Origin of the sequence: Pseudomonas sp. GD03862, from assembly GCF_029840855.1 — a bacterium.
GTDB classification, from domain to species: Bacteria; Pseudomonadota; Gammaproteobacteria; order Pseudomonadales; family Pseudomonadaceae; genus Aquipseudomonas; species Aquipseudomonas alloputida.
Window position 1 is genome coordinate 169,126 of sequence record NZ_JAOCDI010000001.1, and the last position, 56,541, is coordinate 225,666.

Consider the following 56,541-nt stretch of genomic DNA (forward strand, 5'->3'; position numbering starts at 1 on the left):
GGCTGCGGTCGGCGTGCTGTGCAGCCTCGGGCTGATGATGGAGGCGGCACTGGGTAGCCTGGTGGTGCTCTGCGCCAACATCCTGTTGCGTGATATCGCCCAGCGTCTGGACCGTCAGGACGTGGTGCCGGCCAGCGAGGTGGAACAGCACTTCGAAGTCCGTATCGTCTGCCGCGGCGAGGACGAGATCCAGGTGCGTAGCCTGATGCTGCACAGCCTGGGCGATCCACAGCTGCGCCTGCAGTCGTTGCAGAGCCAGGACCTGGACAACCCTGCGCGCCTGGAAGTGCGCGCCGAGCTGTTGGGCACCGCGCAGGCGCCGGCGCAACTGGAGCGCCTGGTCAGCAGGGTCAGCCTGGAGAAAGGTGTAAGCTCGGTGCGCTGGCAATTGCAGCCGCAGGTGCTGGCGACGGATTAGAACGACAGGAGTGATTCATGCTTATCCGCCCGACCCTTGAACCAGACATCACGTGGCTGCCGGACGTCGAGCGCTCGGCAGCCCAGGCCTTTGCCAGTTGGCCGGCACTGGCCTGGCTGGCGCAAGGCGAAGTCATGGATTGCGCGGCGCACAGGGCTTTCGTCGAGGCAGGGGGTAGTTGGGTGGCGCAGGACGCGACTGGGCGCATTGTGGGTTTTGCATGCGCCCGGCTGGCGGATCAGGCATTGCACCTTCATGAAATATCGGTGTGCCAGGAGGCCCAAGGGCAAGGTGTCGGGCGCCGGTTGCTGCAGCAAGTGGTCGATGCAGCGCGCTGCGCCGGTGTACGCGAGCTGACGCTGACCACCTTTGTGGATGTGCCTTGGAATGCTCCGTTTTATGCCCGTTTCGGGTTTGAGATGCTTCAGGATAGCCGGCTTTGCGAACGACTCCGTGGCATCCTGGCCAGCGAGCATGCTCACGGTCTTCTCGGGCGTTGTGCAATGCGTCTGAACGTGGGGCTCTAGTTTCATCGCGCCGCATGGTGCCCCCGCGATCTCCAGCCAGGTCAGCAATTCTGCCCTGCCGCCACACTACCGGCCACGCAATACCCATCTCGCCCCTGCTGTTTGGCCTGGTACAACGCCCCATCAGCCGCCGCGACCAGCGCCTCGGCAGTACCCCCCTCCCGCGCCAGGTCGACCACCGCGATCCCGGCACTGAACGACACCCTTCCCAATGGGCTGGCGGCATGTTCCAGCGCCTGACGGCGCAACAGCTGCTGTAACTCCTGCACCAGCAGTTCCGCGCCACGGCCATCGGTATCGGGCAGCAACAGCGTGAATTCCTCCCCACCATAGCGCACCGCCAGATCGGCCGGCCGTTTCAAGGCCTGTTGCAGCACCTCGGCAAAGCGTCGCAGGCACTGGTCGCCAGCCGGGTGACCGTAGTGGTCGTTGTAGGCCTTGAAGTAGTCCAGGTCCAGCATCACCAGTGCCAGGGGATAGCCTTGGCGCCGTGCACGGCGCAGTTCAGGTTCGAACACGCCATCCAGCCGCCGACGGTTACCCAGCCCTGTAAGGCTGTCGGTCAAGGCCAACGCTTTCAGCGTCTGGTGAGCCTGGAGCAGCGCCCGCTCGATCACGATCCGCTCGCGCAGTTGGCGCAGCACCACACCGCCAAACGCTGCCAGCCCCACCAACAACAGCAGCAAGACCGCCACCGACTTGATCGCATCGTACCGCCAGGGCGCGACAATGGATTCACGCGACAGCCCCGCCTCCACGACCAACGGGTAGCTGGACAACGCGCGGTAGCCATACAGCCGAGGGGTACCGTCGACAACCGCTACCGCCTCGGCTACCCCTTCTGTGGCATACGGCAAGTGGTTGCGGAAGATCTCACTGTTGGCAAGACTTCGGCCTATCACCTGTTCCACGAACGGGCGCCGTACCAGGAGGGTGCCGTCGCGCTTGGCCAGCACCAGCGCGCCGCGTTCGTCGATCTTGAAGTCGCCGTAGTAACGCACGAACCACGCCACTTTGATGGTGCCGAGCAATACGCCGGCGAAGCTGCCGTCGGCATGCTCCAGGCGCCTGGAAATAGGAATGATCAGGTCGCCGGTGGAACGGCTGCGCACCACCGAACCGATATGTACACCAGGGTCGGTATGGCTGCGGTGATAGGCGAAGTAGTCCCGGTCGGCGTTATTGGCCTTGGGCGGGATGGCCGCCTGATCCGTGACGATCCAGCTGCCGTCCGGGCCGTAAACGAAAAGCCCGTGCAACTGCGGCATGATGCGTTTTTGCTGGGCCAGCAAGGCATGCAGGCGGGGCCGGTCGATGTGATCGAAACCATCGCCTTCCAGGCGCTCGGCCAAGGCTGCGGTAATGGCGTCGACCTGGCGGATAGCGTCCTCGGCGTGCTGCGCCGTAGCCCGGGCCAGGTTGCTGACCATGTTCTCGGCATTGTTATAGGCAAAGCGGTAGTCGCGCCAGATGCGCCAACCTTCCACCAGTACAAATGCCAGCATCACCACCAGCATGAATGCCAGTACCAGGCGGAACAGCGCCACGGCGCGGCCCTCGCCACTTATGGCGAAAAGCCCATCGTCATCCTGTTTCCTGGCTGCGCACATTGGAATCCCTGGCCCTACGGCGTTCGCCGTCTTCACTATAGTTCAGCGTCGCACGGTCGGAACCGGCGGCAAAAAAGATTAAACCTTTGCCCCGCCTTCACCCTCAACCGTACGCGACATTGAGGTCGCGCCACGGTTTAAAGGAGTGAAGCATGAATAGTCTCTTCATCAGACGCGTTGGTTTTTCCATGGTGTTGGGCCTGGCATCGGTGCACGCAATGGCCGCGACTTCCGATGATTTCGTCGATGCAGCCACCGAGGCCGGCATTGCCGAAGTGGTGACCGGCAAGCTGGCTCAGGAGAAAAGCCAGAACGCCGAGATCAAGTCATTCGCCCAGCAAATGGTCACCGACCACACCCAGGCCAACCAGAAACTCGGCGACATTGCCCGCAAACTGGACATTTCGGTTCCGGATGAGGCCGCGATGACCGACAAGATCAAGAAAGTGATCCTGGAGTGGCGCGATGAGTCCTTCGACAAGTCGTACCTCAACAACCAGGTCGACGCTCACGAAAAAGCGGTGGAGCTGTTCAAGAAAGAGGCCGCATCGTCCGACAAGGCCGAGCTGAAGGCCTTTGCCAGCGAAACGCTGCCCAAACTCGAACAGCACCTGGAACAGGCCAAAGCCCTTCAGTCCAAGCACGGCAAGTGAGGCCGCACATGAGTAACGATGCATTGAAGACCGAAGTACTTACCCGCCTGCTGCATGCCCACCCCGAAGGCCTAGGCAAGGAAGTGCTGGACAACTACCGCGGTGAAAAGGCGGTGGCCGGCATGCTCAAGACGTTGCAGGAAGCCGGTTTGATTCACGACGGTAGCGTGGCGGTAAGCAGTGATCACCAGATCAGCGTGCACTACCCGATCAAGCTGTCGGCGGCGGGCGTAGAGGCCGCCAGGCGCGCTGAAGGCTGACAGTCGTCTGTGGTGACCGTCGCCGGCATGCTGGTTCCCAAGGGATCGCACATGGCTTGCCGGCGACGAGACCAGTAATCAAGGCCGTGGTTTACTCCTTTTTCTCAATGTCTCTAGGCGGCTTGGCCGGCCCCTGCGGGTCGACTTGAGGGTCTTCGGCATCCGGGGAGTCGGGGTCGAAACCAAGGTCTGCCTTTTTATCGGCCTGCTCGGCCGAGTGAGGCCCCTCTTTGTGTGGCGGTTGAGATCCAGGCATGGCGTTGTCTCCGGTGAGTGTCTAAGGAAGAAACCACCCGCCAGGAAAAGTTTGATTAATCTGCAACCGAGGCCAATTGCGCCCGACACTGCGCCAGCGCCTCATCACGCGCCTTCAACTGCTCCTCAAGCCACTGCAACTGCCGCGCCTGCTCGGCGCACACGTCGCGCCTGGCTTCAAGGCTCTGGGCTTGCACATCCAGCTGCCGACGCATCTCTTCGCTGGCGCCTTGTGCCTGGGCCAGGATGGTGCGCAGGCCCTGGATCTGCGCATCGCGTTGTTCCAGCAACTCATCCTGCGCCCGGCATTCGCTGGCCGCCTGACGATGCTCTCCCAGCAGGCGCTCATTGTCACGGTGCAAACGGGTAAGTTCGTCCTGCTTGACGATCATGCCCTGCTGCAACTGACGTAATTCCACCTGCATCTGCTGCAACTGCGCTTCGTGGCGGCGCTGTTCCTGCTCGCGCTGTTCACGGCTGGCATTGCGGTAGTGCTCCAAGGCGTCGCGGGCATGGCGGTGCTTGTCCTCCAGCGACTTGACCTGCTCGTCCTTGTCAGCCAGGCGCACCTGCAACTCACCCAGCGACTGGTTGAGGCTGGCACTGCGCAGCTGTTCGGCCTGCAACGTGCTTTGCGTGGACAGCAGTTTTTCGGTTTCCGCGGCCAATGCCGCTGCATCGATCTTGTGTTGCTGATGCGCTGCGGCCAGTGCCTTCCGGGCAATTTCCAGCTGCGCCTCAAGCTGCTCGCGCTGTTGAGTGAACGTGCTCTCGGCCTGCTCGATCTTCAGGTCGGCCTCGTCCTGCAGCTGCGTTGCCAGTTGCCCGACCAGGCGGCTCAGCACATCGCTCAGCGCCACCCCGCCTTCGGACGCCACCGGCTGCTGGCCGTTCAGTTCCTTCAGGTAGCGGTGAATCGTGGTTTTGGAGCCGGTGTTGCCCAACTCGATACGTATGGCATCGATGCTGGGGTTCTCACCCCGGGCGATCAGTGCCTGACGCGCCTGCTGCACTACCACCTTATTGATACCGCCACGGGCCATGCTTGCTCCTACGATTTTGTACTGTGTTATGTAACATGTAATTACGTACCAATTATGGCGATAGCAAACCCCTCCTGCAAACATTTCCTCAGATGAAATAATCACGGCTTATCGCATGTGATGCACAAAACGGGCTTGTTTTCGATTCGATCACTTGGCTTTTATCATGCCCACCTCAAGGTGCCCGGGTAGGCTCCCGAACAGAGTGATATCCAATAAAGGAAAAACACCATGAATCGCCCCGCTCCATCGAGGGTTCGCCTGTATGACGAAGACGATCTGGACTGTGTGCTGCGCTCGATGGCCCGCCAGGCCATGGCCTGCTTGCCTACGTCTGAAGTCGCGCTGGTAGGCATTCAGCGGCGTGGTGAGCCGCTGGCGCAGCGCCTGCAACTGCACCTGCAAGCACTGAACGGTGCTGCGCCATTGCCGCTCTACCCGATCAAGGTCAAGCGCTATGCAGACGACCTGAGCCTCTTGCATGCGCATACTCAACTCACCGAAAACCCGGAACTCGCCAAGCTCGACCTTGCCGGAACCACCTTGCTGGTGGTCGATGACGTGCTCTACGAAGGGCACTCTCTGCTACGCACCTGCGCCTACCTCGCCGAACTGGGTGCGCGCCACCTCATCAGCGCGGTGCTCGTCGACCGCCACGTCTGCCGCCAACCGGTGCATGCCGATATCGTCGGCATTCATCTGCAGGTCGCGGCGCAGGATATCGTCGAATGCCATGTGCCCCCCTACGAGGGGCAATTCTGCGTGGAGGTGGTGCGCCACGGCCGAACAGGCGATACCGCCTGATTCAACGGCCAGGTGCGGGGCCTTCTCGTCAGGATTGAAAATCAAGGCCTCCAGGCGCTACCTTGCACCGGGTGGTGCTGAGCCACTGATTACACGTCGCCAGCCGTTCGTCGTTCTTGCGGTCGTCGCCAGCCGCACAGCCCTACACCACCAGAATATTGCAAGGCACCTGGTACAACACATGCTCGGTGGTACTGCCGAACAGACGGTCCAACCCCCGTGCAATTGGTCGCCCCATGACCAGTACGTCCACCGGCTGTGATTCGACGTATTCGCTGAGCACCGGGACCGGGCGGCCGAGCACGAAGTGGCAGCGTTCCGGTGGTGCGCCGAAGCGTTCGGCCAGTTTCCTGAAATCATCTTCCAGCGCTTGGCGCATGGGCTCGGCAATGTCACCGATGGCCCAGGCGGCATAGCCCATGTCGCCCATGTAGGCCATCGACAGATCGCAGGCGTGCAGCAGGTCCAGTTGCGCCCCTGTCTGCAAGGCCAAGGCACTGGCCTGCTGGACGATGCTGTCATTTCGGGCTTGCCCCTCTTCCGAGGTGTCGGCCACGTCCACCGCCGCCACGACCTGGCGCGGCAACGTCGGCCGGTTGGCCCCGAGCAGGTAGACCGGGACCGGGCAGTGGCGCAACAGTTGCCAGTCAAGCGGGGTGAAGAAGGCGCGCTTGAGCGCGGGCTCATGCTCGACCTGCTTGAGCAGCAGGTCCGGTTGCATCTCCATGACGTGCTCCAGGATGTCATCCTGCAGGTCATTGCTCCACGCCACCTCGGTCGTCACCTGCACGCCGGAGGCACGCAGCGCGTTCGCCTGGGTTTCCAGCTGTTGCTGCTGAGCGCGCCGGTAAGCCTCCCGCTCCGTTTGGTGCTTACCGGACTCCAGTAGCCAGAGTTTGTCCAGTGCTTCGAGCAAGGCGACGATGTGCAGGCTGGCCGATGCGGATCGGGCCAGTGCAACGGCCTGCTCCAGGGCGACCGCCTGGTGCAGCATCGGGCGCATGATCAGCAACAGGCGTTGATAGTGGCTCATGATTGCCTCCAACGGTGGGCCGGCCTGATCACTCAGGTCGCTCGGGTTGCATCGAGAGGGGGCTTTCGTCGGGCAGTGATTGACTGCTGCTGCCAGCATCCAGTTCATGCCGCCCTTGGCGCTTGGTTTTTATCAAGCGTGCGAACGCCTGCAGCGTGGCTCAATGTCTGGCCTGTTGGCGCAGTTGCCGCACCTCGTCCTGAGCCTGGGTTGCCCGCCTTAGGGCCTCGTTGGCGGTCTGCTCGACCAGATCGATGCGGTAACACACTTGATCGGCGCGCAACCTTGCGGTGGCGGCGTTGTTCTCCGCCGACTCCAGGCGCGCATCGTATTCCTCGGCGCGCCACGCCGTGCAGCCTGACGCGGTAACCAGCAACAGGCTTGCCCACCCGCAAAGCACATAACGTCGCATGTCCGTACCCTCTTGCATGCCAGGACACGCTGAGTATCGCTGGCGGCGTGCGCTGCAGCCTGACATTTGTCAACCGCGAGCGGCCTTTTCACCGGGTTTGACCTTTATCAATTGGGGATGCTGTTGCGACTGTTGCAGCGCCAAGAGGTCAACGACATTCACCACCCTCACACGCACGTCTGGAGCCTGCATTGCCAATCAGGTATCGGGCGCTGGGGCTGGGCCTGCCATGATGACGAGATGCCCGAGGTGGTGCTTGCCTGTGCGAGCGATGTGCCGACGAATATTGGCGCGCCGCATATTGAGGATGACATCGAACAGGTCCTCGTTCTGGTTCGCGGTGATCAGAGGCCGGGGCAGTACATCGACCGCCTGCAGGTCCTCCTGATCCGGTGGGTTGCGCGCAATGATCCGCAACGCCAGGTCGCGATCGGTGATCAGGCCGATGGGCCGACAACGCTCGCCGTCGACATGTTCGGCCAGCACAAGATCGCCGACATGGTACTGATTCATCATGCGCGCCGCGGCATAGATGGAGATACCGGGTGGTGCGGTGACCACGTCCCGGTTGCAGTATTTGCCAATGGACATCATGTTCTACCTCCACGGGCGGAGCCTCCTTGCTCCTCGATGCAGTGAGGGTGGGTGATCATTTACCGCTCTTGATCGGAATCACCTTTTCCGGATGGATGGCTTCGGCACGCTTGGGCAGGTGCACCAGCAGCACGCCCTTGTCGAACTGGGCGTCGATTTTCTCGGCGTCGACCCCACGGGGCAGCTGGAAAACCCGTTCGAAGCTGCCGTAATGGCGCTCGGACAGGTGATATTCCTTGCGTTTTTCGTCCACTTCCTCCTTTTTCTCGCCCCGGATCAACAGGTTGCCATTGACGAGCTTGATCTCGATATCCTTGGCATCCACGCCAGGCAACTCGGCGCTGATGCGGTATTCCTCGGCCAGCTCGCTGATGTCCATGGCCGGCATGCCGTGGGTGAACAGGTCACGCCGCCAGAACGGTTCGACATCGAACGGTGTGTGGCTGAACGGCATGCGCATCGGCCGCCGTCCAAAATCCTCGAACAGGCTGTCGATCTGACGGCGCAATTGCTGGAAGGGCCGCCACAGCTCTGAAGGTTCTACGCTGGGCGGCGAACCTTCGGTTGGCTGGCTGGCGACGGGGGTAACAGGCACTTTCTTGGCAACGTCTGACATGGAGTCCTCCGCGAATGAGTGAATGAGTATTGCCTCCCAGGGAGACGCCTCGATCATGCGCCGTGGGGCAGCACCCCATTTGATCTTTATCAACAAGGTGAAGTCCCTGCCGCCCGCTGGTTTGATCCTGGTCAAAGTGCCGGATTGGCGACGGTCTAGGCTGATTACAGCAAGTCATCATTACCGTGCGAGGCAGTCATGGACCGGGAGGGTGCCAGCGTCCGCTTGCTCCAGACATTGCCCGGCCTGGGCATCCAGCAATTCGTGCGCCTGGCCCTTTGCAGCCAGCCATGCAGCGAGGCAATGGCTGGCCAGTACTGCGTGCTCAGCGGTCGAACCGAGTGCTGGCCATGCAGTTACGTGACCCTGCCTGGCGTGGCCGGGCAATTTATCGTCAGCACCCAGAGTGCGCAGCCCTTGGGACGGGCGGGGGAACTGTTCGACTATTCCGGGCCGCTTGGCAGCGCTTGGCCGTTGCCCCTGCAAAGTACAAGGTTGCTGGCCATCAGTCGCGCCGATGGCCTGCTGCCCTTGCTGGGTGCGCTGGATGAGATTCGCTGCTGGCTGCCTGGGGTAGAATTGCAGCTGTCACATGACGGCATTGCGGCCGAACTGCTGCCTGACGATTGTCGAACCTGGCTGTCGGCACTGTCGCCAATGCCGCGTGACTACAGCAGTGGTTGGTGGCAAACCAGGCACTTGCTGACAACTTTCCGCCCGGACACGGTGTACTGTTGCGCGCCGCCACAGGTGGCGCGCCAAGTGGCACGGTTGTGCTGGCAAACTGGCGTAGCCGCGCAGCGTATCTGGATACGCACAGATCATGTGTCACGCCCGATCTGGGTGGGGCACTCCGCCGGAAGCTGGCCTGTGCAACGCTATGACCGGGTGCTTGCCGCGCTCAAGTGGGCTCCTCCAGGCGGATCAGGTTGACCAGGCCTTGCATGTCGATGAGCCTGACCTCACGCCCGGCGCACAGCACGAGACCTGCATGGACGAAGCGGCTGAACAGTCGGCTGACCGTTTCCAGCGTAAGGTCCAGGTAGTTGGCGATATCACCACGGGACATGGGCAGGTTGAACACATCCGCCCGCAAGCCTCGCGCCTGGTAACGCGCGGACATGCCCAGCAGGAAGATCGCCAACCGCTGTTCGGCACGCCCATGGCAGCAGCGCAGGTGCTCGTCCTTGCCCTGGATCCCCAGGCTGAGCATGTGCAGCAACTGATAGCGCAGCCCCGAAATCTGGCCGGACAGGTCCACCAGCTGGTCCAGCCTGATGGCGCAGACCAGCGAGACTTCCAGGGCAACGGCAAAGCTTCGGTAATGACTGGCACCAATAGCGTCCAGCCCGAGCATTTCCCCCGGCAGGAGAAAGCCGGTCACCCGCTCGGTGCCCTCGGCATCGAGCAGAAAATTCTTGATCGCCCCGGGGCGCAAGGCATACACGTGCTCCATGGGTTCATTGGCCTTGAACAGGTACTCACCCCGCTTCAACGGCCGGTTACGGCGGACAATTCGCTCCAGCTTGGCCACTTCGTCGGCACTGAGGCTGGCTGCCAGGCAAAGCCGGCTCAACGAGCACGCAAGGCACTTGACCTGGAGCTTTGCTCCCATTTCCGCAGGGCCTGACATGCCGATGCCTCTGCTTTTTTGCAGGCGGGTATCTATTGAAGTTAGCGGCTCCACTAAACGTTAGCGGTCTGTCCGACCAAGGGTCGGACGCTACCCCCGGCAATACCCGCTTTTTACTATCGGTTTGACAGGTCATGTGGGAAGCAATTGACAACTGTCAAGTCAGGGCAAGGCCCGCTGCCGAAACTGAACTTCCTTGTTCATTCGACACAGAGGACATTGCCATGGCGCCCGCCGAGACTTCCCGTGAGCATAAAACGCCTTCGTTCCCAAAACCTTCGGGTGAATACTGGATCGAAGCCCTTGAAAACGGCGTTCACGTATTGATCAGGCCCTTGCAAGCCCAGGACCGAGAACGCGAAAAAGCCTTCATCGAACGGCTGTCGCCCGAATCGCGGCATTTCCGCTTCCTGTGCCAGCTCAGGGAGCCCGGTGAGGCCATGCTCGACCAACTGATGAAGGTCGATCAGGATCGCCAGGCGGCCTACGTCGCCCTCGCCCACGTGGATGGCGAATTGCAGGAAGTGGGCATTTCCCGCTACGCCACCGCCAGCGGCAAGGACGAGTGCGAATGTGCCGTTACCGTCATGGACAGCTGGCAGCATCATGGCTTGGGTCGCCTGCTGCTCAAGCACCTGATCGACCATGCCCGAGCCAAGGGCTTGCGGCAGATGTATTCGGTCGACGCAGCAGCCAACCAAGCGATGCGCGAGCTGGCCAAAGCGGCGGGGTTCACCACCGCCGCTGACCCGGATGATCCCAGCCAGGTCATCCACCGGCTCTCCCTGATCTGAACCCTGGGCCGTCGCACTGACGGGTCAATGCGCGGCGGCCCGATTACGGGAGGCTCCCCATGAACGGCCCTTCGAAGAAATTGATGGAAAAACTCTACGGCAAGCAGTATCAGGTCGACACTGCCGATATTGCCCCGGTGCTTCATCAGTACGCCGAACCTTTGCCGAACCTGGATACGCCGGCATTCGCAGCGCTGTTCGATCGCTACGCTGACGCGCGCGTCATCCTGCTGGGCGAGGCAAGCCACGGCAGCAGCGAATTCTATCGCGCCCGCGCGGCGATCACCCGGCGCCTGATCGAACAGCATGGATTCAACATCGTCGCCGTCGAGGCCGACTGGCCGGATGCCGGGCATGTCGATCAGTACGTCCGAGGCTTGGCGCACTCGGCGTGGAAACGCCATATTTTCAGCCGTTTTCCAACCTGGATGTGGCGCAATAGCGAAGTCAAAGCCTTCGCCCAATGGCTGCACGGGCACAACCGCCTGCTGCCCACCGACCACCGCGTGGAATTCCGCGGCCTGGATGTCTACAGCCTGCGCAATTCCATCCATGAAGTCCTGGCCTATCTGGACCGGGTCGATCCGCATCTGGCCCATGAAGCCCGTCGCCGCTACGGTTGCCTGACGCCTTGGCAGGACGACCCCGCGCTGTACGGGCACTTTGTCGAGCACAGTGGCGTCATGCCATGCGAGCAACCGGTGATCCAGCAACTGAATGCCATGCTCGCCGAGCAATTGTCAGGGCTTGTCCGCAATGATGAAGCTTTTTTCAACGCCACGCAGAATGCCCGTGTAATCATCGCCGCAGAGCACTACTACCGCGCCATTTACCGAGGTTCGACGGCGTCCTGGAACCTGCGCGACCGGCACATGTTCGATACCTTGCGCGCGCTGCTGGAACACCGTGGCCCCCACGCCAAGGCGGTGGTCTGGGCTCACAACTCCCATATCGGCAATGCCGCAGCCACGGAAATGGGCTGGAAAGGCCAGTTCAACATCGGCCAGCTTTGCCGCAGCGCTTTCGGGCACGACGCGGTGTTGATCGGCATGGCCACCGACCGCGGCCAGGTGGCCGCCGCCGATGACTGGGACGGCGACATGCAGATCAAGGAAATCCGACCTTCGCGCAGCGACAGCTGGGAGCATCAGTTCCGCCTCGCAGGCGTGCCTGCCTGCCTGAGCGACTGGCGCGACCCACGGCGCAAGGAGCTGCGCCATGTGTTGTCCACGGTGCTACTCGAACGCGCCATCGGTGTCATCTATCGCCCAGAGAGTGAACGGCTGAGCCATTACTTCGAGGCGGTGCTGGCCGAGCAGTTCGATGCGCTGCTCTGGTTCGAGCAGACCCGGCCGGTGACTGCCCTGCCCTTGCCGAAACAACAGCATCTTGAGCCAGAGGACGAAACCTATCCATTTGGTGTATGAGCCTCGGCCAAGCCCCATCAGACGGATATGCGCTGCAGGTACTTCACGAACCAGTCACCGGCGAGCGCCGCGGCCTTCGCCAAGGTGCCAGGCTCTTCGAAAAGATGCGTCGCGCCTGGCACCACTTCAAGATGCCGCTCACAGCTCAGCAAGCGGTCCACCTGACGATTGAGCTCAAGGACCAGGGCGTCCTGGCTACCTACGATGTGCAAGGTTGGCGCCTGCACACGGTCCAGCATCGGCCCAGCCAGGTCTGTTCTGCCGCCTCTGCTCACCACCGCCGCCACCCGTTCGGGACGCTGCGCAGCCGCCCACAGGGCCGCAGCGGCCCCCGTGCTTGCACCGAACAAGCCGATGCGCAACTTGCGCAGTTGCGCATCGTTTGCAACCCAATCGACAACATCGATCAAGCGCTTGGCCAGCAAGGCAATGTCAAAGCGCAATTCTCCGGTCTCGTTATCCAGTCGTTGCTCAGCCTCGGTCAGCAGGTCGAAGAGTAGTGACCCCAGGCCACGTGCCGCGAGAGCGTCTGCTACGTATTGATTGCGGGCGCTCAGACGTCCGCTGCCGCTGCCATGGGCAAAGATGACCAAAGCGCAGGCGTTGGCCGGCTCACGCACGTCCGCCACGAGTTCGACGCCTGCCAGCTTCATCGTCTGTGTGCGAACTTCAACCCTGTGCTCAGTCATGGGGCGCCCTCCGGCAAAGCGCTTGCTGATCGGCCTGCCCCATGAGCGTCATCACTTCCTCGTCTGATGTCTGCGGGAAGTCCTGATACCAATAGCCAACCGAAACCATCCGCTCAGGCACCAGCGGGCATACCAGCTCATCCACTTCACCGTACAGCGCTTCGAGCGTTTCTGGCGGTGCGACCGGGACGGCGACCACGATCCGCGCCGGTGATTGGGCTCGCGCGGCCTGAATAGCCGCCCGCATCGTGGCGCCGGTCGCCAGGCCGTCATCGATGAGAATCACCACCTGATCCTTGAGTTGCAGGGGTGGCCGCCCTCCCCGGTAGCCCCGTTCGCGCCGGGCCAGCTCCTCGGTTTCCCTGGCAACCACGGCGTCGAACAACGCGGGTTCTACCGGATAGGCCCGTAGCGTGTCGTCATTGAGGAAAGTGACTCCGCCGCTGGCTATCGCCCCCATGGCGAACTCGGGGTGAAACGGCATGCCGAGCTTACGCACCACCAGCAGGTCCAGGCGGACGTTGAGGGCGGTCGCGACTTCGTAGGCCACCGGAACGCCACCACGCGGCAGTGCGAGCACGATCACGTCGGGCCTGCCAGCGTAGCGGGCCAGTGGCTCGATCAGGCATCGTCCTGCCTGGGTACGGTCGGCAAACAAGGTTGGCAACGCAAGGTCATGGGACATGAACACCTCCCGCGCCGCTACGGGCGCCTGTCACTGCGGTTTCCGATGGGGGCCGTTGGTTGCTTCAAGCCGTGACTGCACGCCCCTCCTCGGGCAACAGGTCGAACTGCGCGAGGCAACGCTGCTCATCTGCAGGGGGGGCAGCGCCCTCAGGCCGCTCACTTCCTGCATGGGCGTTTCGAACAGGGCCAGGCGGAACACCCCATTGCGCTTCAGAAAGGCCGGGTGCGATGCAGTCGATAATCCGCCCACACCCGCATCGGCATTTGATGCAGATCAGAAAACCGCTTATCGCATGTGAGCACCCAGATTTTAGTTGCTAGGCGGCTGATACACGTCCACCGCGCTGGTATCCACCGCCTTGGGTAACAACCCCTCGCGATAGAACGCGTCGGCAATTCGTTGCTGCTCGGTCAGGTTGTCCAGCTTCACCGGCTGCACATCGTAACTGCGCCGGGCGTTGGCCTGCTGCACCGTGGCGCTGTCCAGATTACCCCACAGCGGGCCAAGGATCCGGGCAGCGGCCTCGGGGTTGGCCTTGGTCCAGGCACCGGCTTCACGCAATGCCAGGTACACCTGCTGCAATACCTCAGGATGCGCCTTGGCATAGTCGCTGCCGGCGAGGTAATAGCGCTGGTAACTGGCCAGTTCGCTGCCGTCGGCCAGAATCCGCGCGTTCTGCTGACGCTGGGCGCTGGCCACGTAAGGGTCCCAGGTCACCCAGGCATCGACCTTGTGGTTCCCGAAGGCAGCGCGGCCGTCGGCGGGGATCAGGTACGCCGGCGTGATGTCCTTGAAGGTCAGCCCAGCCTTGGCCAGGGCCCGGATCAACAGATAGTGGCTGCCAGCGGCTTTGGTCACCGCCACACGCTTGTCTTTGAGGTCGGCCAGGGTCTTGAGCGGTGAATCCGCCGGCACCAGGATCGCCTGGGCGGTCGGCGAAGGTGCTTCCCGGGCGAAATAGGTCAACTTGGCGCCTGCCGCCTGAGTGAACACCGGCACGGTGTCGGCAACGTCCGCCGAGAGGTCGACATTGCCAAGGTTCAGGGCCTCCAGCAGCGGCAGACCACTGGGGAACTCGTGCCAGGTCACGCGAATGCCCTCGGCCTGCAGGCGCTGTTCGAGAGTGCCCCTGGCCTTCAGCAGGGTCAGCAGGGTCGAGGATTTCTGGTAGCCGATGCGCAGGGTCTGCTCGGCGCTGGCAAGGCTTGGCAGCAAGGCGCTGGCGAGCAGCGCCAGGCCCAGCTGGCGCAGGGGTTTAAAGGTCATGAATACGTCTCCGGGATCAGGGTTGCGCTGCAAGCTTGGCGGCGACGGGAAGGGTGAAGCCGGTGGCAAAGGTCGGGGCCACATCGAGGCGCTCGGTCATCAGACCGTGGGTGTGGTAGAAGTCGGCGGTGTCCTGCTGCTCGGTCACGGTTTGCGTGTCGATCACCTGCCAGCGCAGCTGCCGACGCTCGAATTGCAGGCGGGCCGCCTCTACCGGGAAGCCAATGATCGCGGCCAAGGTTTTCGAGTAGGTATCCAGGTGTTGGTTGGCCCACACCTGTGCTGCGGCCAGGCGGTTGAGATAGTCCTGCAGCGCTGCACGACGCCCAGGCTCCTCCAACGCCTTGTCGGTGGCGGCAAGGAAACTGTTGCCGGTGGACAGGCCACGACCGTTGACCAACACACGGCCTTGCCCACTCAACTCGGCCAGCGCTGTGTAAGGCTCCCAGGTCGACCAGGCATCCACCGAGCCGTTGGCAAGGGCGATCTTGGCATCCACCGGCCCAAGGAAACGGAACTCCACATCCTTCTCGGTCAGCCCTGCCTGGGCCAGCGCCTTGAGCGCCAGGTGGTGCCCGATCGACCCTCGCCCGGTCGCGATGCGCTTGCCCTTGAGTTCGGCCGCACTGCGCAGCGGCGCCTCCGGCCGCACCAGCAACGCCGTGCCATAAGGGTCGGACTTGTCCACTGCGATGGCCTTGACCGGTGCTCCGGAGGCCAGCACGAACAGCAGTGGCGCATCGCCGATGATGCCGGCATCGATCGCCCCAGCGTTGAGCGCCTCGGCCAGCGGCGCGGCGGCAGGGAACTCGGCCCAGCGGATGTCGTAGGGCAGGTCGCGCAGGGCGTCGGCGGCCTCCAGCTGGGCGCGCATGTTACCCTTCTGGTCGCCGATGCGCAGGGTCAGGCGCTCGCTGGCGCCGGCATGACCGGCCAGCAGCAGGGCAACGGCAACGGTCAGCAGCTTCGTTCGGATGGACATGATGCTCCTCGGTGTCTTGGCGGGCAGCATCGTGCGGCCCGGGTCAAGCGACTCTAGCGAGATCTTTTAAATAAATTAAATTGATTTTAGGAATAACCTAATATGCGTTTTTATCTTCTAGAATCGTCCCGATGGCACTACCCTCCAGTGCGATGATGCTGATGCCTGATTTTTTCCCGTTCGACCCAGAGAGCGCCGATTATGAAAATCGATGATATGGACGCCTTCGTCGCCGTCATTCGTTGCCAGTCCACCAACCTTGCCGCCGAGGCCCTGCAACTGACGCAGCCGGCCATCACCCGCCGGGTGCAGAATTTCGAGGAAGACCTCGGCGCCACCCTCCTCGACCGCAACACCAAGCCGCTCAAGCCCACCCCCATGGGCTTGCGGGTCTATGAGCAGTGCAAGGCGATCCTGCGCGAGATAGACTCGCTGCGTGAACTGGTAGCCAACGACGGCGCGCCGTCGGGCACCTTGCGCCTGGGTGTGCCGCAGACATTGGGCGACGTTGTGCTGCTCGACGCCCTGGCACAGATCCGTGAGGCCTACCCCCAACTGCGCACCCAGGTCACCAGCGGCTGGGGCAGCAGCCTGATCGCGCGTATGGAAAACGGTGAACTGGACGCTGCCGCGGCCCTGTTCCCGCCTGGCAAGATTTTCCCCGAAGGGATCGCCAGCCAGTCGATCGCGCGCATGCCGCTGAGGGTGGTCACGGCCAAGGGCAGCGCCGGCAAGCGCAGCTACAAGCTCAAGGACTGCTACACCCGCGGCTGGGTGCTGAACCCGGATGGCTGTGGCTTCCGCGCCGGGCTGCAACGGGCACTGAGTGAGCAAGGGCTGAGCCTGTCGATCAACCTCGAAACCTTCGGCACCGAGTTGCAACTGGGGCTGGTCGCCAACGGCCAGGGCCTGGGACTGGTTCCCGAGCCGCTGCTGCAGTCCAGCCGGCACCGCAGTGCGCTGGATGTACTGAATATCAGCGATTTCAAGCCGCAGGTGGATCTGTGGCTGTTCCATCCGCGCTACCTGGGTAATTTACAGGAGCCGGTGGAGCTTTTTGGTGAGGTCGCGGGACATCGGTTGTTGGGTTGAGCTCACTGGCCTGTGGCGCCTTGCGTGGCGAAAGGGCTGCAACGCAGCCCAAGCAATAAATGCAAATTACGCATAACAAACAAAAGACTAAATTATTAAAACTGATAATTAGCATAGAACTAAAAAGCCTTTTACAGCCTTCATCCATACGAATACGGTCTTAGGAAACGCACCGTCATTCAGGGATGAGCCTCATGAGTCAACCGTCCGACAGCGCTCTCGCCGAGCTGACGCTGGCCCTCGCGGCAAACGCCGAGCGCTACGACCGCAGCGCCCAGTTCCCCCAAGACAACTTCCACTTGCTGCACCGCCACGGGTTGCTCGCCCTCACCGTACCCCGTGCCTTCGGCGGAGGCGGCGCGGACCTTGCCAGCGCCCGCCGGGTGATCGGCGCGGTCGGCAAGGGTGACCCGGCCACCGCGCTGATCCTGGTGATGCAATACCTGCAGCATTTTCGCCTGCAGGACGAAGCGCGCTGGCCCCAGCCCCTGCGCCAGCGCGTGGCTTACGATGCCGTGCGGCACGGCGCGCTGATCAACGCCCTGCGCGTCGAACCTGAACTGGGCACCCCGGCCCGTGGTGGCCTGCCCGCCACCGTGGCGCGACGCACGGCCGAAGGCTGGCGCTTGAACGGGCGAAAGATCTACTCCACCGGCAGCCACGGCCTGACTTGGTACCTGGTGTGGGGCCGCAGCGACGACACCGACCCGTTGGTCGGCGGCTTCCTTGTGCACCGCGACACGCCTGGCATCACGATCATCGATGACTGGGACCACTTGGGCATGCGCGCCACTTGCAGCCACGAAGTGCGCTTCGACGATGTGCTGATTCCCCTCGACCACGCCGTCAGCGTCAGCCCCGCCAGTGCCCCGAAGGCCGAACTCGACGGCGAGAGCCTACTGTGGATGGCGGTGTTACTGCCGGCTGTATACGACGGCGTGGCCCGCGCCGCGCGCGACTGGCTGGCGGGCTTTCTCAAGCAGCGCACACCTTCCAACCTGGGGGCGCCGCTGGCCAGCCTGCCACGCTTCCAGCATGTACTGGGCCGCATCGACACCCTGCTGTTCGCCAACCAGAGCCTGCTCGACGGTGCCGCCGCCGGGCACATCTCACCCCAGCATGCCGGGCAGCTCAAGCATCTGGTCAGCGCCAACGCCATCCAGGCCGTGGAACTGGCCATCGAGGCCGCCGGCAATCCCGGGCTGTCGCGGCGCAACCCGCTGGAGCGCCACTACCGCGATGTACTTTGCAGCCGGATCCACACCCCACAGGACGATGTGGTGTTCGGCCAGGTCGGCCGTGCCGCGCTGACGGAGGTACAGGCATGAACCACTCGATCATCGCCAGCCAGCTCGACGACCAGGCCAACCAGCACCTGCGCGAACACTTGCCAGGCCATGAAGTCATTGATATCGCACCCGACCAGCTGGCTGTCGAAGCCCCCGCCGATGTGTTAATCCTGCGCCCGATCAATGTGCGTGGGCGACGCGTAGGCACCCCGCCACCCGGGTGGCCCTGGGGCCTGAAGTGGGTGCAACTGGTGTCTTCGGGCATCGACTTCTACCCCGACTGGGTGTTCCAAGGGGCAACGGTAACCAGCGGCAAAGGCGCCAACGCCGAACAAGTGGCTGAGTTTGCCCTGGCTTTGGTGTTCGCCGCCGCCAAGCAACTGCCCGGTCTATGGGTCAAGGACGCCGACTGGCGCCTGACCCCGCTGGCCCCGTTGCGTGGTCGCACCCTGGGCATCCTCGGCTTCGGCAGTATCGGCCAGAGCCTGGCGCGCAAGGCCGTGGCCCTGGGGCTTCGGGTTCTGGCCCTGAGCCGCCCCGGCCAGGGCATCGCAGACATCCCTGGCGTAGAACCTGTGGCCGACCTGCGACAGCTGTTCGCCGGCAGCGACCATCTGGTGCTGGCCGCCCCGCTCACTGCGGCCACCCGTGGCCTGATCGACCGCCAGGTCCTGGCCTATGCCCGCCCCGGCCTGCACCTGATCAACATTGCCCGCGGCGGCTTGCTCGACCAACAGGCCCTGCTCGACGCCCTGGACAGCGGCTTGATCGGCCGGGCCAGCCTGGATGTCACCGAACCCGAGCCACTGCCGGCAGGCCACCCGTTGTACCAACACCCACGGGTGTTCCTGTCACCGCACACCTCGGCCATTTCCGAGGACGGTTACCCGGCCTTTCTCGATGCCTTCATCACCAACTTCCACCGCTACCGCGAGCAGGCGCCCCTGGCCAACCTGGTCGACACGGCGCGCGGCTACTGATTACCGGAGAGCCCCATGAGTTCACTGTCTGCCTTCACCACCAGCACCTGCAACGTACGCGAACGGGTCAGCGCCGAAGAGTGGGAGGTGCGGGTCAAGCTGGCCGCCGCTTACCGTCTGGCTGCGCTGCTGCGCTGGACCGACCACATCTACACGCACTTCTCGGTCCGCGTGCCGGGGCCGCACGAGCATTTTCTGATAAACGCCTTCGGCCTGCTGTTCGACGAAATTACCGCCTCCAACCTGGTCAAGGTCGACGTCGACGGCGCGATCATCGACGACCCGCTGGGGCTGGGCATCAACCAGGCCGGCTACGTCATTCACAGCGCCATCCACCGCGCACGGCCTGATCTCAAGGCTGTGCTGCACACCCATACTCGCGACGGCGCGGCGGTGTCCGCCCAGCGCGACGGGTTGCTGCCGATCTCCCAGCACGCCTTGGCCTACTACAGCCGCGTGGTTTACCACGACTACGAAGGCGTCGCCCTGGACGTGGACGAGCAAGCACGGCTGGTGGCCAATCTGGGCGACAGCAACATTCTTATTTTGCGCAACCACGGGCTGCTGACCGGAGGTGTCAGCGTGGAACACGCGTTCCGTGAGCTGGACGGGCTGGAGCGGGCCTGCAACATCCAGGTCGCCGCCCAGGCCGGGGGCAACGACCAACTGTTACATGCGTCAAAGGCGGCGATTGCCAAGGTGCATGAGCAGTCCAAGCGGTTTTCCGATGGCCAGGGGGAAGGTATCCAACGGCATTGGGATGCGCTGATTCGGCAGTTGGATCGCGAGGGCCTCGATTACCAGGACTGACTCCAAGGCACCTTTTGCCTGTTCCGGCGAACTGGCCGGAACAGGAGAGCCCCATTCATTGAAGGATCAATCCCATGCCCCCACTGCACCAACTGCTCGCGATCGGCACCCTGGCCCTGGGCCTCACCGCTTGCTCGCCGGCCGACAACACCTCAACCAGCAAGACCCTCAACATCGCCTTCTGGGGTGACAACACCACGCTGGTCAGCGTCGACCCCTTTCAGGTCTACTGGCTCGAACACCGCGTGCTGCTGCGCAACGTCGTCGAGTCGCTCACTGACCAAGACCCGCAGACCGGTCGCATCATCCCGTGGCTGGCGAAAACCTGGGAGGTCGGTGCCGATGCCCTGAGCTATACCTTCCACCTGCGCGAGGACGTCACCTTCAGCAACGGCGAACGCTTCGATGCTCACGCCGTGAAAACTGCCTTCGACAGCAACAAAGCGTTCGCCAGCCAGTTGCCGGCCACCTTCGGTGCCACCTACCTGGCCGGCTACGACCACGCCGAGGTGATCGACGACTTCACCGTGCGCCTGGTCCTGGCAAAACCCAACGCGGGTTTCCTTCAGGCCACGTCCACCACCAACCTGGCCATTCTCGCCCCGGCCTCGTACCGGTTGAGCGCGCAGCAACGCTCGCTGGGCAAGATCATCGGTACCGGGCCATTCACCCTCGATCACTACACCCCGGAGGTCGGCGCACGCCTGCTCAAGCGTGCCGATTACGCCTGGCCCTCGGCCAATGTGCGCAACCAGGGCGCGGCGTACCTGGATGCCGTGGACATCAGCTACATCCCCGAAGAGAGTGTGCGCAACGGCCTGTTCCTGCAAGGCAAGGTCGACATCCTGTGGCCACGCAACCCGTTCTCGGAAGTCGACCTGAAGCTGTTTCAGTCCAAGGGCGCGACCATCCAGAGCCGTTCGCTGCCAGGCCCGGCGCTGAACCTCTACCCCAATACCCGCAACGACCGCCTGCTCGGTGACCGCCAAGTGCGCCTGGCGCTGCAGAAAGCCATCGACCGCACCAGCTACGCGCACACCGTCTACAACACTGCGTTCCCGGTGGTGAGTGGCGTATACGACGTCACCACACCGTTCTTCAAAGCCCAAACCGACAAGCTCGCCTACGACCCCAAAGGCGCCGAGCAACTGCTCGACGCCGCTGGCTGGCACAAAGGCGACGACGGCTACCGGCACAAGAACGGCCAGCGCCTGACGCTGCGCTACAACCTCACACCCGCCGAAAGCGCCGGTGACGTGCTGGTACAGGACCAACTGCGCAAAGTGGGCATCGACCTCAAGCTGAACGTACTGACCCGCGCCGAATGGGTGACCGGCAACTCGACAGGCGCCTACGACCTCACCTCCACCTACATGACCCGCGCCGACCCGATCATCCTGCAGACCATCCTCGACCCGCGCGCCGCCAACAGCGCCACGCTCGCCACCAACACCTACGAGCCCGACACCCTGGCCAAAGCTCAGGCGCTGTTCGACAGCGGTATCACCGCCACTGCCGACACGCAACGGGCCCAGGCCTACGGCCAACTGCAGGACCTGCTGGTCGACGAAGCGTCGGCGTTCCCGCTGTACGAGCGCGTCTGGCAGGCCGCCACCGCGCCGCGGGTCAAGCACTTCCACTGGACCGCCGAAGGCTTCGCCCTGCTCAGTGACATCCAGGTCGGCCAGCCATGAGACGCTACCTGATCGGCCGCGTCGGCCAGGCCCTGCTGGTGTTGTGGGGGGCCTATACCATCACCTACTTCATCCTCTACCTGCTGCCCGGCGACACCTTGGCGATCATGCTGAGCGCCTCCGGCATGGAAGCCGACGGCCTGTCGCCCGAGGACCTGGCCAAAGCACGCACTTACTATGGGCTGGACAAAGGCTTGTTCGAACAGTATTTCGACCTGCTGTGGCGGGCCCTGCACGGCGACCTTGGCCAATCGCTGTCGCTGGGCCGACCGGTCACGGCACTGTTGGCCGAGCGCCTGCCGCAGACCCTGGCCCTGGCCGGTGCCGCCATTGCCCTGTCGCTGTTGGCGGGTGTCGGCCTTGCCTGTCTGACCGCCTACCTGCAATGGCGTCCACTGAAGACTGCACTGGCGCGCCTGCCCTCGCTGGGCTTCTCGGTGCCGGTGTTCTGGATGGGCCTGCTGCTGATCCAGGTGTTCGCTTTCGCGTTGGGCTGGTTTCCGGCCACGGGCAGTCAAGGCCTGGCCAGCCTGGTGCTGCCGGCCATCACCCTGGCGATCCCCAGCGCTGCGGTGTACGCCCAGGTGCTGCAACGCGGCTTTCAGGGGGTGTGGCAGGAGCCGTACATCACCACCGCCTTCGCCAAGGGCCTTAGCCGGGCCCAGGTTCAGGCACGCCATGGCCTGCGCAACGCGGCGCTGCCGCTATTGACGCTGGTCGGCCTGCAAGTCGGCAATACCGTGTCCGGGGCTGTATTGGTGGAAACCATCTTCTCGCGCAACGGCGTCGGCCGTCTGGCCCAGGAGGCCGTGCTACGCCAGGACATACCCGTGGTGCTGGCGATCGTCGGGGCGTCGGCTGCGGCCTTCGTGGTGGTGAACCTGCTCGTCGATCTGTTCTATCCCTACCTCGACCCGCGCATCACCCACACCGCGAAGGTGAACTGAGATGACCCTCGACATACCCCTGTCACCCCTCGACACCGCGCCCTCCGAGCCCCGCCCTGCCGCCACCTGGAGGCGTCGCACGCGTTGGCAGCGCGCATACCAGATGTTGGCCCCGCTGCTGCGCCGACCCGGTTTCAGCCTAGCGCTGCTGATCGTACTGTTCGCCCTGCTTTGCGCGCTGGCCCCGCACTGGCTCAGCAGCTTCGATCCCTACTCCACCGCACCCGCCGACAAGCTCAGTCCACCCAGCCTGACGCACTGGTTCGGCACCGACGAACTGGGCCGCGACCTCTACACCCGGGTGGTGTACGGCGCGCGCCTGTCGGTGCTCGCCGCCCTGCTGGCGGTGGCCATCGCCTTGCTGGGCGGCTTGGGCCTGGGCGTGCTGGCCGGTTTTGCCGGCGGGCGCGTCGACGCGGCGCTGATGCGCCTGCTCGACGTACTGCTGGCCCTGCCCGGCCTGCTGTTGGCCCTGGCCATCGTCACCGCCATTGGCTTCGGCACCGTGCCGGTGGCCGTCGCCGTGGGTGTCGGCATCCTGCCCGGTTTTGCCCGCACCACCCGAGCCGAAGTGCTGCGCATCAAGACCCTGCCCTTTGTGGAAGCCGCACGCCTGTGCGGTGCCAGCTGGGCACGCACCCTGCTGCGCCATGTACTGCCCAATGCCTGGAGCCCGGTAGCTGTGCTCGCCACCCTGGACTTCGGCGCTGCCATCCTGGCCACGGCCGGGCTGAGTTTCCTCGGCTTTGGCGCGGCGCCACCCGCCGCGGAATGGGGCACGCTGATCGCCAACGGCCGTCACTTCCTCATCACCGCCCCTTGGCTATCCCTGCTACCGGGGCTGTTCGTGGTGGCCGTGGTGTTCAGCCTCAACCACCTGGCGCGCAGCGCCGAGGAGCATGCCCGATGAGCCAGTCACCCCTGATCGAGGTCCGCGACCTAAGCGTCAGCTACAGCTTCGCCGGGCAACGCAGCCAGGCCCTGCGCCAGCTGTCGTTCAGCCTGGTCCAGGGCGAGACCCTGGCGGTGGTGGGCGAGTCAGGCTCGGGCAAATCGACCCTGGCCAACGCCCTGCTTGGTCTGTTACCGGGCAATGCACGCATCGACCAAGGCCAGTTATGGGTCGATGGTGTCGATATGGCGCAAGCCAGCGAACGCGCCAGGCGCCAGTTGCGCGGGCGCACCATCGGCCTGGTGCCGCAAGACCCAATGGTCAGCCTTAACCCCACCCAACGGGTCGGCCAGCAAATCGCCGAGGCGCTGCAGCTGGCGCGTGGACGACGCTATCCAGGCCAAGAGGCCGAGGTGCTGGCGCTGCTGGACCAGGTCGGCCTCGACGAGCCGGCGCTGCGTGCGCGGCAGTACCCCCATGAGCTGTCCGGCGGCATGCGCCAGCGGGTGCTGATTGCCATCGCCCTGGCCGGCGAGCCACGGTTGATCATCGCCGACGAGCCCACCAGTGCGCTGGACGTGACCGTGCAGCGGCGTATTCTCGATCACCTGCAACTGCTGGTCGCCGAGCGTGGCATCTCGCTGCTGATCATCACCCATGATCTGGGCATGGCCTGTGACCGCGCCGACCGCCTGCTGGTGATGAAGCAGGGTGAGCAGGTCGAACACAGCTCGCCCCGGCAGATCCTCTGGGGCGCCCAGCAACCCTACACCCGTGCCCTGCTCGATGCCGCGCCGGCCTTCGTGCCACGGCGCTGGCCAGCCGCACCGCGGGGCCAGACGCCACTGCTGCGCCTGAGCCATGTCGGCAAACGGTTCGAGCTGCCCGGAAAAAACGTGCGCTACACCGCCCTGCACGACCTGAGCCTTGAACTGCATGCCGGGCAGACCCTGGCGATTGTCGGCGAATCCGGCTCGGGCAAGAGCACCGCCCTGCGCATCGCCCTGGGCCTGGAGAAGCCCAGTCAAGGGCAGGTGGTGTTCGCCGGCGAGGACGTCACCGATTACACCTGGAGCCAGTTCCGCCCCTTGCGCCGGCGTATCCAGCTGGTGCAGCAAAACCCGTTCGCCGCGCTCGACCCACGCTTCACCGTGTTCGACAGCATCGTCGAGCCGCTGGTCTCTTTCGGCCTGCTCCGGGGCGAGGCACTAGAGCGCAAAGCCCGCGAGCTGATCACACGGGTGCAATTGCCAGTGCAGTTCCTCGATCGCCTGCCCAGGGAATTGTCAGGTGGCCAGCGCCAACGCGTGGCGATTGCACGGGCGTTGGCACTGGAGCCAGAGGTGCTGCTGCTCGATGAGCCAGTCAGTGCACTGGACGTGTCTGTGCAGGCGCAGATCCTCGCCCTGCTGGACGAATTGCAGCGCGAGCTCGGCATGGCCTATGTGCTGGTCTCCCATGACCTGGCGGTGGTGGCGAGCATGGCAGACCAGGTGCTGGTGCTACGGCGCGGGCAGGTGGTCGAGCAAGGGCCGGCGCTGCAGGTACTCAGCAAGTCGGCCAGCGCCTACACACGGGCGCTGATCGAAGCGATACCAGGGCATTCACGCAGCGTGTTGCCCGTAGCGATTTAACGGTTGTGCCGTGCGGAACTGACGTGTTGCACGGATCGACCCTTGGTGCACATCTGAAAAGAGGTATTGATCATGAGTAAACGGCAGGTCCATCTCGGCGCCATGATCCACGGCGTCGGCCACAAAAGGAGTTCCATTGCATGAGCCTCGAATTCATTGGCCTGATCGGCCCCCATGAAAGCAGCGAATCACAGGCGCCGCGCGGACCGCAGGTTGACCTGGGCTTCATCAAGGCCTTCGCCCAGGCCCAGGAGTACGCCGGCTTCGACAAGGCCCTGCTGGCGGTGAATACCAGCGCGCCAGACTCGATGATTCTCGCCAGCTACGTGGCCGCGCTCACCGAGCGCATCGGCCTGCTGGTGGCACACCGCCCCGGCTTCCAGGCACCGACCTTCGCTGCCCGCCAATTCGCCACCCTCGACCAGCTCAGCCGCGGCCGTGCTTCGATCAACGTGATAACCGGTGGCGACAGCGGCGACCTGCAGCGCGACGGTGACTTTCTCGACAAAGATGCCCGCTACGCACGTACCGACGAGTACCTCGATGTGCTGCGTAACACCTGGACCCAGACGTCGCCCTTCGACCACCACGGCGACCACTACCGGGTAGAGGACAACCTGACCTTGGTCAAACCCGTGGGCAAGCTGCCGGTGTACTTCTCCGGCGCCTCGGACGCGGCGGTAGAAGTCGCGGCCAAGCATGCCGACGTCTACATGATGTGGGGCGAGCCGCTGGAGCAGGTGCGCGAACGCATCGCCCAGGTGCGCAAGGCCGCCGCTCGCCATGGGCGTGAGCAGCACATTCGCTTCAGCCTGTCGCTGCGGCCGATCCTGGGGGCCACCGAGGAGGAAGCCTGGGCCCGCGCTGAACGCATCCTGGCCGATGCACAGCAGCGTATTGGCATCCGCCAGGGCAACCGCCGCGAGAAGAATTTCGGCAAGAGCAACGTGGGGTCCGAACGCCTGGTGCAACTGGCCAGTCAGCGCAAGGTCCACGACACTCGGCTGTGGACAGAGATTGCCGCACTGGGTGGCGGGGCCGGTAATTCCACCTCGCTGGTCGGTACCGCCGAACAGGTCGCCGAAGCGACGCTGGCGTACTACGACCTGGGCGTGAGCACGTTCCTGTTCCGTGGCTTCGATCAGTTGCGTGATGCCGTGGAGTATGGGCAGGCGCTGATTCCGCGGATTCGGGCGCTGGTAGCAGACCAGGAAGCCGGTCGCAGCACCCGCAGCGCCTGATCTGCACCGGCCTCTTCGCGACCAAGGACGTTCCTACAGGTGATTGAAGATCCCTGTAGGAACGGTTGTTAGCCGCGAAGAGGCCGGCCCAGGCGATCTAGCGGCCAGACCGCGGTATCGCCAACCCCAAGCTTTCCCGAAGGGTCGTGCCCTCATACGCCGTGCGATACACCCCACGTGCCTGCAGCAACGGTACCACTTCTTCGGTAAACCGCCGGAACTGGCCAGGATGACCAATGTAGATATTGAACCCATCCAGCGCCCGCGCTTCGAACCACTCGGCCATCTTCGCCGCCACGGTTTCGGCCGAACCAACGAAGGCCCCTGGCCGTAACTGACGGCCAAACTCAACAGCCTGACGCAGACTGAAGGCCTTGTCCCGCGCCTGGTCGGCAATACGCTTGGCATTCGTGAAAAAGCTGCTCCGTGCAAACTCCAGGCTCTCTTGCGGGAACGGGGCATCCAGGTCGTACTGGCTGAAATCATGCCAGCCGAAGTTGCGCCCGAATTCCTTCAACGCCAGTTCGAAACTGTGGTCGGCCTGATGGTAATGGCGCTCGATCTCACGGGCGTGGGCGTCGTTGTCACCCACGTAGATCTCCGCGCCGGGCAATACCAGCAACTGCTCCGGGTCGCGACCCAGGCGCGCGGCGCGGCGTTTGATGTCGCGGTAGAAGGCCTGGCCCTGCTCGATGCTGGCGGCGTGGGTGAACACCACATCAGCCGTGGCGGCCCCGAGCGCTCGGCCTTGTTCGGAATCGCCCGCCTGGAAGATCACCGGCTGCCCCTGGGGCGAGCGCTGGATGTTGAGCGGGCCGACGACCGAGAAATGCTTACCCTTGTGGTTGAGCGCATGCAGCTTGGTCGGGTCGAGGAACCGGCCACTGGCCCGATCACGGGGGAAAGCATCGTCTTCGTACGACTGCCACAGCCCCTGCACGACTTGCACATGCTCCTCGGCACGGGCGTAACGGGTGTCGTAGTCATAATGCTCGTCGAGCCCGTAGTTACCGGCAGTGCCGGCATCGCCGCTGGTGACCACGTTCCACCCTGCACGGCCCTTGCTGATCAGGTCCAGCGAAGCCAGGCGGCGGGCGACGTTGAAGGGCGCGTTGTAAGAAGTGGTAAGGGTACCCACCAGGCCGATATGGCGGGTGCTGACCGCCAGAGCCGAGAGCAGGGTCAACGGTTCCAGCCGATTGAGATAGTGCGAAGGCGAGCCGGGGGTGATGAACTGGCTGTCGACGATGAACATCAGGTCGAACAACGCGGCTTCCGCCTGCCGGGCGATGGCGATGTACCAGTCGATGTTCACGCTGGCGTCGGCGGGCAGTTCGGGGTCGAGCCACAGGTTGTGCCGGCCCGGGCCGCCACTGCCCATGGTCAGGGCGCCAAGTTTGATCTGTCGTTTGCTCATGGGAGTTCCTGTTGGATGGTCCATATCTGAATGCCGCCGCGGTCCTTGCGCAGCGGCCTAGTTATTGCCGAACGCTGCGTTGAACGAGGTATCGAACAGGCTTTGCGCCGGGTATGCCTTGATCAGCCCGAGCCCGGAGAAGAAATCCACGGTTTTCTGCGCATCGGCGATCACCTGCGGGTCCAGCGGCGCGAGGTCGGTGCGTGCACGGGCGAACCAGGCACGGGCGATGTCGCGATCAGCACGGGTGAGCTTGGCCCACGCGTCGGCGTAGGCCTCGGTATTGGCAGGGGCACTCAGGGTCCAGTCACGGGCCTTTTTCAGGCGCTGGAGGAAATCGGCGATCTGCGCACGCTTGAGTTCCACCGCCTTGCTGTTGGCGACCACGAAGCTCTGCGCCGGGATTACCCCATCGGCGGTGGCCAGCACCCGGGCGCCCTGCCGCTCCTGTTGAGTGACGTAAGGCTCCCAGGTGGCGATCACATCCACCGAACCACCGTCCAAGGCGTGGGATGCATCCAGCGCACTGAGGTAACGCAGCTCCACGGCATCACGCGGCAACCCGGCCTTGTCCAGGGCACTGAACAGCAATTGCTGGCTCCACGAGCCTTTCCAGATGGCCGCGCGTTTGCCGCGCAGGTCCTGCAGGCTATGGATCGGCGAATCCTTGCGCGCCAGGATGGCCACGCCTTCGAGGTTCTGCCGGCTGACCGCAATCACCTTGATCGGCGCCCCCAAGGCACCGAGGAACAGGGGCGGCGCGTCGCCCAGCAGGCCAATATCGAGACTGCCGACGTTGAGCGCTTCGGCCACCGGGGAGCCTGCGGTGAACTGCTTCCACTCCAGGGTGTAAGGCAGTTGTTCTAGCACGCCGGCGGCTTCCATCACTGCACGAGCGTTGTAACTCTGGTCACCGACCACCAGGGTCTGGGCGGCGGCGGTAAGGCTGAAAGTGGTGGCCAACACGGTGGCGGCCAGCTGTTTGAAGTAACGCACGTTCGTCTCCAGATACCCGCTTGGGGCATGTGAGGCGATCCGCGCGTGCGGTCTCGTCTGTGATTGTTTATAGCTCCGAGGTATTAACGGAGTATTCTTTATAATCTAATCAGTGTTACTCATCCTGTGAAATGCACGTTGGGTATATCCTCATGCCTTTCGCTGCGGCAATTTCAAAACAAACGGTCCAATCTGTAAATGCATATTTTGCATATTAGCTTATGTTTATTTTGCATTTTGAGAATAGAAAAAAGGTTTGCTAGGGTTAACTGAAACCTGAGAGCAGAGCCTGAACCATGACCGACCCCCTGCGCCCGCAGCGCTTGCGCCACTTCATCGACCACCTCGCCACGCTGCTTGACCAACAGCCTGACGAAGCCACCCTGCTCGACGCAGGCCAAGGCCTGCTGGCCGAGCTGGTCGCCCATGACGACTGGCTGCCGGACGACCTCGCCCAGCCCGACCCGCAGCGCTATCAGCAATACCTGCTGCACTGCGACTCGCGCCAACGTTTCTCGGTGGTGAGCTTCGTCTGGGGCCCGGGGCAGCAAACACCGATCCACGACCACCGGGTCTGGGGGCTGATCGGCATGCTGCGCGGTGCCGAGCACGCTCAGGGCTTCGTGCGTGACGCCAGGGGCGCTTTGTTGCCAGAGGGGGCCCCCATCCGTCTGATGCCCGGCCAGGTGGAAGCGGTGTCGCCGCGCATCGGCGACATTCATCAGGTGAGCAATGCGTTCGCCGACCAGGTATCGATCAGCATTCACGTCTATGGCGGCAACATCGGCGCCGTCAAGCGCGCGGTGTACGCCTTGGATGGCAGCGAAAAACCGTTTGTCTCCGGCTATTCCAATACCCGCCTGCCAAACATCTGGGACCTGTCCAAAGAGAACCCTGCCCCATGAGCACCGTCACCACCCGCCGTTACCACGACATCCGCCGTGCTTTACTGGCCAAGGAGGAGCTGGCCCTGATCGACGTACGCGAAGAAGACCCTTTCGCCCAGGCCCATCCGCTGTTCGCGGCCAACATACCCCTGTCGAAACTGGAGCTGGAAATCTTCGCCCGCGTACCCCGGCGGGACACCGCCCTCACCGTCTACGATGACGGTGAGGGGCTCGCCGCTGTCGCCGCGCAGCGCTTACTGGCCTTGGGCTACGTCAATGTTGCCGTGCTTGATGGCGGCCTTGCCGGCTGGCGCGCTGCGGGCGGCGAGTTGTTTCGCGATGTCAACGTGCCAAGCAAAGCTTTCGGCGAACTGGTGGAGAGCGTGCGCCACACGCCTTCGCTGGCTGCCGAACAGGTCAAGGCGCTGCTTGATGGACAGGCCAATGTGGTGGTCCTCGATGCCCGCCGTTTCGACGAATACCAGACCATGAGCATCCCCGGCGGCATCAGCGTGCCTGGCGCCGAACTGGTGCTGCGCGTGGCAGAACTGGCGCCTGACCCGGCGACCCAGGTGATCGTCAACTGTGCCGGGCGCACCCGTAGCATCATCGGCACCCAGTCGCTGATCAATGCCGGCATTCCCAATCCGGTGGCGGCCCTGCGCAATGGCACCATCGGCTGGACCCTGGCGGGGCAGCAACTGGCTCATGGTCAGGACCGCCGCTTTGCCGAGGTCACTGCGGTTACCCGCGCCAACGCCGCCGGCCAGGCCCGGGCGGTAGCAGACCGCGCCGGCGTGCTGCGCCTGGACCGCGCCGGGCTGGGCCAGTGGCAGGCCGACACGCAGCGCACCCTCTACCTGTTCGATGTGCGTACGACCGAGGAATACAGCGCCGGTCATCTGCCGGGCAGCCGCCCGGTGCCCGGCGGGCAACTGGTTCAAGAGACCGACCACGTCGCCAGTGTGCGCGGGGCGCGCATCGCGCTGGTGGACGACGATGGCGTGCGCGCCAACATGAGCGCCTCGTGGCTGGCACAGATGGGCTGGCAAGTCGCTGTGGTCGACGGGCTGACTGCAGCGGACTTCAGCGACCGGGGCGAATGGCAACCGCCGCTGCCCGAATTGCCGGAGGCCAGCGAAATAACCGTCGAGCAACTGGCCAGCTGGCTGCAGGAAGACGGCACCGTAGTACTGGACTTCACCGCCAGTGCCAATTACGTCAAGCGCCATATCCCGGGCGCGTACTGGGCGATCCGTGCCCAGCTGGCCGACGCCCTGGAACGGCCGCCCGAGGCCCGCCGTTATGTGTTGACCTGTGGCAGCAGCCTGCTGGCGCGTTTCGCCGCGCGCGACCTGCAGACGCTGACCCGCACGCCGGTTTACGTGCTCGCAGGAGGCACCGCACGCTGGATCGCCGCCGGTCTTCGATTGGAAGGCGGTGAGGCCCGCCTTGCCGTACCGCGCAGCGATCGCTACCGGCGTCCCTATGAAGGCACAGACAACCCACACGAGGCGATGCAGGGCTACCTGGACTGGGAATTTGGCCTGATTGCGCAGCTTGAGCGCGATGGCACTCATGGTTTCAGGGTGCTTTGAACCGTATCCACGGTGGTATCTGAAACGACGCGCTGGATCGAAAGCGGGCCTGGACGGCCGAAAGCTTTCGAACCAGACGCGTTACAACGGTAATAACCGTTGCTGGTCGGCTCTCGTCGATACACAACGCTTGATGAGTGATGATCAACGGAGCCTGTACCAGATACTCAGTGGTGGGTCTGAAACATCACATTAGAAATGCACCTTGATCAATGCACTCAACGCGTTCTGATCGGTCGGAAAGCCGTGGCTGTCTTCGATGCCATATTTGTCGGACCAATAGTCCCATTCGATCCCGGCATAGAAACGCGCCGGCGCTTGCCCCATCGCCTTACCGACGTCGTACTTGATCTGGGGGTTGAAGTGGAAACTCTTGGCTACGTAGTTCGAGGTACCCTTCGTCCCCACATCATTGACGTACCACTCCAGATAACCGTCGAACAAAATGTCTGAGCGGCCGAGCGGTATCGTCATGGCCCAGGTCGGGTTGATCTGCCACTGTCCAGACGCTTTACCGGTTACCCCATCGGGCTTGCGGTAGTAAGTGTTGAGTGAAAAACGATCAAATCCAGGCAGGTTCAGGTCAACAGCGGGCCCAAGCAGGTACTTTCGATTGCGCCCTTCTCCGCGCTCATAGGTGGCAGCGATCAACACATCCTTGACGATGCCATAGCTGAGACGGTGACCACTGATCTTGCCGAGCGACAGTCGCGGTGAAAACTCGCCGTAATAGGTGTAGCCATCGTTGCCCGACAAGCCGTTGGACCACTTGTTATCGACGAACAAGAACATGTCGCCCCACGTCCAGCCACTGGCGTGCTCGAAGGTGATGGTTTGCTGGATATCGTTGCCGGTGCCATCGACTTTATAACCGTGACCGTAGAGGTAGCTGAGGCTGTTGTTGCTCCACATCAGCGGATTCGCCTGGGCACTGCCAGTGGCCAACGCGCAGAGTGGGACGACGCTGTGAAGCAGCCAGGAAAGAGCGTTCGGTTTCATTTGCATCCCTTGGGTCGTGATTGTTGGTTTTCGCCAGCAAGGGGATGCAGCAGCGGACGACCTCTCCTCTGGCCCCGGCTCATGCCGAGGCGCCACCCTTGCCGGGGGAGCGGCGCAAGGCCGCCAGAGCAATGTCCCATGCCATCTTTGGGCACTGACCGCTTCTACTCGAGTTAGCGCAAAGCAGGGCGCGTGCCAACTAATCGGATACACGTAAATTGCTTATTGTGAGCAATCCCAAGCATCAGTGAACACCATCGCATCAGAACATTGCGCACTTTATTAGTGCTCAATCGGTACGTTCTGCACCTTCTCAATTCACGCGTCAGTGCCGGCCCCCTCGGGTGCGGGTCGCTACACCGCAAAGTCAGCGGTTTCATGAAATTGGCATGCTTCTGGCTTCTTGTATCAGCGAGTAGAAGCGGTCAGTGCCAGGCATGGCATGGGGCATTGCTCTTGCGTCCTTCGGGGCGTACATCCGAGCGGATGTTTGAACGAGGCTATGGCAGCCCCGGGCAAGAGAGCAATGTCAGTCGCCAGTTCACGCCCTTTTGCTTCGCGACGCCATTCTCTTCCCACGTTCTCTCCGCCCGGCTCCTTCGCTGTCGCGCTATCAGGCGCACGGCGGTTTTTGAATCGGGGTGAAGAACACATGATGAAAACGCGTTTTGCCTTGGCTCGCCCGCTACGCTCGCTGTTGGCAGCAGCGTTGCTCCCCACCACGCTGACGATCGCTCCGCTGGCGATCGCTGGTGACAAAGTCGTGTTGCTGACCTCCTGGTATGCTCAGGCCGAACAGGGCGGCTTCTACCAGGCACTGGCCGATGGGTTGTACGAAAAGGAAGGCCTGGATGTGTCCATCCGCATGGGTGGACCACAGGTCAATGGCATGCAACTGCTGGTCAGCAAGCAAGCTGATTTCATCGTCAACTATGACCTGCAGATTCTAAAAAGTGTCGAGCAAGGCCTACCAGTGGTCGCAGTGGCTGCGCCCTTCCAGGGAGACCCGCAAGGGTTGATGACCCACGCAGACGTCAGCGGACTTGATGGGCTTGGCGGCAAGCCTGTGCTGGTCTCCACGTCGGGCCAGCAAACCTGGTGGCCTTGGCTGAAGGGTAAATACCAATTGGCTGACAACCAGGCGCGGCCCTACACCTTCAACCTGCAACCCTTTCTAGCCGACCCGCAAACCACACAACAGGCGTATGCCAGCTCGGAACTGTTCCAGGCGATAAAGGCAGGCGTGACCCCTAACTTTTTCCTCTTCGCAGATGCCGGTTATCCACCCTACGGTTCCACCGTGGTCACCCGTCAAGACATCATCGCTCAGCACCCGGAGCGGGTAGCAGGTTTCGTGCGCGCATCCATGGAGGGTTGGAAGCGCTATCTGGATGACCCCAGCGCCGGCAATGCACTGATCAAGCGCGACAACCCCAACATGACCGATGAGCTGCTGGCCTGGGGCGTCTCGACCCTCAAGCAGTACCGCCTGGTCACCGGTGGAGAGGCTGCAACCCAGGGGATCGGCACCATGACTGACAGCCGCTGGCAAGCGACCCGCGACTTCATGGTCGAGGCGGGTCTGCTCGGTCCCGACGCACCTTGGCGCAACGCGTACACCACGCGCTTTGTGCAAGACCTGAAGGTACTCCCTGAGGCCGAGCAGGTCGGCAGCCGCTGAACACCATTACAAGCTCAACGCTGTGAGGAATCCTGATTATGTTGGTTACCAAACAACCTGTATTGCGCCGTTTCTGGTATGCCCTGCTCCCTATGACAGCCCTCGAAGACGGCCCCAAGCCATTCACCCTTCTGGGTGAAGCGCTGGTGTTGTGGAAGCGTCCCGATGGTACCCCGGTGGCAATGCGGGACCGCTGCTGCCACCGCACCGCCAAACTGTCCAAAGGCTTCGTCAGTGCTGAGGGCAATATCGCCTGCGGGTATCACGGCTGGGAATACGACTGCACCGGCACGTGCGTGAAGATCCCGCAGAATCCCACCGGCGCTATTCCTCCGGGGGCCGCGGTGAAGGCTTATCACTGCCAGGAAAAGTACGGCTATGCCTGGGTCAGCCTGGACGACCCGCTACAACCGATCCCTGAGTTCCCGGAAGACGGCGCCCCCGGTTACCGACGCATCTTCCAGTTTTACGAAGAGTGGAAGACCAGCCCGCTGCGGGTCATGGAGAACTCCTTCGACAACTCGCACTTTTCCTTCGTGCACAAGGCCAATTTCGGCTTGTTCGACCAGCCGCAACCGGCCAGTTACGAGTTTCGCGAAACCGATTATGGCTTCGAAGCCGAGACCCGCGTGCCGATCCGCAACCCCGAGGCAAGCTTCCGTATCACCGGTACCACCGAGCCAATCACCCAGCGGCACTTGCTCAACCGCTATTACCTGCCCTTCTCCCGGCGCTTTGGCTGCATGTATCCGGACAGCGGCATCCATCACATCATCTACAACTGCGCCACGCCCATCGACGACAACCGACTGATGCTCGTGCAGTGGTTGTATCGCAACGACAGCGAAGAGCAATGCTCGACCCAGGAACTGATCGACTGGGACGCGGCGATCACAGCCGAAGACCGCGACATCCTGGAGGCCACCGATCCTGACGCCTGTGTCGACACCCGCCGCAGGGTGGAACTGCACATGCCATCGGACAAGCCCGGGTTGGTTATCCGTCGGCAACTACTGGGTCTGCTTGAAGCCCATGGCGAGAGCGAAGTGTTCCTCAGCCACTGACACTTGCCCAACGCCCCGGTGCGCCGGGGCATACACCACCGCTCATGACCCACGGGGAGAGCGCTATGTTGATGCAGACCCTATCCAAGGCCGACGTCCAGCCGCAGGCCCTGCCGAACACCATCGGTGTGGACACCCCTTTGTTCGCCAATCAGGTGGAAAAAACCTACAGCAATGGCACCCATGCCTTGAGCCGCGTGAAACTGGCGATCGAACGCGGCGAGTTCGTCTCGCTCTTGGGCCCGTCGGGGTGTGGCAAAAGCACCCTGCTGAAAATGTTCGCCGGGCTCGAACAGCCCTCCGCCGGCCATGTGCGCTGGTGGGGCAAGGATGCCCCGGGTACGGACCACCACGCACGCACACCGGGGCGCAGCCTGGCCATGGTGTTCCAGGAAGCCACCCTGATGCCATGGGCCAAAGTGCACGACAACGTGCGCTTGCCCCTGGACTTGGCCGGCGCCCCCAAGGCCCAGAGCCAGCCCAAGGTGCAAGCCGCCCTGGAACTGGTGGGGCTGGGCAAGTTCGGCGACGTTTACCCGCGGGAGCTCTCCGGCGGTATGCAGATGCGTGCCTCCATTGCCCGGGCATTAGCCACCGAACCCAATCTGCTGCTGATGGACGAACCCTTCGGCGCCCTGGACGAGTTCACCCGCAACAAGCTCGATAGCGACCTGCGCCAGCTCTGGCTCCAGCGCGACCTGACGGTGGTATTCGTGACCCACAGCATCTTCGAGGCGGTGTACCTGTCCTCGCGGGTGGTCGTGATGGGCGCGCGTCCCGGTCGAGTGATCGCCGATGTAATCATCGACGGCCCACTGGAGCGCGACGAGGCATACCGCACTTCACCGGCGTTCATCGAGCAATGCGCGCACCTGTCCCGACTCCTGGCCCAGGCCAATGGCGACCCTTCCTGAGAGCATCATCATGAGCCGACCCTCTACTCCCTGGCTACGCCACCCTTCTGTACTACGCATCGTTTCACCGCTACTGGTTGGCGCCTTGCTGCTCGGCGTCTGGCAACTGGCATGCATCGCCTGGAAAGTCCCGGTGTACCTGGTACCGTCACCAGCCGATATCGGCCGCACCCTGGTCGCCGATGGCCCGATGCTGCTGGGAGCACTTTGGATGACCCTGAAGATCACCTTCCTGTCATTCGCCCTCGCCGTGCTCATCGGGACGCTGGCGGCGTTCGTGTTCGTGCAGAGCCGCGTCGTGGAGGCCAGTCTGTTTCCCTACGCGATTCTGCTGCAGGTCACGCCGGTGGTGGCCATCGCGCCGCTGATCATCATCTGGTGCAGCGATACGACCTTGGCGTTGGTGATCTGCGCCACGCTGGTGGCGATCTTCCCGATCATCGCCAACACCGTACTGGGCCTGCGCAGCGTCAACCCTGGCCTGCTCAACCTGTTCCACCTGAACCGCGCCAGCCGCTGGCAAGTGCTGTTGCGCCTGCGCATTCCCAGCGCCTTACCGTGCTTTTTCGCTGGCCTGCGCATCGCCAGCGGCTTGGCATTGATCGGCGCGGTGGTGGCCGAGTTCGTCGCCGGTACGGGTGGCACGGGCGCGGGCCTGGCGTATCAGATCCTGCAAGCGGGATTCCAGCTCAACATTCCCCGCCTATTCGCCGCCCTGGTGTTGATCGCCCTGACCGGCGTGGCGCTGTTCAGCCTGATGGCTTTGCTGGCTCGGTTGAGCCTGCGCCACTGGCACGAAAGCGAACTGGGCTGAGTTCCATGCAAAACGCCATCCTGCCTATGGAGACGAACATGAATCACACCAACAGCTGGCTGATCCGTAACGCCAGCGCCATCCTCACTGGCCTGCGTGGCGGCGCCGCGCGCCATGTGGGGCCGGACATCCGCATCACCCAAGGGCGTATCGCTGCCCTGGGCTCGCTGCAACCGTTACCAGGTGAGCCAGTGCTCGATGCCACCGATTGCGTGGTGTATCCAGGCTGGGTGAACACCCATCATCATCTGTTCCAGTCCTTGCTCAAGGGCATTCCCGCTGGCATCGACCAGAGCCTCGGTGCCTGGTTGGGGGCCGTGCCCTATCGCTATCGCGGGCTGTTCGATGAGCACAGTTTCCGCTTGGCCGCCCGGGTCGGGCTGGTGGAACTGGCCCGTTCCGGCTGCAGCACGGTGGCCGACCATCATTACCTGTACTTGCCAGGCATGGCCTTCGACAGCGCACAGATCCTCTTCGAAGAAGCCGAGCGCCTGGGGCTGCGCTTCGTCCTTTGCCGGGGTGGCGCAACCCAGGTACGTCAGGCGGAAGGCCCCGCGACAGCCGGACCTGAGACCCTCACGCAGTACCTGGACGATGTTCAGCGCTTGGTACAGGTCTACCATGATCCCGCCGACGATGCCTGGCGCCGTGTGGTAATGGCACCGACCAGCCCGCCCTACTCCATGCCGCCCGAGCACCTGCGCGAGACCGCCCGCGCCGCACGCCGCCTGGGCATCCGCCTGCACAGCCATTTGAGCGAAACCGTGGAGTACCAGAACGAAGTCCATGATCGCCACGGCCTCTCGCCCGTGGTGTTCTGCGCGGAGCAGGAATGGCTCGGGCCGGACGTGTGGTTCGCGCACCTGGTCAAGCTGAGCGCCGAAGAAATCCAGCTGCTGGGCGCCACCGGCACCGGCATCGCCCACTGCCCCCAAAGCAATGGCCGGCTTGGCAGTGGTATCGCAGATATCGTTGCCATGGAGGCCGCAGGCATGTCGGTCTCGATCGGCGTGGATGGCGCTGCCTCCAACGAAGCCTGCGACATGATCAGCGAAACCCACGCCGCCTGGCTGATGCAAAGGGCCAAGGCCGGCGAACGCGCCATGGCCCGCCATGCTGGCGGCGATCTGGAGGGTGGTGCCCATGTCGCCAGCGTGGAGGACGTTGTGCGCTGGGGCACAGCAGGTGGCGCCCAGGTGCTGGGCCTGGACGCCATCGGCACGCTGCAGGTCGGCATGGCGGCGGACTTGGCGATCTACCGCCTCGATCAACCCCGCTACTTCGGTCTGCATGATCTGGGCATCGCGCCAGTGGTTGGCGGTGGCCGTCCGACGCTGCGGGCATTGCTGGTAGGCGGCCGCCTGAGCGTGGAAAACGATGCGATTCCTGGCTTGGACCTCGCCGAGCTGGGCAGCCAGGCACGGCAGGCTGTACTTCATCTGCAACAGGCCGCGGGGGTACGCGCATGAGCTGGACGCCTCTGCAGGTGCGGGCCCTGCGCCTTGAAGCCGACGACGTGCTGGGTGTGGAACTGGCCCCGCCGAGTCCTGCTCCCCTGCCCTTCGACTGGGCACCCGGTGCTCATGTGGACCTGCGCCTGGGCAATGGCGTGGTACGCCAATACTCAGTGGTCAGCCTGCCCGAGGACGGTCATGTATACCTGGGCATCAAGCGCGAAAAAGCCTCCCGCGGCGGCTCGCAATGGCTGCACGAGCACCTGCGGCTGGGTGCCCGGGTGGAGGTGGGCGTGCCGCGCAACCTCTTTAGCCTGCAACCTGGCACAGGACAGGTCGTCTTGGTGGCCGCAGGCATAGGAATCACGCCACTGCTCGCCATGTACCGGCAATGCCAAGCTCAAGGTCGGTCGGTGCGCTTGCTGTTTTTCACCCGCGATGCCAAACAGGTGCCTTTTGTCCAGTACCTCGATGCGAATACCGAGGTTCATGCAGGCTTGCGCGCCCCGATGATCGCCGGGTACCTGGAGGAACACCTGCCGGCCTGGGACGGCAGCGCAAGCCTCTATTGCTGTGGTCCTGCCGGTTTCATGGCGTGTGTCGAACGCGTCGCGCTTGCAAGCGGCTGGCCAACCACGGCGCTTCACCGCGAACATTTCCAGGCTGCAGCGCCCACCTTGCACGTCGAGCGTCACTGCACGCTGGTGCTACAGCGCAGTCGTCTCCAGGTCGAGGTGCAACCGGGCGAAAGTTTGGTACAGGCGGCATCGCGGGCGGGCGTGGAGCTACCCGTGTCATGTGGAATGGGTATCTGCGGCGCCTGTGTCAGCCGGGTCATCGAGGGGGCGCCTGATCACCGCGATGAGTACCTCAGCGATGCCCAGCGCAACAGCGGAGAATGGATAACGCCCTGCGTATCGGGCTGCCACAGCGCCCGGTTGGTGCTGGACGTTTGACCATCGCCCGCAGCTGCCCGACGGCCGACGGCTGACGGTAGCTGCGCACGCACAACCGCTGGCGCAGTAATGGCCGAGGCGAGCGGCTCGCAGCCAGGCCTTGATCCCGACCCGGTAAAGATCCGTCTTGTGCCCAGTATTCTCCAGGGCCACCATAGGCATTCTTCAACAGACCATTGGCTAATGCATGACACTGGAAAATTACCAGGCAATCGCTGAAAGCATTGCCCTGCTGCTGTACCCCCACGCGGAAGTCGTCATTCATGAGATACGCAGCCAGACAATCGTTCATATCGCCAATAATTTCTCACATCGCAAGCTCGGCGATGATTCGGCACTCGGTCCAGAACTGGGGGACCTTTTGAAGGGTACCAACCTTGGTCCCTACGAGAAGCTTAACTGGAACGGTCAGAAGGTCCGCTCGATCAGTGCTGTGCTGCACAATTCGCAAGGCGAAGCCGAGTATCTGATGTGCATCAATCTGAACGTGTCGGTGCTGGAACAGGCGCGTGTGGCATTGGATGCGTTCTTCCAGATGAGTCGGCTGGAGCCGCAACCGGATGCGTTGTTCCGCAACGATTGGCAGGAGCGCATCAACACCTTCCTGCAAGCGTGGCTGCAAGCGCATAACCTGTCGCTGCAGACCTTGAAGATGAAAGACAAACGCAACCTTGTCCTGGCCTTGCATGCCGAGGGTGCATTCGAGGGGCGCAGCGGCGCCGATTACGTTGCCAACGTCCTCAGCATGGGGCGGGCCACCGTGTACAAATACCTGAAGGAAGTCAGGGCCTAGGCGGTATTGCCTGGCTGTAGGCACACGCTCTTGCTGTAGGTGGAATATTATTCTATGGTGGACAAATTATCCATATGCCTGCAAGGACCCGTCATGCCAGCCACCCCGTCAATTGATGCCCAGTACCTTGATACCCTTTACGAAAACATTCAGGACGCACATGCAGCGCTCCGCCCGGCCGTCAGCATTACCCCGCTCTTGCACAGCCCTCGTTTGTCGGCACTGACCGGCTGTGAAGTGCTGCTCAAATGCGAACACCTGCAGCACACCGGTTCCTTCAAGTTTCGCGGTGCCAGCAACAAGATGCGCCTGCTGCCGGCCGAGGCACGCAAGCAGGGGGTGATAGCCGCCTCTTCCGGTAACCATGGGCAGGCCCTGGCCCTGGCCGGCAAGATGGCTGGCGTGCCAGTGAAGGTCTACACCACCACGGGCGCATCGGCATACAAAACAGAGGCAATGCGCGCGCTGGGCGCCGAAGTGGTCTGCCTGCCCACCGACCCGCTGAGTGCAGAGCTGGAAGCCGCCAGGCAAGCCAAGGCCCAGGGCGTTCCTTTCGTGTCACCTTACAACGACCTGCAAGTCATTGCCGGCCAGGGCACCATAGGCATGGAGTTGTTCGAGCAGGCGGCAGACCTGGACGCGGTGTTCGTCGCCGTGGGCGGTGGCGGGATGATTTCCGGCATCGGCGCCGCCCTGCGCGTACTCAAGCCGGGCACTGAGATCATCGGCTGCTGGCCGGCGAATGACCCAACCCTGCAGCAATCACTCGAGGCTGGTGAAATCATCGAATTGGATGCCTGCGAAACGCTGTCGGATGGCACGGCCGGCGGCGTCGAGCCAGGCTCCATCACCTTCCCGCTTTGCCAGGCGCTGCTCACCGATACCGTGCTGGTCAGCGAGGACGAAATCCGCTGCGCCATGCGCGACATCGCCAGCAGTGAGCGCTGGATCATCGAAGGCGCTGCTGCGGTTGCGGTCGCCGGCATGCAGAAGCTCGCCGAACGCTATCAGGGCAAGCGTGTCGCGGTGATCCTGTGTGGCCGTAACATCCTGCTGGAGAAGTTCCTCGAGGCCGTTCAATGAGGGTCTTCAGCAAGACGCAGATCATCGCCCGCTTCAACCCGGAGCTCGCGGTCAGCCAACTGGAGGAAGGCTTCATCGCCTACTCCGAAGGCAAGGTGCAGGTACCGCCCGTGCAGGGATTCGCATTCAAGGGCGCGAACGGTGACTGTTGCGTGAAATCGGCCTACATCGAAGGCAGCCCGACCTTCACCGTCAAGCTTTCGACAGGCTTCTACGACAATCCGTCCAAGGGCCTGCCGAGCAATGATGGCTTGATGCTAGTGTTGTCTGCACACACCGGTCAGCCGCTGGCACTGCTGCAGGACCAAGGCTGGCTGACTGCCATGCGCACCGCGTTGGCCGGGCGTATCGCCGCCCGGCTGCTGGCGCCATCCCAGGTCAAGGCCATTGGCATCCTCGGCACCGGCATGCAGGCGCAGATGCAGCTTGAGCAGCTTCGCGCGGTGACCGATTGTCGCCAGGTGATTGTCTGGGGCCGGCATGAACGCGGGCTTGCGGCCTATACCGCATTTGCCCGCGAGCTGGGCTTCGCAGTGCACAGCACGCAGGATGCGGCCGAGGTTGCGGGCGCGGCAAACCTGATCGTTTGCACCACGCCTTCTCGCCAGGCGCTGTTGCACAGCGATTGGGTCCAGCCGGGTACGCATATCACCGCCGTCGGTGCCGATGCGCCCGGCAAGCAGGAACTGGACCCGGCACTGGTGGCAAGGGCGGACCGCATCATCGTCGACGCCATCGCCCAGTGCAGCCAGTACGGCGAAGTGGCCCATGCCCTCGGCAGTGGCCGCATCGACGCTAACCAGCTGATCGAGCTGGGTACGCTGCTGGCTGGCCGTGCCAAGGGGCGTGAGCACGACAGCCAGATTACCTTGGCGGACCTGACCGGTGTGGCAGTGCAGGATGCACAAGTTGCAAGCCACGCCTTGGCCGCCCTGTGCACCTGAGGCTACAACAGCGTCAGCGCAAACGTTGCACCTGCGCTGGCGTGCGCTGCATCAGCACCTTGCCATTGCGTACCGACACCAACGCGTGCCCCTGGCTGCGCACCATCTCGTAATCATCCGGCGCCGACAGCAGCAACAGGTTCGCCGGCCGCCCCACCTCGATGCCATAGCGCTCGCCCAGGTTAAGGGTGCGGGCGCTGTTGTCGGTAATCAGGTCCAGGCAGCGCTGCAGGTCTTCATACCCAAGCATGTGACAGATGTGCAGGCCGGCTTCGAGAATGCGCAGGATATTGCCATTGCCCAGTGGGTACCACGGGTCGACGATGGAGTCCTGGCCGAAGCACACGTTCATGCCGGCGCGGTCGATCTCGGCCACGCGGGTCACGCCACGACGTTTCGGGTAGTTGTCGAAGCGCCCTTGCAGGTGAATGCTCTCGGTCGGGCATGACACGAAGTTGATGCCCGACAGCTTGAGCAGGCGGAACAGCTTGTAGCAATACGCATTGTCATACGAGCCCATGGCCACGGTGTGGCTGGCCGTGACCCGGGGCCCCATGCCGCGTACCCGTGCTTCTTCGGCCAACACTTCGAGGAAGCGTGATTGCGGGTCGTCGGTCTCGTCGCAGTGCACGTCCACCAGGCAGCCGGTGCGCTCGGCCAGGTCCATCAGGAACTTCACCGACGATACCCCCTGGTCGCGGGTATTTTCGAAATGCGGAATGCCGCCGACGACGTCGGCGCCAATCGCCACGGCTTCAGTCATCAGCGCCCGGCCGTTGGCGTACGACTCGATGCCCTCCTGCGGGAAGGCGACAATCTGCAGGTCGATCAGCTCACGCACTTCGTCGCGTACCTCGACCATGGCCTTGAGCGCGGTGAGTTTCGGGTCGGTCACATCGACATGGGTACGCACATGCTGGATACCGTGGTCCACCAGCATGTCGATGGTTTTTTTCGCACGGGTCTTGATGTCGTCGTGAGTGGTGATTTCCTTGCGCTCCGACCAGCGCTCAATGCCTTCGAACAACGTGCCGCTCATGTTCCACTTCGGCTCACCCGCGGTCAGCGTGGCATCAAGATGAATGTGCGGCTCGACAAAGGGCGCTACCACCAGGTTTTGCCCGGCGTCCAGGTCATTGGCCGTAGCGGAAGCCACGACGTCGGTCTGGGGCACGATGGCGGCAATGCGCTCGCCGTTCAGTTCGACGCGGAACAGGCCAGGCTTGCCGCGCAGGCGTGCGTTGATGATGTTCATGCAGTTACTCCTTGCCGTGGGCTTCGCTCATGCGCCATACCAGCATGGCGACCGAAGCATTCATGCGAAAAAGCGGGTCGTCCAGCGACTGCCCGCTCAGTTGTTCGATGCGCTGGATGCGCTGATTGATCGTGTTGCGGTGCAGCCCCAGACGCTGTGCGGCCTTGAGCCCGTTGCCATTTTCCATGAGCAAGGCGTCGAGGGTATGCACCAAAGCATGGGCGTGTTTGCGCCCAGGGGCGATCAGCGGGCCGAGGGTGCGGCTGACGAAATCGTCGACCAGCGAGCGGTCGACAATACCTTGCAGCAGGCGCAATACGCCGAGCTCGCTGAAGTTGCAATAGCCGTTGGCCGGGCGCAGATGCTGCGCCACATCCAGCGCCTGGCGTGCCTCGTTGAGGGCCTGACGATAGTGCGCGCAATCGTCAGCGAGGCTCGACAGGCCCATGTAAAGGCCCAGTTCACCTGTCGCGGCTTGCAGCTGCCGGTACAGCGCACCCAACGTCTCGGGTAAGTCGCGTGTATCGGCCAGCAGCACCACGAACAGATCGCCCGGCAACTGCGCCGTCACACTGCCTGGCCGCTGGCGGCACCAGGCTTCGAGCTGGTCTTCCAGGGCCTGGCGGGTGGCTTGCCAGGTACGCTCGCCGTGGGCCAGCCCTTGGCGCTCGAACAAGGCGTCCACGCCCGTCAGGCGCAACGCCAGCAGGCGCCGCGGTTTATCCAGGGCCAGTTGCAGGTGTGCTGCCCGCTGCCGGGCAATCGCCAGGCTTGGGTAGTCGCCTGTGAGCAGTTGCCCAAGGATGTCGTTACGCGAGCGGCGCGCCTGGCTCATCTGTACCAGTGCAGTGCCGATCAGGTGGGTGACCACCACCATCTTCAGTGCGTAGGGCTGTTCGATCAGCGGCAAGCCCAGCTGCTCGGCGCGCGCGACAACGGGCGCCGGGATGCTCTGGATGAAACTGCCGCCGGTGAGAATCACCATGCCGGCAATGCCCACGGCGTCGCCATCCTCCACCAGGCTCAGCAGGTTGGCTTCGCCGCGCGGGTGGTTGATGCCGGTGACGAATACCAGTTCACCGCCCATCACCCATTCGGCGATACCCTCGTTCTCCGCCACGTAAGGCCAGCGTACCCGCCGCTGCAGGTTGCGCGCTCCGGCCCGCACCTGCATTTCGTGCAGACCGGGCAAATACAGGATCTCGTCCAGCGCCAGGCTCACGGCTCGACGCCCGCCTGACCCGGCGCGCGGCGGCGTGCGCCCAGCTCCAGAATGACGATGTAGCACACTGCCGAGGCGGCGATGCCCACCAGCGGCGCGACCCACGGTGAGGCATAGGCCAGTACTGCGCCCACGGCATAGGCAAACAGCCCGGTGAGGTTGTAGCGTGGCAGGTTTGCCGTACCCAGTGGCGGGTATTTGCCGCGGTGGCGGTACCAGAAATCAGCCATGATCACCCCACCCACCGGCGGAATTATCGACCCCAGCAGCACCAGGAACGGGATCAGCATTTCGTACATGCCACCCATCGCCAGCACAATGCCAACCCCGGCCGCCACCAGCGTTGCCGTGCGCCGGCGCTCGCTGCGCAACAAGTGGCAGGCGGCGGCTGACACGTTGTAGATGGTCGGACCCTGAATGGTCCACAGGTTCAGGCACAGCATCACCACCGCCGCGAACGACAGGCCCTGCAGCATCATCACGTCGACGATATCGGCCTGCTGGTAAACCATCGCGCACCACGCCCCGGCCACCACCATCAGGCCGTTGCCAAGGAAGAATGCCACCCCGCTGGCGATCACCGCTACCCGGCCACTGCGTGCCAGCCGTGTCCAGTTGGTGGCTTGGGTGGCGCCACTGGCGAAGGTGCCGAAGACCATGGTCACTGCCGCCGAAAAGGTCATGGTTTCATGCGGTACTACTGCAGCCAGGCCGGCAAAGCCACCGGCATCTCGGGTGGCGATGTACATGGACACCAACAGCAGCCCGAACATCAATGGCACCGACACCCGCGACAACAGGTCCAGCCCCTTGAAGCCGATGATGGCCGTGATGCTGAAACCCAGCCCGAACAGCACCATCAACGGCATGCCGAAGCCATCCGCCAGCCCCAGCAGCTTGACCAGCACGATGGCCACCGTGGCCGTACCCCAGGCATACCAGCCCAGTTCGGCAAAGCCCAGCAGAAAGTCCGAGAGCCGGCTCCCCGCTTCACCGAAACAGAAGCGCCCCATCAACACGGTATTCAGCCCGCTGCGCGAGGCAATGAAGGCCAACGCTGCGGCATACAAGGCCAGCAGGCTGTTGCCGAGGGTAGCCACCCACAGCATGTCGACAAAACTGAATGCCATGCCCAGCTTGCCGCCGGCGAACATCGTGCCGGTAAAGAAGGTGAAGCTGAACAAGACCATCGCGATCGGCAGCAGGCCCTTGCGGGCGGACTGGGGGGCTTCGCTGAGGGGAAATTCGCTGGGTGAGCTCATTGCACGGGGGCTCCGGGTTTGTAGTTGGGAGCAGAAAGAGCAATATGCGGGCCGCTTTTTCCTGCGCCGCCACCCGGAAAAAATCGGGCTGTTCGCCCAGAAATCCATATGCACTGTGCACATTAAAGCTGCGATCTGACGATCTGGAGTGTGCGGGACGACTTATTTTGAGGCGCCCATGCACCAAAGCGGTCCTGGGCTGGGTAGTAATCACCCAGCCCACGGCGGTTTACACGGTCCCGTCCAACCCCATTTGCCAGAAATCCGCCTCCAGGCTGGAGGCCTGGCCAAAAATCCCTGCCAGTTCGGCGAACCGCTGCTCGGTCATGCTGCGCGCTGCCAGTTCATCCAGGTGCTTGCGCGCTGCTGCGGCCACCCCTTGGTAGCCCTCCCCGGCATACTCGCCAATCCACTCGCGGTAGGGGTGATTGCTCAAGTCGCCAATGCGCTCGGCCAGGGTCCGGCCGATTTCGGCATAGCCGATCACGCAAGGTGCCAGTGCCACATGCAGCTCCAGCAGGTCGCCGGCTGCGCCGCAGTCCAGCACATAACGGGTGTATGCCACCGTGGCCTGATGCTCTGGCGCGGCCTCGATGTCTGCCTGGGTCAAGCCCCAGCGTGCGCACAGGCGCAAGTGCAGCTCGGTTTCATCCAGTATCGCCGACAGCCCGGCCTGCGCCGCACGAATGTCGGCCGGGCGGCGGCTTTTGTAGGCGGCCAGCGCCCAGGCGCGGGCGAACTGGATCAGGAACAGGTAATCCTGCACAAGGTAGGTCCGGAACGCTTCCTCGCTCAGCGTGCCCTCGCCCATCTGCCGCACGAAATCATGGTCTACGTAGCGGTTCCATTGTGGTGTGGCAGCAGCCTTGAGGCGCTCGAAGATATCCATGCTCATTTGCCCTCCGGATAAACTGCATCGAAGAAAGCCAGCTCCAGCGCCACCGTGCGCTGGTAGAAGTCACTTGCCAATGCGGCCTCCTGCGGGCCGACGCGGTCCAGCTCGGCCTGCAGGAAAGCGACGAATGCCTGGAATGCCGGGTTGTCATGCAGGGTAATCCACTCGGCATGGACGAAGTTGTCCGGCATCGGTTTCGGCGCCTTGAGCGCCCAGTCCAGGTACAGGCCTTCGGCAACGTTCAGCACCGCCAGTGCCGCTGCATAGGAACGGGTGGCTGCCGCTTCGCGCATGATCGCTTTGAAACCTGCGGTAGGCGCGGTATCGGCCGGTTCACTGCGTTGCGCCGGGCTGACACCCAAGGCCTCGAAGGCACGCAGGAAGTAGGTGTTCTCGTCACTGCAGATCATCCCGGCAAAGCGGCCGAAGCGCAGGCGGGCTTCAAACGTGTCAGCGGTAGCGATGGCCGCGCCCAGCAGGGTCAGGAAGCTGTCGAGGAAACGGTGATCCTGGACCAGGTAGTCGACCATGATCGGGTCAGGCAGGCTGCCGTCGCACAATCGGGTCACGAAACGGTGGCCAACGGCCGCCGACCAGGTTGGCTCGCTCTGGCGGCGCAGGGACTGGCTGAAACGTTCGGTCATGTTGCTGTCCTTGATGAGGGTGACAGCGAGACCTTGGCAATTGACATGGACTGGCCTCGCAGTGAGGCCGGCAAAAAGGCAGGTTACAAGCCCCATCCCTTCGCCGGCATGATCCGGATCAGGTTCGAAGGGTCACCGCGCTGTGGCGTTCAGCGGTTTCTCAGCCCATTGCCGGGCTCCCCTTGGTAGCGCTCAGGTATACCCGAGGGCGCCGCGCCTGTCACTACTCCAACTCCCCAAACTGTGGGCAAGGGTGACCCGCTAATGGGTATCTGTCCCCATTCTTGACGCTCCATTTTTTAGTGCACGCCAGACGCTGCAAGGTTTTGTATGTCAAAGCATTACTGGAAAATCTGTTGGCATAGCTGTTGCTGATGGCCATTTAACGGGCAAAACGCCATTGATGGCTTAAGGCCCTAAGGCCGCAAAAGAGGCTTAAGCCAATGAAAACACCTGCTGCGAGTCACGCGTCCAGACGCGCGTTCCATCTGTCCTCCGTCACTGCGCTGATGATCAGCCTCGGGTTGATCACGACCATGGCAGCCCCCCTCGACGACAACAGCATGCCACCGCCGACCGACCCGTCGGCCTACACCGACCAGCCGGACGACCCGACCGCTGCCTTGCTTGAGCTGAACACCTTGCCGGAGGCCAACGAAGGCTCGTTGGAGCTGACCGATGGCGTGTATGGCGACCGCAACACGGTACGCACCGACAACGTGCTGCCGCCTGCCCTGCAAACGTCGGACAAGTACCCTACCAACGGCAAACCCAGCCCGTTGTTCGGTGCGCAACCATTCACCCAGCAACTGTTACTGTTCGAAGAATTCGGGCCAGAGAAGCTCGACCCGACCACGCCGGTGCCCGATCTGACCTTCCCGGTACCGACCCTCGGCGCGTCCCCCGCGCAAGACCCCAACGTGGTGGCACGCAGCGGACCCAGTGGCAGCGCACTGGAAGCGTTCCTCAAGCAGCCCGGCCTGTACCCGTTCCCGACCCAGTACGCCAACGTGCTGGACCGCAACCCATGGAAGGCGCAGATCGAGATGTTCCTCAACCGCCAGCCGGTCGGCTCGCCCGCTGAAGGCCGGCCACCAGGAAAAGGCTGGTCGCACCAGCGCTGGAACGAGTTCTACCCGCAGGCAGCGTTCAAGACCGCCCAGGCCGGTGCGCGCATCAACCTCGGCCTGCGCGACCGCAAGCAACTGCACAACTATGCTGTCGGCGAGTTTGCCCCAGGAGGCCTGTACTACCAGACCTCCGACATTCCGACCACGCTGGGCACCACCAAGGGCATCGACATACGCTTCCACCCAAACATGCCGCTGCAAAATCACAAATCACTGTGGACCTTCGACGGCACTTTCCCGCCCAAGCTGCTGATGGTGCGCTACGGCCAGCCGATCCTGATGCGCCATTACAACGCCCTGCCGATTGACCCCTCGGCCAACGGTGGCTTTGGCCTGCATACCATCTCGACCCACGAGCACAACGGCCACTCCCCGGCCGAAAGTGACGGCTTTGCCAACGCGTACTTCTTCCCCGGCCAGTATTACGATTACCGCTGGCCGGTGCAGCTGGCCGGGTACGACACCATCAACACCCGTGCCCAGGACCCGCGCGCAGCTTTCCCCTGCTCGCCGGGTGAAACCTTGTTCGTCAACGATGGCACTCCAGGCCTGAAAACCTGCGAGAACGGCAGTATCAAGATTCGTGGCGACTGGCGCGAAACCATGAGTACCCACTGGTTCCACGACCACATGATGGATTTCACGGCGCAGAACGTCTACAAGGGCAACGCCGTGATGATGAACTACTACAGCGCCCTGGACCGCGGCAACGAGGCCCTGCAGGACGGTGTCAACCTGCGCTTCCCAAGCGGTTCAGCCATGCCTTGGGGTAACCGTGACTATGACGTCAACCTGATGATTGCCGACAAAGCCTGGGATGCAAATGGCCAGCTATGGTTCAACCCGTTCAACACTGACGGCTTCCTCGCTGACCAGATTCTGGTCAACTGGCAGTACAAACCCAGGCTCAAGGTGCGTGCGCGCAGTTACCGTTTCCGTCTCCTCAACGGCTCGGTGTCGCGCTACTTCAAGTTCGCCGTGGTGCGGGAGATTGCCGGTACCAGTGGTGAGTTCAAAGGCCCGTCCGGCTCCAACCTGTCGTATGCGCGGGTGCCGTTCCACATGATCGCCAACGACGGCAACATCATGGAACACGCGGTGCCATTCGACGGCACGATGGACCTCAATGGTGACGGTAACCTGCAAGACAACAACGGCATCCTGCCACTGCAGGGCATTGCCGAGCGCTACGACATCATCATCAACTTCGCCAAGAACGGTATCAAGGCGGGCGACAAGCTGTACTTCGTCAACCTGATGGAGCACGACTCCGGCAAAGGTCCGAAGCAAGCTATCCCGTTGGCCGACGTGCTGTCGGAAAAATACAAGGCGGTGATCAAGCAGACCAGCAAAGGCCCGCAGTGGGACAACGGCGACCCGGCTGTCGGCAAGTTTCTGCAACTGTGGGTGCAACCGTACACCGGCCAGGACGTGAGCATGGACCCGGTAGCCTATGAGCCGGCCAAGCCAGGCAAGGCTGCAGGCCTGAAAATGCTGCCCCTGCCAATTGACCGCGACGCCGCAGCCGACCAGGCCAAACTCAAGGATGCCCGCCACCGCGAGTTCATCTTTGGCCGCTCCGACGGCACGGACACCACCCCGTGGACCATCAAGACCGACGGCGGCTTTGGCTACAGCATGGACCCACGCCGTATCAGTGCCGCACCGCAACTGGCCAACCAGTCCACCGACGGTGGTTTCAGCGGCGACGGCACCCTGGAAGTGTGGAAGATCGTCAACGGCGGCAATGGCTGGAGCCACCCGGTACACGTGCACTTCGAGGAAGGCGTGATTCTTAGCCGCGACGGCAAGGCCCCGCCAGAATGGGAAAAATGGGCGCGCAAGGATGTGTACCGTATCGGGTCGGAACCTGATTCGTCCGAAGAGGTGGAAATGGCCATCCGCTTCCGCGAGTTCGCCGGCACCTACATGGAGCACTGCCACAACACCCAGCACGAGGACTCTTCGATGCTGCTGCGCTGGGACCTTGAACACCCGGGGCAGTTCCAGGTGATGCCCACCCCGCTGCCAGGATGGGATGGCGTGCGTTACGTGGCCTCGGTAGGCCTGCCAACGTTCCGCACCAAAACCCATGACGACGATGACGACCCGGCCAACAAACCACCTGTCGTGGCCAACGACAGTGCCGCAACGACTGCAGGCAAGCCGATCACCCTGAACGTGCTGGCCAACGACAGCGACCCGGACGGCAACGTACCGCTCACGGTCACCGGCCTCAGCCAGCCCGACTCCGGCCAGGGAACCGTGAGCACGGACGGCAGCACAGTGACGTACACCCCACCCGCTACGGTCGCCACGCCGTTCACGGCCAGCTTCAATTACACGGCGCGTGATACCAAGGGGGCCGAGTCGGTGAACCCGGCCACGGTCAGCATCGCCGTCACCCCAGCAGCGGCGGCCGACGAGCTCAAGGTCACCAGTGCCACGGTGCAACTGCGCAGCGGCAACCGTTACACCTGGGATGTGCAGGGGACTACCACGGTGGCCACGGGCAACAGCATCAGCGTGACTGCAGCAACCACCGGTGGTCCGGTAAGCCTGGGGAACGCGACGCTGACTGCCACGACTAAGGGGGCCCGTTGGCGGGTAGCGGTGACCACCACCGGCTTTGGCCCGGCCACGCCAGCGACGGTCACGGTGAAATCGACGCTGGGCCAGACGGTGACAGCGCCAGTCACATACAAGTGAGTGCAAAGCGGGGCCGCCATGCGGCCCCCATCAGCCAACCCACGAGGACCGCATCATGCCCGGCTCATGGCGATTCCTGCTGGTACTCGCGTTGTTCGCCGCCAGCATTCCGTTCTGGCCGCTGCAACCCCAACGAACGGTGGCAGAAGCAGCGGCCTCTCCCTGGGGGGCCAGCTATTTCCCCAACATCCCCCTGCTCACTCAGGATGGCGAAAAAGTGCATTTCTTCGACGACCTGATCAAGGACAAGGTGGTCGCCATCAACTTCATCTTTACCGGCTGCTCCGATTCCTGCCCAGTGGAAACCGCGCGCCTGCGCCAGGTACAGAAAATCCTCGGTGACCGGGTCGGCAAAGACATCTTCCTCTACTCCATCAGCATCGACCCCTATAACGACACCCCCGCCACCCTCAAGCGCTATGCCGAAAAGTTCGGCATCGGCCCAGGCTGGACCTTGCTGACCGGCGAACCCGACGACATCGAGCAACTACGCCGCAGCCTGGGGCTGTGGATCGATGGCCTGGAAAACGGCCGCTCCAAAGACCACAACCTGAGCCTCATCATCGGCAACCAGGCCACCGGCCGCTGGATGAAAGCCTCGCCTTTCGAAAGCCCGTACATCCTCGCCGACCGGCTGGGCAACAGCCTGCACAACTGGAAGCAGGCCAGCGCCATGAGCAATGACTACGCTCAGGCTCCGCAAATCCGCTCACCCAGCAGCGGCGAGCAGATATTCCGTACCCGTTGCTCGTCCTGCCATACCGTGGGCAACACCGAGCCAGGCCAGCCAGGCATCGGCCCCGACCTGCTGGGCGTGACCCGTCAGCGTGACGCCAACTGGCTGGTCCGCTGGCTGAAGGTGCCCGACCAGATGCTGGCCGAAAAAGACCCCTTGGCCATGCTGCTGTTCGAACAATACAACCGCCTGGCCATGCCCAACATGCGCTTGGGCGATGCCGAAGTCAGCGCATTGATGAGCTACCTCGAAGAGGAAACGGCTCGCCTGCAAACGCCCGTGACAAATAGGGGAATCCCCTAAAGGCTATTGGCCACCAGTCATCAGACTGTCATCTTATTGTCGTATTTTCTGAGCATCACCCAGGGTCGGGAACTATCAGCAGTGATTCGCCGTTCGCTTTCCTCCACCAGCCTTCTGCGACTGCTGATCCTGATGCTCTGTGCAGCGACCCTGGCGTTTCTCTGGGGGCTGCACGTCACCCAGAAAGCCGCCGCCCGACAGAATGCACTGTCGACCAAGGCCATCGAGCACCTGAACCTGGCCAGCATCGTGGGCGAAAGCCTGCGACAGCTTGTCGACCGCGCCCAGGCGATGGGTCGTGTTACCCAGGACGACATGAACGCGCGGCGCCAAGGCAACTTCAGCCTGGCAGCAGACCCAGTGTTCAAGCGCTTGAGCCTGTACGACCAACAAGGCCGGCTGCTAGCGGCCAGCCATACCGATGAGGCCGCCGAGTTGCCGGCAGACTGGTTGCGCCAACTGCAGCGGCACATTGACCGCTACGGTTTCAAACCTTTCCTGCCGAGCATTCAGCCTGTCAGCCAAACCGCTGCCCTGCCCACTTGGCGCCTGCCCTTCCTGCTGCCGTTGACCAATTCGACCGGTCGGGAAATCGACAACATTTTGCTGGTGCACTTGGACGTCGGCTACCTGGCGGTGCTGTTCCAGCCTATCGACCTGGGCAACAGTGGCCTGGTGCGTCTGCTGCAGGATGACGGCCTGGAGCGGCTGCGCATCGACAACAGCGGCGTGGTGACTGCCGGCGACCTATTGCAGCCCCCGCTGCCGGCGCTAGACACCGAAGCGGGCATGCTGACCCAGTACGTAGCGGGTGATGCCTACCAAAGCGTGTACCGCCGTGTACCTGAGCAAGGCTTCAGCGTGGTGGTCAGCCAGCGCCAGGCAGAAATCCTCGCACCCTCGACGCTGGCCTATTCCCGGCAGTTCTGGTTGAACCTGAGCATGACCCTGATGATCCTGGCCAGCCTGCTATGGACCTTGCGCCTGCTGCGCAAACGCCAGGAGGCGTTCGACGCGCTGGAACATGCCCAGCAAGTCAATCAGCAGCTGATCGTGCGCCTGGAGGACGAACACCGGCGCAGCAGCCACGCCGCCGCCACCGACCACCTCAGTGGCCTGCACAACCGCCGCCAGTTCGTCGAAGTGGCCAGCCAGGTGCTGACTCGGCAACGTGGCAAGCGCCGACTGATGGCGATTCTGTTCATCGACATGGACCGTTTCAAGTCGATCAACGACTCGCTCGGCCACAAGATTGGTGACCTGCTGCTACAGGCTGTGGCCGGGCGTATCCAGCGCCTGCTGGAGCCCGGCGACGAGGCTTCGCGGTTTGGCGGCGACGAATTCGTGGTGTTGCTGGCCGGTGAGCGCAGCGAGGAGCAGATCAACGCCTGGGTCCACGAACTGGTGCAAAAACTGTCGGCCACCTACGCCCTGGATGGCCAAGAGGTCAACACCAGCCCCAGTGTAGGGGTGAGCATCTGCCCGCGTGATGGCCAGGACATCGACAGCCTGATACGCAGTGCCGATGCGGCCATGTACTCGGCCAAGCAGGCAGGGCGCGCGCAGTATCGCTTTTTCGACCCCTCGCTGAATCTGGCCGATATCCAGGCGTTTACCCTTGAACAGGCGTTCGGCAGTGCCTTGGCCGAACGCCAGTTCGTGCTGCACTACCAGCCACAGATGCGCCTGGACACCCACCAGGTGCTGGGCTATGAGGCGCTGGTGCGCTGGGACCACCCTGATTTCGGCCTGCTGTACCCGGACCGCTTCATCGGCCTGGCCGAGCGCAGTGGTTTCATTGTCGAACTGGGTTGGGAGGTGCTGCGGCTGGCCTGTGAAGCCTTGTCGAGCTGGAATGCCCAAGGCCGCAAGACACGGCTGGCCGTCAATGTCTCCGCCCTGCAGCTGCGTCAAGCCGATTTTGCTGACCGGCTGCTGAGCAAATTGCAGCATCATGGCATCGCCCCCCAGCAACTGGAGCTGGAAATTACCGAAACCACAATCCTCGACCCCGAAGGCACGGCGGTGGCGCACCTGCATACGTTGCGCGGCGCAGGTTTGGGTATCAGTCTGGACGATTTTGGCCGTGGCTACGCTGGCTTTGCCCATCTGCATTCACTGCCCCTGAGCAAGCTGAAGATCGATCGTTCGCTGATCGCGGCGCTGTCCAACAGCCATGACGACAGCCCGATCGTGTCCTCCACCATCATCCTGGCCAAGCGCCTGGGCCTGGAAGTGGTGGCCGAGGGGGTGGAAACCCGTGAACAGGTGGTGTACCTGAAGCTTGCCGGCTGCGATATCGCTCAGGGCTACCACTTCAGCCGGCCACTGGCGCTGCCGCAGCTGTGGGTTTACCCGCCCTTCAACGGTATCGAGGACAAGGCATGCGTGTACTGAGCGCAACGGCAGGCTTGCCGAGGGCGTTGGGCAAGGACAGGCAACGCATTTCGGTTTATCGTGTACCGATCACACACCGACACCCGCACCATGACCGATATCGAGCGCTACCTTCGCGCCGCCACCCGTGACAACACCCGGCGCAGCTACCAGGCCGCCATCGAGCACTTCGAAAGCCATTGGGGCGGCTTTCTCCCGGCCACCGCCGAGAGTATCGCCCGCTACCTGGCCGATCATGCCGACCAGCATGCAGTCAGCACCCTGCGCCAACGCCTGGCCGCGCTCAGCCAATGGCACGTCGCCCAAGGTTTCCCCGACCCGACCAAGGCGCCGTTGGTGCGTCAGGTGCTACGCGGCATCCGCACCCTGCACCCGACGCCGCCCAAGCAGGCTGCCCCGCTGTTGTTGCAACACCTGCAAACCGCTGTAGCGTGTTTTGAAGAAGAAGCCCGACAAGCCCGCGAGCACCATGACTTGGCAGCCCTGCGCCGGGCCCGCCGTGACAGCGCCTTGCTGTTGCTGGGTTTCTGGCGTGGTTTTCGCGGCGATGAGCTGGCACGCCTGCGCATCGAACACATCCAGGCACAAGCCGGTGTCGGCATCACGCTTTTCCTGCCGCGCAGCAAGGGCGACCGCGAAGCCTTGGGCGTCCAGCACCGCACCCCTGCCCTCAAGGCCTTGTGCCCTGTCACTGCCTACCTGCAATGGCTTGAAGTCGCCGGTATTGCCCATGGGCCGGTGTTCCGCAAACTCGACCGCTGGGGCAACCTTGGCGACAGCCCGCTCAACAGCAACAGCCTGGTCGGCCTGCTGCGGCGCATGCTGGAACGTGCCGGGGTGCCGGCGGCGCTGTATACCGGCCACTCGCTACGGCGTGGTTTCGCCACCTGGGCCACGGCCAATGGTTGGGAACTGAAGTCGCTGATGAGCTATGTGGGCTGGAAAGACGCCAAATCGGCGCTGCGCTACATCGACTCGGCGCAGCGTTTTGGCGATCTGGCCGTGCTACCGGCCAGTCAGGTGCAACCGCTTATTCCTTGAAGCTGTGCCTGGCGACGCCCCCCGTTTCCGGGCGGATGGCATACAGGTCGCCAGCGTCCGGATAATGGTGCAGGTCTTCTGGCGTCATGTCGTAACGCGCGGTGCTGATGTACAAGGTGTTCATCCCGGGCCCGCCAAAGCAGCAGCTGGTGGGGCACGGTACTGGCATCAACACCTGGTCGGTCAGATACCCGTGGCGGTCGTAGCGCAGCAGGCAGCTGCCATGGTACTGGCACACCCACAGCCCGCCGTCGCGGTCCAGCGCCAGGCCATCCGGCCGCCCCAGTTCGGCGGGGGTTTCGGCAAACAGCGTGACAGCACCCAGCCGGCCTTCGATGAGGTACTCGGCGCGGTAGATCGCACGCGCCGCCGAATCGACGAAGTACACCGTATGGCCGTCCTGCGACCAGGCAAGGCCGGTGGGCAAACCCATGTCATCGTGGATCACCTGGTCGCTCAACTGCCAGTCAAAGCGAAAAAGCGCCCCGGTATTGCCACTGAGGGCCTCGTCCATCAGGCCAGTGACGAAGCGTCCCTGTGGGTCGCAGGCGCCATCGTTGAAGCGGTAAGTCGAGCGCGGATGGACCGATGCCGAATGCTGGCTCACCTTGCGCGTTGGCACATCGAAGAGGGCCACGCTGGCATCCTCGGTGAAAATCAGGTTACCCCGGTCGGTCAGCGCCAGGGCGCCAATGCGCGCGGCAGACTCGTAAAGGCACTCGACTTCGCCATCGGGTGTCAGGCCGTTGATGCGCCCGCCAGAGATATCGACAAAGTACAGCACGCCGCTGCGTTCATCCCAGACCAGGCTTTCACCTAGGTCCGCGCGCGTGTTGGCCACTTTGACCGGCACGTAATTGCATTCCTTGATGCGGCTCCAGCGCTCGGCCACCTGCACACGGTCAAGGTCCCGAGGGTGGCTGACACTGCTATGTTCGTTGAAGCGGGTGGCGATGTGCTGGCTATTGCTGGCGCGCAAGGTGCGATCAGTGGGATGGCACAGCGCACCGGCCAGGTGAGTAACGGGCATTTCTGGCTACCTTCAATTCTCCTTTCTTACGATA

Annotated in this window: 53 protein-coding genes and 1 riboswitch (1 of these 54 only partly in view); of the genes, 32 read left to right on the forward strand and 21 right to left on the reverse strand. The window is 63.1% G+C overall.

From position 1 onward, the window contains the following. Positions 1-418 carry the 3' portion of an MgtC/SapB family protein gene (locus N5D53_RS00815; protein WP_004374444.1) on the forward strand. Its footprint begins 296 nt before the window's first position, so the window shows 418 of its 714 coding nt (coding positions 297-714); its start codon lies off the left edge, out of view; the stop codon is at positions 416-418. A 17-nt stretch (positions 419-435) separates the two neighbouring features. Further along, entirely contained in the window at positions 436-945 is a 510-nt protein-coding gene (locus tag N5D53_RS00820) for a GNAT family N-acetyltransferase (RefSeq protein ID WP_064492027.1), read from the forward strand. 41 nt (positions 946-986) lie between these two features. Here the strand turns inward: N5D53_RS00820 and N5D53_RS00825 are convergent, their stop codons facing one another. Next, a complete protein-coding gene (locus N5D53_RS00825; protein ID WP_064492026.1) occupies positions 987-2,555 on the reverse strand; it encodes a sensor domain-containing diguanylate cyclase in 1,569 nt (522 codons plus the stop codon). A 152-nt stretch (positions 2,556-2,707) separates the two neighbouring features. Between N5D53_RS00825 and N5D53_RS00830 the strand changes: the two genes are divergently transcribed. Both N5D53_RS00830 and N5D53_RS00835 read left to right on the forward strand, forming a co-directional pair. Next, complete coding sequence (locus N5D53_RS00830) at positions 2,708-3,208, forward strand: DUF4142 domain-containing protein (protein WP_010954125.1); 501 nt, start codon at positions 2,708-2,710, stop codon at positions 3,206-3,208. Between the two features lie 8 nt (positions 3,209-3,216). Beyond that, the gene (locus N5D53_RS00835) at positions 3,217-3,468 is read left to right on the forward strand and encodes a hypothetical protein (protein ID WP_004374436.1); all 252 of its coding nucleotides are present in this window, start codon (positions 3,217-3,219) and stop codon (positions 3,466-3,468) included. A 91-nt stretch (positions 3,469-3,559) separates the two neighbouring features. Here N5D53_RS00835 and N5D53_RS00840 read toward each other — a convergent pair whose 3' ends face one another. Together N5D53_RS00840 and N5D53_RS00845 are read right to left on the reverse strand one after the other, a co-directional pair. Beyond that, positions 3,560-3,724, reverse strand: a complete 165-nt coding sequence (locus N5D53_RS00840; protein WP_010954124.1) for a DUF6021 family protein — start codon at positions 3,722-3,724, stop codon at positions 3,560-3,562. Positions 3,725-3,779: 55 nt separating this feature from the next. Further along, positions 3,780-4,766, reverse strand: coding sequence for a DNA-binding protein (locus tag N5D53_RS00845; RefSeq protein ID WP_279839201.1), 987 nt, complete (start codon positions 4,764-4,766; stop codon positions 3,780-3,782). A 231-nt stretch (positions 4,767-4,997) separates the two neighbouring features. Between N5D53_RS00845 and N5D53_RS00850 the strand changes: the two genes are divergently transcribed. Beyond that, positions 4,998-5,570 (forward strand): phosphoribosyltransferase family protein, encoded by a 573-nt coding sequence (locus N5D53_RS00850; protein ID WP_279839203.1) that lies wholly within the window; start codon positions 4,998-5,000, stop codon positions 5,568-5,570. A gap of 142 nt (positions 5,571-5,712) precedes the next feature. On the opposite strand, the gene N5D53_RS00855 is transcribed toward N5D53_RS00850, so the two are convergent. From N5D53_RS00855 to N5D53_RS00870, 4 genes are all read right to left on the reverse strand, one after another. Continuing rightward, positions 5,713-6,603: a universal stress protein gene (locus tag N5D53_RS00855; RefSeq protein ID WP_121161636.1), complete on the reverse strand. Its 891-nt coding sequence runs from the start codon at positions 6,601-6,603 to the stop codon at positions 5,713-5,715. Between the two features lie 160 nt (positions 6,604-6,763). After that, positions 6,764-7,015 (reverse strand): hypothetical protein, encoded by a 252-nt coding sequence (locus N5D53_RS00860; RefSeq protein ID WP_010954120.1) that lies wholly within the window; start codon positions 7,013-7,015, stop codon positions 6,764-6,766. Between the two features lie 198 nt (positions 7,016-7,213). Further along, positions 7,214-7,606, reverse strand: a complete 393-nt coding sequence (locus N5D53_RS00865; protein WP_279839208.1) for a CBS domain-containing protein — start codon at positions 7,604-7,606, stop codon at positions 7,214-7,216. A 58-nt stretch (positions 7,607-7,664) separates the two neighbouring features. After that, positions 7,665-8,225 carry an Hsp20/alpha crystallin family protein gene (locus N5D53_RS00870; RefSeq protein ID WP_049587895.1) on the reverse strand — a complete coding sequence of 187 codons (561 nt, stop codon included), beginning with the start codon at positions 8,223-8,225 and terminating at the stop codon, positions 7,665-7,667. 198 nt (positions 8,226-8,423) lie between these two features. On the opposite strand from N5D53_RS00870, the gene N5D53_RS00875 reads away from it, so the two are divergent. Then, complete coding sequence (locus tag N5D53_RS00875; RefSeq protein WP_104961673.1) at positions 8,424-9,158, forward strand: hypothetical protein; 735 nt, start codon at positions 8,424-8,426, stop codon at positions 9,156-9,158. On the opposite strand, the gene fnrB is transcribed toward N5D53_RS00875, so the two are convergent. Then, positions 9,127-9,858: a Crp/Fnr family transcriptional regulator FnrB gene (gene fnrB, locus N5D53_RS00880; RefSeq protein ID WP_190869237.1), complete on the reverse strand. Its 732-nt coding sequence runs from the start codon at positions 9,856-9,858 to the stop codon at positions 9,127-9,129. The genes N5D53_RS00875 and fnrB overlap by 32 nt on opposite strands. A gap of 224 nt (positions 9,859-10,082) precedes the next feature. Here fnrB and N5D53_RS00885 point away from each other — a divergent pair, with 224 nt between their 5' ends. Continuing rightward, positions 10,083-10,652 (forward strand): GNAT family N-acetyltransferase, encoded by a 570-nt coding sequence (locus N5D53_RS00885; protein ID WP_121161644.1) that lies wholly within the window; start codon positions 10,083-10,085, stop codon positions 10,650-10,652. Between the two features lie 59 nt (positions 10,653-10,711). Further along, complete coding sequence (locus N5D53_RS00890) at positions 10,712-12,079, forward strand: erythromycin esterase family protein (protein WP_190869238.1); 1,368 nt, start codon at positions 10,712-10,714, stop codon at positions 12,077-12,079. Positions 12,080-12,096: 17 nt separating this feature from the next. Here N5D53_RS00890 and N5D53_RS00895 read toward each other — a convergent pair whose 3' ends face one another. The 4 genes from N5D53_RS00895 to N5D53_RS00910 form a co-directional block, all read right to left on the reverse strand. Then, positions 12,097-12,768: an alpha/beta hydrolase gene (locus N5D53_RS00895; RefSeq protein ID WP_020190848.1), complete on the reverse strand. Its 672-nt coding sequence runs from the start codon at positions 12,766-12,768 to the stop codon at positions 12,097-12,099. Next, entirely contained in the window at positions 12,761-13,453 is a 693-nt protein-coding gene (locus N5D53_RS00900; protein WP_190869239.1) for a phosphoribosyltransferase, read from the reverse strand. The genes N5D53_RS00895 and N5D53_RS00900 overlap by 8 nt, the downstream gene beginning before the upstream one ends. Positions 13,454-13,765: 312 nt before the next feature. Beyond that, positions 13,766-14,722 (reverse strand): aliphatic sulfonate ABC transporter substrate-binding protein, encoded by a 957-nt coding sequence (locus N5D53_RS00905; protein ID WP_190869240.1) that lies wholly within the window; start codon positions 14,720-14,722, stop codon positions 13,766-13,768. Between the two features lie 16 nt (positions 14,723-14,738). Beyond that, entirely contained in the window at positions 14,739-15,704 is a 966-nt protein-coding gene (locus N5D53_RS00910) for an ABC transporter substrate-binding protein (protein WP_121161652.1), read from the reverse strand. A 201-nt stretch (positions 15,705-15,905) separates the two neighbouring features. Between N5D53_RS00910 and N5D53_RS00915 the strand changes: the two genes are divergently transcribed. From N5D53_RS00915 to N5D53_RS00955, 9 genes are all read left to right on the forward strand, one after another. After that, positions 15,906-16,796, forward strand: a complete 891-nt coding sequence (locus N5D53_RS00915; protein ID WP_020190852.1) for a LysR family transcriptional regulator — start codon at positions 15,906-15,908, stop codon at positions 16,794-16,796. A 194-nt stretch (positions 16,797-16,990) separates the two neighbouring features. Continuing rightward, entirely contained in the window at positions 16,991-18,124 is a 1,134-nt protein-coding gene (locus N5D53_RS00920) for an acyl-CoA dehydrogenase family protein (protein ID WP_104961680.1), read from the forward strand. After that, positions 18,121-19,065, forward strand: a complete 945-nt coding sequence (locus N5D53_RS00925; protein WP_104961681.1) for a D-isomer specific 2-hydroxyacid dehydrogenase family protein — start codon at positions 18,121-18,123, stop codon at positions 19,063-19,065. Before N5D53_RS00920 ends, N5D53_RS00925 begins: the two co-directional genes overlap by 4 nt. 15 nt (positions 19,066-19,080) lie before the next feature. Beyond that, positions 19,081-19,875, forward strand: coding sequence for a class II aldolase/adducin family protein (locus N5D53_RS00930; protein WP_104961682.1), 795 nt, complete (start codon positions 19,081-19,083; stop codon positions 19,873-19,875). A gap of 74 nt (positions 19,876-19,949) precedes the next feature. After that, positions 19,950-21,569 carry an ABC transporter substrate-binding protein gene (locus N5D53_RS00935; protein ID WP_064492011.1) on the forward strand — a complete coding sequence of 540 codons (1,620 nt, stop codon included), beginning with the start codon at positions 19,950-19,952 and terminating at the stop codon, positions 21,567-21,569. Further along, complete coding sequence (locus N5D53_RS00940; RefSeq protein WP_010954106.1) at positions 21,566-22,516, forward strand: ABC transporter permease; 951 nt, start codon at positions 21,566-21,568, stop codon at positions 22,514-22,516. The genes N5D53_RS00935 and N5D53_RS00940 overlap by 4 nt, the downstream gene beginning before the upstream one ends. Position 22,517: 1 nt before the next feature. Next, complete coding sequence (locus N5D53_RS00945; protein WP_104961684.1) at positions 22,518-23,426, forward strand: ABC transporter permease; 909 nt, start codon at positions 22,518-22,520, stop codon at positions 23,424-23,426. Beyond that, on the forward strand, positions 23,423-25,042 hold the full coding sequence (locus tag N5D53_RS00950; RefSeq protein ID WP_121161654.1) for an ABC transporter ATP-binding protein: 1,620 nt from the start codon (positions 23,423-23,425) through the stop codon (positions 25,040-25,042). The genes N5D53_RS00945 and N5D53_RS00950 overlap by 4 nt, the downstream gene beginning before the upstream one ends. A gap of 140 nt (positions 25,043-25,182) precedes the next feature. After that, complete coding sequence (locus N5D53_RS00955; RefSeq protein WP_010954103.1) at positions 25,183-26,283, forward strand: LLM class flavin-dependent oxidoreductase; 1,101 nt, start codon at positions 25,183-25,185, stop codon at positions 26,281-26,283. 97 nt (positions 26,284-26,380) lie between these two features. On the opposite strand, the gene N5D53_RS00960 is transcribed toward N5D53_RS00955, so the two are convergent. Continuing rightward, positions 26,381-27,700, reverse strand: coding sequence for an LLM class flavin-dependent oxidoreductase (locus N5D53_RS00960; RefSeq protein ID WP_010954102.1), 1,320 nt, complete (start codon positions 27,698-27,700; stop codon positions 26,381-26,383). A gap of 57 nt (positions 27,701-27,757) precedes the next feature. Then, positions 27,758-28,696, reverse strand: coding sequence for an ABC transporter substrate-binding protein (locus tag N5D53_RS00965; RefSeq protein ID WP_104961688.1), 939 nt, complete (start codon positions 28,694-28,696; stop codon positions 27,758-27,760). A gap of 296 nt (positions 28,697-28,992) precedes the next feature. On the opposite strand from N5D53_RS00965, the gene N5D53_RS00970 reads away from it, so the two are divergent. Then, a complete protein-coding gene (locus N5D53_RS00970) occupies positions 28,993-29,601 on the forward strand; it encodes a cysteine dioxygenase (RefSeq protein WP_279839233.1) in 609 nt (202 codons plus the stop codon). Next, entirely contained in the window at positions 29,598-31,181 is a 1,584-nt protein-coding gene (locus N5D53_RS00975) for a rhodanese-related sulfurtransferase (protein ID WP_104887633.1), read from the forward strand. Before N5D53_RS00970 ends, N5D53_RS00975 begins: the two co-directional genes overlap by 4 nt. 192 nt (positions 31,182-31,373) lie before the next feature. Here N5D53_RS00975 and N5D53_RS00980 read toward each other — a convergent pair whose 3' ends face one another. Then, the gene (locus tag N5D53_RS00980) at positions 31,374-32,180 is read right to left on the reverse strand and encodes a hypothetical protein (protein ID WP_177410027.1); all 807 of its coding nucleotides are present in this window, start codon (positions 32,178-32,180) and stop codon (positions 31,374-31,376) included. 655 nt (positions 32,181-32,835) lie between these two features. Here N5D53_RS00980 and N5D53_RS00985 point away from each other — a divergent pair. The 9 genes from N5D53_RS00985 to N5D53_RS01025 all read left to right on the forward strand — a co-directional run bounded on the left by N5D53_RS00985 (position 32,836) and on the right by N5D53_RS01025 (position 41,883). Then, the gene (locus N5D53_RS00985) at positions 32,836-33,861 is read left to right on the forward strand and encodes an ABC transporter substrate-binding protein (RefSeq protein WP_128573895.1); all 1,026 of its coding nucleotides are present in this window, start codon (positions 32,836-32,838) and stop codon (positions 33,859-33,861) included. 38 nt (positions 33,862-33,899) lie between these two features. Continuing rightward, positions 33,900-34,925 carry an aromatic ring-hydroxylating dioxygenase subunit alpha gene (locus N5D53_RS00990; protein WP_020192292.1) on the forward strand — a complete coding sequence of 342 codons (1,026 nt, stop codon included), beginning with the start codon at positions 33,900-33,902 and terminating at the stop codon, positions 34,923-34,925. Between the two features lie 65 nt (positions 34,926-34,990). Further along, complete coding sequence (locus N5D53_RS00995) at positions 34,991-35,839, forward strand: ABC transporter ATP-binding protein (RefSeq protein ID WP_190869241.1); 849 nt, start codon at positions 34,991-34,993, stop codon at positions 35,837-35,839. An 85-nt stretch (positions 35,840-35,924) separates the two neighbouring features. After that, complete coding sequence (locus N5D53_RS01000; protein ID WP_190870165.1) at positions 35,925-36,653, forward strand: ABC transporter permease; 729 nt, start codon at positions 35,925-35,927, stop codon at positions 36,651-36,653. 38 nt (positions 36,654-36,691) lie between these two features. After that, positions 36,692-38,122 carry an amidohydrolase family protein gene (locus N5D53_RS01005; protein ID WP_190869242.1) on the forward strand — a complete coding sequence of 477 codons (1,431 nt, stop codon included), beginning with the start codon at positions 36,692-36,694 and terminating at the stop codon, positions 38,120-38,122. Beyond that, complete coding sequence (locus N5D53_RS01010) at positions 38,119-39,063, forward strand: PDR/VanB family oxidoreductase (RefSeq protein WP_190869243.1); 945 nt, start codon at positions 38,119-38,121, stop codon at positions 39,061-39,063. The genes N5D53_RS01005 and N5D53_RS01010 overlap by 4 nt, the downstream gene beginning before the upstream one ends. Before the next feature lie 187 nt (positions 39,064-39,250). Further along, entirely contained in the window at positions 39,251-39,856 is a 606-nt protein-coding gene (locus N5D53_RS01015; RefSeq protein WP_104961707.1) for a PAS domain-containing protein, read from the forward strand. Between the two features lie 93 nt (positions 39,857-39,949). Then, positions 39,950-40,939, forward strand: a complete 990-nt coding sequence (locus tag N5D53_RS01020) for a threonine/serine dehydratase (protein WP_190869244.1) — start codon at positions 39,950-39,952, stop codon at positions 40,937-40,939. Further along, positions 40,936-41,883 (forward strand): ornithine cyclodeaminase family protein, encoded by a 948-nt coding sequence (locus N5D53_RS01025; RefSeq protein ID WP_190869245.1) that lies wholly within the window; start codon positions 40,936-40,938, stop codon positions 41,881-41,883. Before N5D53_RS01020 ends, N5D53_RS01025 begins: the two co-directional genes overlap by 4 nt. Before the next feature lie 13 nt (positions 41,884-41,896). Here the strand turns inward: N5D53_RS01025 and codA are convergent, their stop codons facing one another. The 5 genes from codA to N5D53_RS01050 all read right to left on the reverse strand — a co-directional run bounded on the left by codA (position 41,897) and on the right by N5D53_RS01050 (position 47,161). Then, positions 41,897-43,138, reverse strand: a complete 1,242-nt coding sequence (codA, locus tag N5D53_RS01030; RefSeq protein WP_190869246.1) for a cytosine deaminase — start codon at positions 43,136-43,138, stop codon at positions 41,897-41,899. A gap of 4 nt (positions 43,139-43,142) precedes the next feature. After that, positions 43,143-44,360, reverse strand: coding sequence for a PucR family transcriptional regulator (locus N5D53_RS01035; RefSeq protein WP_190869247.1), 1,218 nt, complete (start codon positions 44,358-44,360; stop codon positions 43,143-43,145). Beyond that, positions 44,357-45,622 (reverse strand): cytosine permease, encoded by a 1,266-nt coding sequence (gene codB / locus N5D53_RS01040; protein ID WP_190869248.1) that lies wholly within the window; start codon positions 45,620-45,622, stop codon positions 44,357-44,359. Before codB ends, N5D53_RS01035 begins: the two co-directional genes overlap by 4 nt. Positions 45,623-45,851: 229 nt before the next feature. After that, positions 45,852-46,517: a thiaminase II gene (tenA, locus tag N5D53_RS01045; protein WP_190869249.1), complete on the reverse strand. Its 666-nt coding sequence runs from the start codon at positions 46,515-46,517 to the stop codon at positions 45,852-45,854. Beyond that, positions 46,514-47,161 carry a TenA family protein gene (locus N5D53_RS01050; RefSeq protein ID WP_104887613.1) on the reverse strand — a complete coding sequence of 216 codons (648 nt, stop codon included), beginning with the start codon at positions 47,159-47,161 and terminating at the stop codon, positions 46,514-46,516. Before N5D53_RS01050 ends, tenA begins: the two co-directional genes overlap by 4 nt. Positions 47,162-47,239: 78 nt before the next feature. Then, positions 47,240-47,354: riboswitch (TPP riboswitch) on the reverse strand. A 250-nt stretch (positions 47,355-47,604) separates the two neighbouring features. On the opposite strand from N5D53_RS01050, the gene N5D53_RS01055 reads away from it, so the two are divergent. From N5D53_RS01055 to N5D53_RS01070, 4 genes are all read left to right on the forward strand, one after another. Next, positions 47,605-51,000 carry an Ig-like domain-containing protein gene (locus N5D53_RS01055; protein ID WP_266021811.1) on the forward strand — a complete coding sequence of 1,132 codons (3,396 nt, stop codon included), beginning with the start codon at positions 47,605-47,607 and terminating at the stop codon, positions 50,998-51,000. 55 nt (positions 51,001-51,055) lie between these two features. Continuing rightward, positions 51,056-52,039: an SCO family protein gene (locus N5D53_RS01060; protein ID WP_266021813.1), complete on the forward strand. Its 984-nt coding sequence runs from the start codon at positions 51,056-51,058 to the stop codon at positions 52,037-52,039. A gap of 81 nt (positions 52,040-52,120) precedes the next feature. Next, a complete protein-coding gene (locus tag N5D53_RS01065; RefSeq protein WP_190869250.1) occupies positions 52,121-54,436 on the forward strand; it encodes a GGDEF and EAL domain-containing protein in 2,316 nt (771 codons plus the stop codon). 60 nt (positions 54,437-54,496) lie between these two features. Beyond that, entirely contained in the window at positions 54,497-55,477 is a 981-nt protein-coding gene (locus tag N5D53_RS01070) for a site-specific integrase (protein WP_104961717.1), read from the forward strand. On the opposite strand, the gene N5D53_RS01075 is transcribed toward N5D53_RS01070, so the two are convergent. Then, the gene (locus N5D53_RS01075) at positions 55,467-56,507 is read right to left on the reverse strand and encodes an SMP-30/gluconolactonase/LRE family protein (protein WP_190869251.1); all 1,041 of its coding nucleotides are present in this window, start codon (positions 56,505-56,507) and stop codon (positions 55,467-55,469) included. The genes N5D53_RS01070 and N5D53_RS01075 overlap by 11 nt on opposite strands. Positions 56,508-56,541 lie beyond the last annotated feature (34 nt).

Coding starts and splice junctions, on each gene's coding strand:
- N5D53_RS00830 (WP_010954125.1), top strand. CDS start 2,708: ATGAATAGTCTCTTCATCAGACGCGTTGGTTTTTCCATGGTGTTGGGC.
- N5D53_RS00910 (WP_121161652.1), bottom strand. CDS start 15,704: ATGTCCATCCGAACGAAGCTGCTGACCGTTGCCGTTGCCCTGCTGCTG.
- N5D53_RS00990 (WP_020192292.1), top strand. CDS start 33,900: ATGTTGGTTACCAAACAACCTGTATTGCGCCGTTTCTGGTATGCCCTG.
- N5D53_RS01010 (WP_190869243.1), top strand. CDS start 38,119: ATGAGCTGGACGCCTCTGCAGGTGCGGGCCCTGCGCCTTGAAGCCGAC.
- N5D53_RS00915 (WP_020190852.1), top strand. CDS start 15,906: ATGAAAATCGATGATATGGACGCCTTCGTCGCCGTCATTCGTTGCCAG.
- codA (WP_190869246.1), bottom strand. CDS start 43,138: ATGAACATCATCAACGCACGCCTGCGCGGCAAGCCTGGCCTGTTCCGC.
- N5D53_RS00845 (WP_279839201.1), bottom strand. CDS start 4,766: ATGGCCCGTGGCGGTATCAATAAGGTGGTAGTGCAGCAGGCGCGTCAG.
- N5D53_RS00895 (WP_020190848.1), bottom strand. CDS start 12,768: ATGACTGAGCACAGGGTTGAAGTTCGCACACAGACGATGAAGCTGGCA.
- N5D53_RS00890 (WP_190869238.1), top strand. CDS start 10,712: ATGAACGGCCCTTCGAAGAAATTGATGGAAAAACTCTACGGCAAGCAG.
- N5D53_RS00870 (WP_049587895.1), bottom strand. CDS start 8,225: ATGTCAGACGTTGCCAAGAAAGTGCCTGTTACCCCCGTCGCCAGCCAG.
- codB (WP_190869248.1), bottom strand. CDS start 45,622: ATGAGCTCACCCAGCGAATTTCCCCTCAGCGAAGCCCCCCAGTCCGCC.
- N5D53_RS00875 (WP_104961673.1), top strand. CDS start 8,424: ATGGACCGGGAGGGTGCCAGCGTCCGCTTGCTCCAGACATTGCCCGGC.
- tenA (WP_190869249.1), bottom strand. CDS start 46,517: ATGAGCATGGATATCTTCGAGCGCCTCAAGGCTGCTGCCACACCACAA.
- N5D53_RS00945 (WP_104961684.1), top strand. CDS start 22,518: ATGACCCTCGACATACCCCTGTCACCCCTCGACACCGCGCCCTCCGAG.
- N5D53_RS01060 (WP_266021813.1), top strand. CDS start 51,056: ATGCCCGGCTCATGGCGATTCCTGCTGGTACTCGCGTTGTTCGCCGCC.
- N5D53_RS00940 (WP_010954106.1), top strand. CDS start 21,566: ATGAGACGCTACCTGATCGGCCGCGTCGGCCAGGCCCTGCTGGTGTTG.
- N5D53_RS00930 (WP_104961682.1), top strand. CDS start 19,081: ATGAGTTCACTGTCTGCCTTCACCACCAGCACCTGCAACGTACGCGAA.
- N5D53_RS00825 (WP_064492026.1), bottom strand. CDS start 2,555: ATGTGCGCAGCCAGGAAACAGGATGACGATGGGCTTTTCGCCATAAGT.
- N5D53_RS00900 (WP_190869239.1), bottom strand. CDS start 13,453: ATGTCCCATGACCTTGCGTTGCCAACCTTGTTTGCCGACCGTACCCAG.
- N5D53_RS00995 (WP_190869241.1), top strand. CDS start 34,991: ATGTTGATGCAGACCCTATCCAAGGCCGACGTCCAGCCGCAGGCCCTG.
- N5D53_RS00905 (WP_190869240.1), bottom strand. CDS start 14,722: ATGACCTTTAAACCCCTGCGCCAGCTGGGCCTGGCGCTGCTCGCCAGC.
- N5D53_RS00925 (WP_104961681.1), top strand. CDS start 18,121: ATGAACCACTCGATCATCGCCAGCCAGCTCGACGACCAGGCCAACCAG.
- N5D53_RS00860 (WP_010954120.1), bottom strand. CDS start 7,015: ATGCGACGTTATGTGCTTTGCGGGTGGGCAAGCCTGTTGCTGGTTACC.
- N5D53_RS00955 (WP_010954103.1), top strand. CDS start 25,183: ATGAGCCTCGAATTCATTGGCCTGATCGGCCCCCATGAAAGCAGCGAA.
- N5D53_RS00855 (WP_121161636.1), bottom strand. CDS start 6,603: ATGAGCCACTATCAACGCCTGTTGCTGATCATGCGCCCGATGCTGCAC.
- N5D53_RS00985 (WP_128573895.1), top strand. CDS start 32,836: ATGAAAACGCGTTTTGCCTTGGCTCGCCCGCTACGCTCGCTGTTGGCA.
- N5D53_RS00885 (WP_121161644.1), top strand. CDS start 10,083: ATGGCGCCCGCCGAGACTTCCCGTGAGCATAAAACGCCTTCGTTCCCA.
- N5D53_RS00840 (WP_010954124.1), bottom strand. CDS start 3,724: ATGCCTGGATCTCAACCGCCACACAAAGAGGGGCCTCACTCGGCCGAG.
- fnrB (WP_190869237.1), bottom strand. CDS start 9,858: ATGTCAGGCCCTGCGGAAATGGGAGCAAAGCTCCAGGTCAAGTGCCTT.
- N5D53_RS00970 (WP_279839233.1), top strand. CDS start 28,993: ATGACCGACCCCCTGCGCCCGCAGCGCTTGCGCCACTTCATCGACCAC.
- N5D53_RS00980 (WP_177410027.1), bottom strand. CDS start 32,180: ATGAAACCGAACGCTCTTTCCTGGCTGCTTCACAGCGTCGTCCCACTC.
- N5D53_RS01020 (WP_190869244.1), top strand. CDS start 39,950: ATGCCAGCCACCCCGTCAATTGATGCCCAGTACCTTGATACCCTTTAC.
- N5D53_RS00820 (WP_064492027.1), top strand. CDS start 436: ATGCTTATCCGCCCGACCCTTGAACCAGACATCACGTGGCTGCCGGAC.
- N5D53_RS01015 (WP_104961707.1), top strand. CDS start 39,251: ATGACACTGGAAAATTACCAGGCAATCGCTGAAAGCATTGCCCTGCTG.
- N5D53_RS00920 (WP_104961680.1), top strand. CDS start 16,991: ATGAGTCAACCGTCCGACAGCGCTCTCGCCGAGCTGACGCTGGCCCTC.
- N5D53_RS00865 (WP_279839208.1), bottom strand. CDS start 7,606: ATGTCCATTGGCAAATACTGCAACCGGGACGTGGTCACCGCACCACCC.
- N5D53_RS00935 (WP_064492011.1), top strand. CDS start 19,950: ATGCCCCCACTGCACCAACTGCTCGCGATCGGCACCCTGGCCCTGGGC.
- N5D53_RS00960 (WP_010954102.1), bottom strand. CDS start 27,700: ATGAGCAAACGACAGATCAAACTTGGCGCCCTGACCATGGGCAGTGGC.
- N5D53_RS00950 (WP_121161654.1), top strand. CDS start 23,423: ATGAGCCAGTCACCCCTGATCGAGGTCCGCGACCTAAGCGTCAGCTAC.
- N5D53_RS01055 (WP_266021811.1), top strand. CDS start 47,605: ATGAAAACACCTGCTGCGAGTCACGCGTCCAGACGCGCGTTCCATCTG.
- N5D53_RS00850 (WP_279839203.1), top strand. CDS start 4,998: ATGAATCGCCCCGCTCCATCGAGGGTTCGCCTGTATGACGAAGACGAT.
- N5D53_RS01025 (WP_190869245.1), top strand. CDS start 40,936: ATGAGGGTCTTCAGCAAGACGCAGATCATCGCCCGCTTCAACCCGGAG.
- N5D53_RS01005 (WP_190869242.1), top strand. CDS start 36,692: ATGAATCACACCAACAGCTGGCTGATCCGTAACGCCAGCGCCATCCTC.
- N5D53_RS01050 (WP_104887613.1), bottom strand. CDS start 47,161: ATGACCGAACGTTTCAGCCAGTCCCTGCGCCGCCAGAGCGAGCCAACC.
- N5D53_RS00975 (WP_104887633.1), top strand. CDS start 29,598: ATGAGCACCGTCACCACCCGCCGTTACCACGACATCCGCCGTGCTTTA.
- N5D53_RS01075 (WP_190869251.1), bottom strand. CDS start 56,507: ATGCCCGTTACTCACCTGGCCGGTGCGCTGTGCCATCCCACTGATCGC.
- N5D53_RS00835 (WP_004374436.1), top strand. CDS start 3,217: ATGAGTAACGATGCATTGAAGACCGAAGTACTTACCCGCCTGCTGCAT.